47 protein-coding genes (1 of these 47 running past the window's edge) are annotated in these 57,671 nt (G+C 76.0%); 19 read left to right on the top strand and 28 right to left on the bottom strand.

Translation table 11 applies throughout. The annotated features are described in order from the left end of the window. Window positions 1-71: 71 nt before the first annotated feature. The 5 genes from pntB to mfd form a co-directional block, all read right to left on the bottom strand. Window positions 72-1,454 carry a Re/Si-specific NAD(P)(+) transhydrogenase subunit beta gene (gene pntB / locus AC1050_RS07380; protein WP_482386701.1) on the bottom strand — a complete coding sequence of 461 codons (1,383 nt, stop codon included), beginning with the start codon at window positions 1,452-1,454 and terminating at the stop codon, window positions 72-74. A 1-nt stretch (window position 1,455) separates the two neighbouring features. Then, window positions 1,456-3,018 carry a Re/Si-specific NAD(P)(+) transhydrogenase subunit alpha gene (locus AC1050_RS07385; RefSeq protein ID WP_482386702.1) on the bottom strand — a complete coding sequence of 521 codons (1,563 nt, stop codon included), beginning with the start codon at window positions 3,016-3,018 and terminating at the stop codon, window positions 1,456-1,458. A gap of 107 nt (window positions 3,019-3,125) precedes the next feature. Beyond that, entirely contained in the window at window positions 3,126-3,857 is a 732-nt protein-coding gene (gene mazG / locus AC1050_RS07390; protein ID WP_482386703.1) for a nucleoside triphosphate pyrophosphohydrolase, read from the bottom strand. Then, window positions 3,821-4,369 (bottom strand): hypothetical protein, encoded by a 549-nt coding sequence (locus tag AC1050_RS07395; protein WP_482386704.1) that lies wholly within the window; start codon window positions 4,367-4,369, stop codon window positions 3,821-3,823. Before AC1050_RS07395 ends, mazG begins: the two co-directional genes overlap by 37 nt. A 118-nt stretch (window positions 4,370-4,487) precedes the next feature. Then, window positions 4,488-8,123, bottom strand: a complete 3,636-nt coding sequence (gene mfd, locus AC1050_RS07400) for a transcription-repair coupling factor (protein WP_482386705.1) — start codon at window positions 8,121-8,123, stop codon at window positions 4,488-4,490. 227 nt (window positions 8,124-8,350) lie between these two features. Between mfd and AC1050_RS07405 the strand changes: the two genes are divergently transcribed. Continuing rightward, window positions 8,351-9,769 (top strand): acyltransferase family protein, encoded by a 1,419-nt coding sequence (locus AC1050_RS07405; RefSeq protein WP_482386706.1) that lies wholly within the window; start codon window positions 8,351-8,353, stop codon window positions 9,767-9,769. A gap of 27 nt (window positions 9,770-9,796) precedes the next feature. Here AC1050_RS07405 and AC1050_RS07410 read toward each other — a convergent pair whose 3' ends face one another. From AC1050_RS07410 to AC1050_RS07425, 4 genes are all read right to left on the bottom strand, one after another. After that, window positions 9,797-11,029, bottom strand: a complete 1,233-nt coding sequence (locus tag AC1050_RS07410) for a glycosyltransferase (protein WP_482386707.1) — start codon at window positions 11,027-11,029, stop codon at window positions 9,797-9,799. A 209-nt stretch (window positions 11,030-11,238) separates the two neighbouring features. Beyond that, window positions 11,239-11,757, bottom strand: a complete 519-nt coding sequence (locus tag AC1050_RS07415; protein WP_482386708.1) for an acyltransferase — start codon at window positions 11,755-11,757, stop codon at window positions 11,239-11,241. A 1-nt stretch (window position 11,758) separates the two neighbouring features. Next, on the bottom strand, window positions 11,759-12,925 hold the full coding sequence (locus AC1050_RS07420) for a glycosyltransferase family protein (protein WP_482386709.1): 1,167 nt from the start codon (window positions 12,923-12,925) through the stop codon (window positions 11,759-11,761). Continuing rightward, entirely contained in the window at window positions 12,922-13,791 is an 870-nt protein-coding gene (locus tag AC1050_RS07425; RefSeq protein ID WP_482386710.1) for a glycosyltransferase family 2 protein, read from the bottom strand. Before AC1050_RS07425 ends, AC1050_RS07420 begins: the two co-directional genes overlap by 4 nt. A 159-nt stretch (window positions 13,792-13,950) precedes the next feature. Here AC1050_RS07425 and lhgO point away from each other — a divergent pair, with 159 nt between their 5' ends. Next, on the top strand, window positions 13,951-15,168 hold the full coding sequence (gene lhgO / locus AC1050_RS07430; protein WP_482386711.1) for an L-2-hydroxyglutarate oxidase: 1,218 nt from the start codon (window positions 13,951-13,953) through the stop codon (window positions 15,166-15,168). Between the two features lie 33 nt (window positions 15,169-15,201). On the opposite strand, the gene AC1050_RS07435 is transcribed toward lhgO, so the two are convergent. Together AC1050_RS07435 and AC1050_RS07440 are read right to left on the bottom strand one after the other, a co-directional pair. Continuing rightward, complete coding sequence (locus AC1050_RS07435) at window positions 15,202-16,605, bottom strand: glycosyltransferase family 2 protein (protein ID WP_482386712.1); 1,404 nt, start codon at window positions 16,603-16,605, stop codon at window positions 15,202-15,204. Then, the gene (locus AC1050_RS07440) at window positions 16,602-17,450 is read right to left on the bottom strand and encodes a polysaccharide deacetylase family protein (protein ID WP_482386713.1); all 849 of its coding nucleotides are present in this window, start codon (window positions 17,448-17,450) and stop codon (window positions 16,602-16,604) included. Before AC1050_RS07440 ends, AC1050_RS07435 begins: the two co-directional genes overlap by 4 nt. Before the next feature lie 457 nt (window positions 17,451-17,907). Between AC1050_RS07440 and AC1050_RS07445 the strand changes: the two genes are divergently transcribed. The 15 genes from AC1050_RS07445 (at window position 17,908) to AC1050_RS07515 (ending at window position 37,651) form a co-directional block, all read left to right on the top strand. After that, window positions 17,908-18,732, top strand: coding sequence for a glucose-1-phosphate cytidylyltransferase (locus AC1050_RS07445; protein ID WP_482386714.1), 825 nt, complete (start codon window positions 17,908-17,910; stop codon window positions 18,730-18,732). A gap of 4 nt (window positions 18,733-18,736) precedes the next feature. Continuing rightward, entirely contained in the window at window positions 18,737-19,765 is a 1,029-nt protein-coding gene (locus tag AC1050_RS07450) for an NAD-dependent epimerase/dehydratase family protein (protein WP_482386715.1), read from the top strand. Further along, window positions 19,762-20,310 carry a dTDP-4-dehydrorhamnose 3,5-epimerase gene (rfbC, locus tag AC1050_RS07455; RefSeq protein ID WP_482386716.1) on the top strand — a complete coding sequence of 183 codons (549 nt, stop codon included), beginning with the start codon at window positions 19,762-19,764 and terminating at the stop codon, window positions 20,308-20,310. The genes AC1050_RS07450 and rfbC overlap by 4 nt, the downstream gene beginning before the upstream one ends. After that, the gene (locus AC1050_RS07460) at window positions 20,307-21,590 is read left to right on the top strand and encodes an NAD(P)H-dependent oxidoreductase (protein ID WP_482386717.1); all 1,284 of its coding nucleotides are present in this window, start codon (window positions 20,307-20,309) and stop codon (window positions 21,588-21,590) included. Before rfbC ends, AC1050_RS07460 begins: the two co-directional genes overlap by 4 nt. 327 nt (window positions 21,591-21,917) lie before the next feature. Then, window positions 21,918-23,087 carry a glycosyltransferase WbsX family protein gene (locus tag AC1050_RS07465; protein ID WP_482386718.1) on the top strand — a complete coding sequence of 390 codons (1,170 nt, stop codon included), beginning with the start codon at window positions 21,918-21,920 and terminating at the stop codon, window positions 23,085-23,087. Next, the gene (locus AC1050_RS07470) at window positions 23,080-24,186 is read left to right on the top strand and encodes a glycosyltransferase family 4 protein (protein ID WP_482386719.1); all 1,107 of its coding nucleotides are present in this window, start codon (window positions 23,080-23,082) and stop codon (window positions 24,184-24,186) included. Before AC1050_RS07465 ends, AC1050_RS07470 begins: the two co-directional genes overlap by 8 nt. Next, on the top strand, window positions 24,183-25,391 hold the full coding sequence (locus tag AC1050_RS07475; RefSeq protein WP_482386720.1) for an ABC transporter ATP-binding protein: 1,209 nt from the start codon (window positions 24,183-24,185) through the stop codon (window positions 25,389-25,391). The genes AC1050_RS07470 and AC1050_RS07475 overlap by 4 nt, the downstream gene beginning before the upstream one ends. Before the next feature lie 3 nt (window positions 25,392-25,394). Then, complete coding sequence (locus AC1050_RS07480) at window positions 25,395-26,219, top strand: ABC transporter permease (RefSeq protein ID WP_482386721.1); 825 nt, start codon at window positions 25,395-25,397, stop codon at window positions 26,217-26,219. Between the two features lies 1 nt (window position 26,220). Beyond that, a complete protein-coding gene (locus tag AC1050_RS07485) occupies window positions 26,221-29,577 on the top strand; it encodes a discoidin domain-containing protein (RefSeq protein WP_482386722.1) in 3,357 nt (1,118 codons plus the stop codon). A 52-nt stretch (window positions 29,578-29,629) separates the two neighbouring features. Continuing rightward, window positions 29,630-30,517, top strand: coding sequence for a glycosyltransferase family 2 protein (locus AC1050_RS07490; protein WP_482386723.1), 888 nt, complete (start codon window positions 29,630-29,632; stop codon window positions 30,515-30,517). Further along, window positions 30,514-31,701, top strand: coding sequence for a glycosyltransferase family 4 protein (locus AC1050_RS07495; RefSeq protein WP_482386724.1), 1,188 nt, complete (start codon window positions 30,514-30,516; stop codon window positions 31,699-31,701). The genes AC1050_RS07490 and AC1050_RS07495 overlap by 4 nt, the downstream gene beginning before the upstream one ends. A gap of 52 nt (window positions 31,702-31,753) precedes the next feature. Then, a complete protein-coding gene (locus AC1050_RS07500; RefSeq protein WP_482386725.1) occupies window positions 31,754-33,892 on the top strand; it encodes a glycosyltransferase in 2,139 nt (712 codons plus the stop codon). Continuing rightward, entirely contained in the window at window positions 33,889-35,421 is a 1,533-nt protein-coding gene (locus AC1050_RS07505; RefSeq protein WP_482386726.1) for an O-antigen ligase family protein, read from the top strand. Before AC1050_RS07500 ends, AC1050_RS07505 begins: the two co-directional genes overlap by 4 nt. After that, window positions 35,418-36,461, top strand: coding sequence for a glycosyltransferase family 4 protein (locus AC1050_RS07510; RefSeq protein WP_482386727.1), 1,044 nt, complete (start codon window positions 35,418-35,420; stop codon window positions 36,459-36,461). Before AC1050_RS07505 ends, AC1050_RS07510 begins: the two co-directional genes overlap by 4 nt. Beyond that, complete coding sequence (locus AC1050_RS07515; RefSeq protein ID WP_482386728.1) at window positions 36,458-37,651, top strand: glycosyltransferase; 1,194 nt, start codon at window positions 36,458-36,460, stop codon at window positions 37,649-37,651. The genes AC1050_RS07510 and AC1050_RS07515 overlap by 4 nt, the downstream gene beginning before the upstream one ends. A gap of 121 nt (window positions 37,652-37,772) precedes the next feature. Here AC1050_RS07515 and AC1050_RS07520 read toward each other — a convergent pair whose 3' ends face one another. The 8 genes from AC1050_RS07520 to glmU form a co-directional block, all read right to left on the bottom strand. Continuing rightward, a complete protein-coding gene (locus AC1050_RS07520; RefSeq protein ID WP_482386729.1) occupies window positions 37,773-38,978 on the bottom strand; it encodes a glycosyltransferase family 4 protein in 1,206 nt (401 codons plus the stop codon). Beyond that, window positions 38,975-40,840 (bottom strand): polysaccharide biosynthesis tyrosine autokinase, encoded by a 1,866-nt coding sequence (locus AC1050_RS07525; protein ID WP_482386730.1) that lies wholly within the window; start codon window positions 40,838-40,840, stop codon window positions 38,975-38,977. The genes AC1050_RS07520 and AC1050_RS07525 overlap by 4 nt, the downstream gene beginning before the upstream one ends. Continuing rightward, the gene (locus tag AC1050_RS07530; protein WP_482386731.1) at window positions 40,837-42,036 is read right to left on the bottom strand and encodes a glycosyltransferase; all 1,200 of its coding nucleotides are present in this window, start codon (window positions 42,034-42,036) and stop codon (window positions 40,837-40,839) included. The genes AC1050_RS07525 and AC1050_RS07530 overlap by 4 nt, the downstream gene beginning before the upstream one ends. Then, window positions 42,023-43,585: a sugar transferase gene (locus AC1050_RS07535; RefSeq protein ID WP_482386732.1), complete on the bottom strand. Its 1,563-nt coding sequence runs from the start codon at window positions 43,583-43,585 to the stop codon at window positions 42,023-42,025. Before AC1050_RS07535 ends, AC1050_RS07530 begins: the two co-directional genes overlap by 14 nt. A 732-nt stretch (window positions 43,586-44,317) precedes the next feature. Further along, window positions 44,318-44,938 (bottom strand): aminoacyl-tRNA hydrolase, encoded by a 621-nt coding sequence (pth, locus tag AC1050_RS07540; protein WP_482386733.1) that lies wholly within the window; start codon window positions 44,936-44,938, stop codon window positions 44,318-44,320. 112 nt (window positions 44,939-45,050) lie between these two features. Beyond that, entirely contained in the window at window positions 45,051-45,647 is a 597-nt protein-coding gene (locus AC1050_RS07545) for a 50S ribosomal protein L25/general stress protein Ctc (RefSeq protein WP_482386734.1), read from the bottom strand. Window positions 45,648-45,917: 270 nt separating this feature from the next. Next, window positions 45,918-46,901, bottom strand: a complete 984-nt coding sequence (locus AC1050_RS07550) for a ribose-phosphate diphosphokinase (RefSeq protein WP_482386735.1) — start codon at window positions 46,899-46,901, stop codon at window positions 45,918-45,920. Beyond that, window positions 46,898-48,565, bottom strand: a complete 1,668-nt coding sequence (gene glmU / locus AC1050_RS07555; protein ID WP_482386736.1) for a bifunctional UDP-N-acetylglucosamine diphosphorylase/glucosamine-1-phosphate N-acetyltransferase GlmU — start codon at window positions 48,563-48,565, stop codon at window positions 46,898-46,900. Before glmU ends, AC1050_RS07550 begins: the two co-directional genes overlap by 4 nt. 192 nt (window positions 48,566-48,757) lie before the next feature. Here glmU and AC1050_RS07560 point away from each other — a divergent pair, with 192 nt between their 5' ends. Beyond that, a complete protein-coding gene (locus tag AC1050_RS07560) occupies window positions 48,758-49,195 on the top strand; it encodes a VOC family protein (protein ID WP_482386737.1) in 438 nt (145 codons plus the stop codon). Window positions 49,196-49,277: 82 nt separating this feature from the next. Here the strand turns inward: AC1050_RS07560 and AC1050_RS07565 are convergent, their stop codons facing one another. The 3 genes from AC1050_RS07565 to AC1050_RS07575 all read right to left on the bottom strand — a co-directional run bounded on the left by AC1050_RS07565 (window position 49,278) and on the right by AC1050_RS07575 (window position 50,881). After that, complete coding sequence (locus AC1050_RS07565; RefSeq protein ID WP_482386738.1) at window positions 49,278-49,913, bottom strand: DUF6518 family protein; 636 nt, start codon at window positions 49,911-49,913, stop codon at window positions 49,278-49,280. Between the two features lie 175 nt (window positions 49,914-50,088). Further along, a complete protein-coding gene (locus tag AC1050_RS07570; RefSeq protein WP_482386739.1) occupies window positions 50,089-50,469 on the bottom strand; it encodes a hypothetical protein in 381 nt (126 codons plus the stop codon). 40 nt (window positions 50,470-50,509) lie between these two features. Continuing rightward, the gene (locus AC1050_RS07575; RefSeq protein ID WP_482386740.1) at window positions 50,510-50,881 is read right to left on the bottom strand and encodes a winged helix-turn-helix transcriptional regulator; all 372 of its coding nucleotides are present in this window, start codon (window positions 50,879-50,881) and stop codon (window positions 50,510-50,512) included. An 81-nt stretch (window positions 50,882-50,962) separates the two neighbouring features. Here AC1050_RS07575 and AC1050_RS07580 point away from each other — a divergent pair, with 81 nt between their 5' ends. Next, on the top strand, window positions 50,963-51,373 hold the full coding sequence (locus AC1050_RS07580) for a RidA family protein (protein WP_482386741.1): 411 nt from the start codon (window positions 50,963-50,965) through the stop codon (window positions 51,371-51,373). Between the two features lie 52 nt (window positions 51,374-51,425). Here AC1050_RS07580 and AC1050_RS07585 read toward each other — a convergent pair whose 3' ends face one another. From AC1050_RS07585 to AC1050_RS07610, 6 genes are all read right to left on the bottom strand, one after another. Next, window positions 51,426-53,333: an FtsX-like permease family protein gene (locus tag AC1050_RS07585; protein WP_482386742.1), complete on the bottom strand. Its 1,908-nt coding sequence runs from the start codon at window positions 53,331-53,333 to the stop codon at window positions 51,426-51,428. Further along, the gene (locus AC1050_RS07590) at window positions 53,330-54,097 is read right to left on the bottom strand and encodes an ABC transporter ATP-binding protein (protein ID WP_482386743.1); all 768 of its coding nucleotides are present in this window, start codon (window positions 54,095-54,097) and stop codon (window positions 53,330-53,332) included. The genes AC1050_RS07585 and AC1050_RS07590 overlap by 4 nt, the downstream gene beginning before the upstream one ends. 141 nt (window positions 54,098-54,238) lie before the next feature. Further along, window positions 54,239-54,910 carry a response regulator gene (locus AC1050_RS07595; RefSeq protein ID WP_482386744.1) on the bottom strand — a complete coding sequence of 224 codons (672 nt, stop codon included), beginning with the start codon at window positions 54,908-54,910 and terminating at the stop codon, window positions 54,239-54,241. Beyond that, the gene (locus AC1050_RS07600; RefSeq protein ID WP_482386745.1) at window positions 54,907-56,202 is read right to left on the bottom strand and encodes a sensor histidine kinase; all 1,296 of its coding nucleotides are present in this window, start codon (window positions 56,200-56,202) and stop codon (window positions 54,907-54,909) included. Before AC1050_RS07600 ends, AC1050_RS07595 begins: the two co-directional genes overlap by 4 nt. Window positions 56,203-56,207: 5 nt before the next feature. Then, window positions 56,208-56,882, bottom strand: a complete 675-nt coding sequence (locus AC1050_RS07605; RefSeq protein ID WP_482387259.1) for a TetR/AcrR family transcriptional regulator — start codon at window positions 56,880-56,882, stop codon at window positions 56,208-56,210. Between the two features lie 156 nt (window positions 56,883-57,038). Further along, window positions 57,039-57,671, bottom strand: partial view of a signal peptidase I gene (locus AC1050_RS07610; RefSeq protein WP_482386746.1) — the final stretch only. 1,821 nt of this gene lie beyond the right edge of the window; 633 of the gene's 2,454 nt are visible here — the last part of the coding sequence; its start codon lies beyond the right edge, outside the window; its stop codon occupies window positions 57,039-57,041.

The following is a 57,671-nucleotide window of genomic DNA, read 5'->3' on the forward strand; positions in this document are numbered from 1 at the left end:
TGCGACCTCAGCCTAGTGCCGTCGGGCGCGTGGGTCGGTGGGACCTTCGGCGACCGGACGGTGAACAGCGCTCAGAGCGCGGCGACGATCCGCTCGACCTGGTCCTTCGCGTCGCCGAACAGCATCGCGGTGTTCTCGCGGAAGAACAGCGGGTTCTGCACGCCGGCGTAGCCGGTCGCCATCGACCGCTTGAAGACGACCACCTGCTTGGCCTTCCAGACCTCGAGCACCGGCATCCCGGCGATCGGCGAGCCGGGGTCGTCGAGCGCGGCCGGGTTGACCGTGTCGTTGGCGCCGATCACCAGCACGACGTCGGTGCCGGGCAGATCGTCGTTCACCTCGTCCATCTCCAGGACGATGTCGTACGGCACCTTGGCCTCGGCCAGCAGCACGTTCATGTGGCCCGGCAGGCGCCCGGCGACCGGGTGCACGCCGAACCGCACGTCGACCCCCGACGCCCGCAGCCGGGCGACCAGGTCCGCGACCGGGTACTGCGCCTTGGCGACCGCCATGCCGTAGCCCGGGGTGATGACGACGCTGCCGGCCGTGTTCAGCAGCTCCGCGACCTCGGCGGCGTCCACCTCGCGGTGCTCCCCCGCGACCGCCGCGGCGGCGACCGTGCCGCCCTCGGTGCCGAAGCCCCCGAGGATCACCGAGACGAACGACCGGTTCATGGCCCGGCACATGATGTAGGACAGGATCGCGCCGGAGGACCCGACGAGGGCGCCGGTGACGATCAGCAGGTCGTTGCCGAGCATGAAGCCCGCGGCGGCGGCGGCCCAGCCGGAGTACGAGTTGAGCATCGACACCACGACCGGCATGTCCCCGCCGCCGATCGCGGCCACCAGGTGCCAGCCCAGCGCCAGCGCGACGCCGGTCATCAGCACCAGCGGGACGACCGACGGCGCCGCGAGGAACCAGCCCATCAGCCCCGCGGACGCGACGAGCGCGCCGAGGTTGAGCCAGTTCCGGCCCGGCAGGGTCAGGGGCGCCGACCGGATCCGGGCGGACAGCTTGAGGTAGGCGACGACCGACCCGGTGGCGGTGACGGCGCCGATGAGCACGCCGAGGAACACCTCGACCTGGTGCACCGCGTCGGCGCGGGAGTCGGTGAGGTACGAGTTGAACCCGACCAGCACGGCCGCGACGCCCACGAAGCTGTGCAGCATCGCGATCATCTCGGGCATCTGCGTCATCTCGACGCTGCGGGCCCGCCAGGTGCCGACGGTGATGCCGACGACGAGCACGAGCGCGATGAGCAGCAGCGTGACCAGCGGGTCCCGCTCGCTCTCCTGCAGCGCGAGCACGACGGTCGCGACCAGCGCGAGCGCCATGCCGGCCATGCCGAGGGCGCTGCCGCGGCGGGCGGTCTCCTGCTTGGACAGCCCGGCCAGGCTCAGGACGAACAGGACGGCCGCGACGAGGTACACGGCCTGCACGAGGGAGGTGAGCATCTCAGGCCTCCTCCTTCCGGAACATCCCGATCATGCGGAAGGCGACGAGGAAGCCACCGAAGATGTTGATGCTGGCGACGGCGGCCGCGACGACCGCCAGCGTCGTGACCACCCAGCTGTCGGAGCCGATCTGCAGCAGCGCGCCGACCAGGATGATCCCGGAGATGGCGTTGGTCTGGGCCATCAGCGGGGTGTGCAGCGAGTGGCTCACGTTCGAGATCACGTAGTAGCCGACGAACACCGCGAGCACGAACACGGTGATGTGCCCGAGGAACGCGGCCGGCGAGAACGTGATGGCCAGCGCCAGCAGCACGGCGCCCAGCGCGAGGCCGACGAGCTGCCGCTGCCCCTTCCGGCGCGCCGCCTCGCGCGCGGCCCGCGCGCGCTCGGCCGGGTCCACCTCGGGTGCCGGGGCGGCCTCCGGTGCGGGGGCCGCGGAGGACACCGCGACGGGCGGCGGCGGCCACAGCACCTCCCCCGCGCGGGTCACCGTCATGCCGCGCTGCACCGGGTCGTCCAGGTCGAGGACCAGCGCCCCGTCCCGGCCCGGCGTGAGCAGCTTCATCAGGTTGACCACGTTGGTGCCGAACAGCTGCGACGTGTGCCGCGCCATCCGGCTGGTCAGGTCGGTGTACCCGATGATCGTGACGCCGTTGTCGGTGACCACCTTCTGCCCCGGGACGGTGAGCTCGCAGTTGCCGCCGCCGGACGCGGCGAGGTCGACGACGACGCTGCCCGGCCGCATCCCGGCGACCATCTCCGCGCTGATGGTGCGGGGCGCCCGGCCGCGGACGAGCGCGGTGGTCACGACGATGTCGGCCTGGGCGGTCTCGGCGGCGTACATCTGCGCCGTCAGGCGCTCCTGCTCGGCGGTGAGCTCGCTCGCGTAGCCGTCGGCGCTCACCTCCTGCTGCGCCGCGCGGGCCTGCACGAAGACGGCGCCCATCGACTCGATCTGCTCGCCGACCTCGGGGCGCACGTCGTAGGCGCGCACCTGCGCACCGAGGCTGGCCGCCGCGCCGATCGCCGCCAGGCCCGCGACCCCGGCGCCGATCACGAACACGTGCGCGGGCGGGGTCTTGCCGGCGGCGGTCACCTGGCCGGTGAACATGCCGCCGAACTCCTCGGCCGCCTCGATGACGGCGCGGTAGCCGGCGACGTTGGACATGGTGCTGAGCACGTCGAGGGCCTGCGCGCGGGAGATGCGCGGCACGGCGTCCAGCGCGAGCGCCGTCACCCCGCGCTCCGCCAGGGCCGCGACCCGCTCCGGCGCGGCGGCCGGCGCGAGCATCGCGACCAGCGTGGCGCCCGGGGTCAGCGCGGCGACGTCGGCGTCCGCCGGGGCGTTCACCGTCGTGACGACGTCGCTCGCCCAGACCTCGCCGGCCTCGCCGAGCGCGGCGCCCGCCTCGGCGTACGCGGCGTCCGGGAAGCTCGCGGCCGCCCCCGCACCGCGCTGCACGACCACCTCGTAGCCGAGCGCGGCGAGCTGGGCGACGGTGGTGGGTGTCGCGGCGACCAGGCGCTCGCCGGGCCGGGTCTCCTTCGGGACGCCGATCCGCATCGACCCCTCCTCGGTGCGCAGGGGGACGCGCTGCGCGCACGCCCGGCCGCGGGTCGGGTGCGCGGCCGGGACCATCCTGCGCCCGCGGGGCCCGCGCTGTCCCGGACCTAGGACCCGTGCCGCCCGGCCTGCTGGTCAGCGGCCCCGTCGGACTCGGCGGCGCGCAGCCGCGCCTCCCACGCCGCGGTGGCGCGCCGGAGCTCGCCCTCGGCGTCCTGGCCCGCGGCCCGGGCCTGGAGCACCAGCGCCAGCAGCCGGGCGCCGAGGTCGCTGCCCCCGGGCGCCGAGACCGCGACGTCGAGACCCGCACGTGCCGCGCGCGACGCGACCTTCTGCGCCCGGGTCAGCGCGCCGAGCGCGAGCGGCACCCCGTCCAGCACGGACTCCCGCTGCTTCTCCTCGCCCTTGATCCGGTCCCACTGCCGGTTCACGGCGTCCGCGTCGGTGACGCCGTCGACGTCCGCGAACACGTGCGGGTGCCGACGGACCAGCTTGGCGACCAGGGTGTCCGCGACGTCGTCCAGGTCGAACGGGTGGTCGGGGTCCTCCTGCGCGACGCGCGCGTGGAACACCACCTGCAGCAGCAGGTCGCCGAGCTCCTCGCGCAGGTGGTCGCGGTCCCCGCTCTCGACGGCCTCGGCGACCTCGTAGGCCTCCTCCAGCACGTACGGCACGAGGGTGGCGTGCGTCTGCTCGGCGTCCCACGGGCAGCCGCCGGGCGACCGGAGCCGGTCCATCACCGCGACGAGGCGGCGCAGCGGATCGGCCTGCGCCAGCGGGTCGGTCTGCGCCGGAAGGTCGGTCACGGCGCGGGGGCGGCGGCCGGGGCGACGAGCCACGGGTAGTCGGTCGGCACGATCGCCCCCTGCGCGTCCACGGAGCCGAACCGCGGGTTCAGCCGCAGGTCCTGCGCCGCGAGGTCCTCGGCGATCGCCGTCTGGGCCTGCGCGGCGTCCGGGCTCGCCGCGAGCGCCTGCACGGCGAGCGAGGTGCGGACCACGTCCACCGCGGCGGCGGAGAAGCCGTCCGCGGGCACGCCGGCCGCCTCGGCGTCGGCGGCGAGGCCGTCCCGGGCCTGCTGCTCGGACACGGCGGCGCCCGCGTCGGCGGCGGCCGCCTCGACGAACGGCGACTGGACCAGCGAGACGAGCACCACGGTGCTGGACGGGGCGCCCTCGCCGTAGACCGTGGCGAGCTCGCGCGTCGCGGTCTCGACGTCGGACGTCGCGACGGCCCGGTCGCCCACCACCGCCGCGGCTCCCGGCTGGCCACCGCTGCACCCGGCGAGCGCGCCCGCCGCCACCAGTGCTCCGAGGACGGGTACCACCCGCCGGATCGACGTCCGTGCCACCGTGCGCTCACCTGGCCTTCTGCTGGTCACCCTCGCCCGACCGGGCCATCGTAGGCGCCGCGCCCCGCCGGGGAGGCAGGACCCGCGCAGGACCCCGGACCCCGCGGGCGGGGCGGGCTCAGCGCGCCGCCGTGCCCACCCCCGCCGCCGCCGACACGTCGCCCAGCACCACGGCGTCGATCAGCTCGCGGCACCAGGACAGGATCGCCTCGCCGTGCAACGGCTTGCCGCCGATCCGGGCGGTCGTCGGGAACGGCACCAGCACCGTGCGCAGCGCCGGCTTGAGCACCGAGCCCGGGTACAGCCGCTTGAGCCGCAGCTGCGCCGACTCGGGCAGCTCGACCGGCGCGAACCGGACGAACTTGCCCTGCGCGGTGACGTCGGTCAGCCCGGCCGCACGGGCGTGCAGCCGGAACCGCGCGACGGCGAACAGGTTGGTCACCGGCTCCGGGATCGCGCCGTACCGGTCCACCAGCTCGGCGGAGATCTCGGCGAGCGTCGCCTCGTCCGCCGCGGCCGCGAGCTTGCGGTACGCCTCCAGGCGCAGCCGCTCGTGCGCGATGTAGTCGTGCGGGATGTGCGCGTCGACGGGCAGCTCGACCGTGACGTCGGGCAGCTCCTCGGGCTGGTCGCCGCGGTAGGACGCCACGGCCTCCCCCACCATCCGGATGTACAGGTCGAACCCGACGCCCTCGATGTGCCCCGACTGCTCCCCGCCGAGCATGTTGCCGGCGCCGCGGATCTCGAGGTCCTTCATCGCGACGGCCATGCCCGCGCCGAGGTCGGTGTGCGCGGCGATGGTCTGCAGCCGGTCGTGCGCGGTCTCGGTCAGCGGCTTCTCCGGCGGGTACAGGAAGTACGCGTACGCCCGCTCGCGGCCGCGGCCGACGCGGCCGCGCAGCTGGTGCAGCTGGGACAGGCCGAGCCGGTCGGCGCGCTCCAGGATGAGGGTGTTCGCGTTGGAGATGTCCAGGCCGGTCTCGACGATGGTCGTGCAGACCAGCACGTCGAACCGCTTCTCCCAGAAGTCGACGATCACCTGCTCCAGCTGGTGCTCGTTCATCTTGCCGTGGGCGACGGCGATCCGGGCCTCGGGCACCAGCTCGTTGAGCCGGGCCGCGGTGCGCTCGATGGACTCGACCTTGTTGTGCACGTAGAACACCTGGCCCTCGCGGAGCAGCTCGCGGCGGATGGCCGCGGAGATCTGCTTCTCCTCCCACGCGCCGACGAAGGTCAGCACGGGGTGCCGCTCCTCCGGCGGGGTGGCGAGCGTGGACATCTCGCGGATGCCGGTGACCGCCATCTCCAGGGTGCGCGGGATCGGGGTCGCCGACATCGCGAGCACGTCGACGTTGGTGCGCAGCGCCTTGAGCGTCTCCTTGTGCTCGACGCCGAACCGCTGCTCCTCGTCGATGATCACCAGGCCCAGGTCCTTGAACCGGACCTCGCCGGTGATCAGCCGGTGGGTGCCGATGACGACGTCGACGCTGCCGTCCTTCAGCCCGTCGACCACCGCGTCGGACTCCGCCTTGGTGTTGAACCGGGACAGGGCCTTGACGGTCACGGGGAAGCCCGCGTACCGCTCGGTGAAGGTGTCCAGGTGCTGCTGGACCAGCAGCGTGGTGGGCACGAGCACGGCGACCTGCTTGCCGTCCTGCACGGCCTTGAACGCGGCGCGCACCGCGATCTCGGTCTTGCCGTAGCCGACGTCGCCGCACACCAGCCGGTCCATCGGGACCGGCTTCTCCATGTCCTGCTTGACCTCGTCGATCGTGGCCAGCTGGTCCGGGGTCTCGACGTACGCGAACGCGTCCTCGAGCTCGCGCTGCCACGGGGTGTCCGGGGAGAACGCGTGCCCGGACGTCGCCATCCGCGCGCTGTAGAGCCGGATCAGCTCGCCGGCGATCTCCTTGACCGCCTTGCGGGCCCGGCCCTTGGTCTTGGCCCAGTCGGAGCCGCCCATCTTGTTGAGGCTGGGCGCCTCGCCGCCGACGTACTTGGTCACCTGGTCGAGCTGGTCGGTCGGCACGAACAGCCGGTCGCCCGGCTGGCCCCGCTTGGAGGACGCGTACTCGATCACCATGTACTCGCGGGTGGCCGCGGCGGCGCCCGACCCGATGGTCCGCGAGATCAGCTCGACGAACCGGCCGACGCCGTGCTGCTCGTGCACCACGAAGTCGCCGGGGCGCAGCTGCAGCGGGTCGACCACGTTGCGCCGCCGGCTCGGCATCTTGCGCATGTCGCGGGTCGACGACCCGGGCCGGCCGGTCAGGTCCGTCTCGGAGAAGACCGCGAGCTTGAGCCCCTCGGCGACGAAGCCCGGGCCGACCTGCGCCGGGATCACCAGCACGACGCCGCCCTCGGGCTCGCCGTCCAGGGCCGGGACCAGCCGGGCGGGCACCTCGGCGGCGCGCAGCTGCTCGGTCATGCGCTGCGCCGGCCCGTGACCCTCGGTCGCGAGCACGAGCCGCCAGCCGTCCTGCTGCAGCCGCCGCACGTCCGTCACGGCGCGGTCCACCTCGCCGCGGTACCGCTCGACGTCCCGGGCCCCGACCACGAGGGTCTCGACGCCGTCGGCGTGCGCCAGGTCGTCGGGCGCCGCGGTCTCGCCCTGCGCGGCGTCGGCGTCCAGCGTGAACGGGCTGAGCGTCCACCAGCCGAGCCCACGCACGGCGGCCAGCCCCCGCACCTCCGCGAACGAGGCGAACGACGCGGCGGACAGGTCCAGCGGCACCGCGGCGCCGGCGGCCGCCGACGTCCACGCGGCCTGCAGGAACTCCTCGGTGGTCGCGACCAGGTCGTGCGCCCGGCGGCGGACCCGCTCCGGGTCGGCCAGCACCAGCAGGGCGTCGTCCGGCACCAGGTCCAGGACCGGCACCATCCGCTCGACCAGGACGGGCGCCAGCGACTCCATGCCCTCGACGGCGATGCCCTGCGCGAGCTTGTCCAGCATGTCGACGGCGCCCGGCAGGCGCTCCACGAGCGAGGCGGCGCGCTCCTTGACGGCGTCCGTCAGCAGGATCTCCCGGCACGGCGGCGCCCAGACCCCGTGCGTGGCGACCTCGAGGCTGCGCTGGTCGGCGACGGAGAACCAGCGGATCTCCTCGACGTCCTCGCCCCAGAACTCGACGCGCAGCGGGTGGTCCTCGGTGGGCGGGAACACGTCGAGGATGCCGCCGCGGACCGCGAACTCGCCGCGGCGCTCGACCATGTCCACCCGGCTGTACGCGGCGCCGACCAGGCGCTCCGCGACGTCGGTCAGGTCCGCGCGGTCGCCGACGTCCAGGGACACGGGCGCCAGCTCCCCCAGCCCCGCGACCACCGGCTGCAGCAGGGCGCGCACGGGCATGACGAGCACGCGGACCGGGCCGGCGTGGCCCGGCTCGGGGTCCGGGTGCGCCAGGCGGCGGAACACCGCGAGCCGGCGGGCGACGGTGTCGCTGCGGGGCGACAGCCGCTCGTGCGGCAGCGTCTCCCAGGACGGCAGCACCGCGACGTCGTCGTCGGGCAGGTAGCAGCGCAGCGCGGCGGCGGTCTCGTCGGCGTCCCGGCCGGTGGCGGTGACCACGACCAGGGGGCGCCCGGCGCGCTTGCCGCCGGCCGCGGGCGTCTCGCCCGCGAGCGCCGCCAGCAGCGGCGGCCGGATGCCCGCGGGCCCGACGACGTCGACCTCGCCGCGGGCGGCGACCAGGCTGACGGCGCGCGCGACCGCGGGGTCGGAGGTCAGGACGGGCAGCAGTCCGGCGACGTTCATGGGTTCCTTCCGCCGACAGGGCGAGGCAGCACGAGAACCCCGGATCGAGCGGATCCGGGGTGCGACGGTCCACTCTACGAGCGCCCGCCGACACGCTCATCCGGGGGACCCTTCTTGACACGATCTGCACCCTTTGTCCTAATTTGCCAGGACGCTCGTCCGGGTCCCCGGCCGATCGTGACCATGACCGGCCGACGACGCCCGCCGACCAGCCCAGGGGGCCCCACGTGACGCGACCCGTACCCGCTGCCGCCGCGCCCGCGCGCGACGCCGGGATCCCGGTGCTGTGGAGCCTGAACGGGCTGCGGGCCGCCGGCGCCGTCCTGGTGATGCTCTACCACGTCAACTCGTGGAACCTGCAGGTGCTGCGCGGCTCCAGCGCGTTCTTCACCGGCGTCGGGCTGTTCTTCGTGCTGTCCGGCTTCGTGCTGACGTGGACGGCCCGGCCGGGCACCACGATCGGCGCGTTCTACACCCGGCGCCTGGCCCGGATCCTCCCCAACCACCTGGTGGCGCTCGCGGTCGCGGTCGTGGTGACGGTGCTCGTGCTGCGCACCCCGACCGACGCGGGCACGGTGCTGCTCGGCACGTTCCTGCTGCAGGCGTGGAGCCCCGACGAGCAGGCGGTGTTCGCCCTGAACGGCGTCGCGTGGTCCCTGTCCTGCGAGATCGCCTTCTACGCCGCGTTCCCCGCGCTGCTGTGGGGCCTGCGCCGGCTGCGGGCCGGGACGCGTGTCACCGTCGCGGTGGGCGCGCTGCTGGTCCCGCCGGCGCTGGGCCTGGCCTGGCCGGCACTGGTCCCGCTGCTGTTCCACCTGCCGCCGAGCCGCCTGCCCGAGTTCGTGCTCGGCATGGTGACCGCGATGGCCGTGCAGGACGGCTGGCGCCCGCGGGTCCCGGCACCGGTGCTGCTCGGCGTGCTCGCCGCGGCGATCCTGGGCGCCGCGGCGGTCGAGGTGCACCCCACCGCGCTGACCGCGGTGCTGGCCCTGGTGTTCGCGCCGCTCGCCGCCCGGTGCGCCGCGGGCGACGTCGACGGGCGGAACCGCTGGGCCCGGCACCCCGCCGTGATGCTCGGCGGCGCTTTGTCGTTCTCCTTCTACCTGGTGCACGAGCTGGTCATCAAGGCGCTGCTCGCGACGCCCGTGCGCGGCTGGGTGACCGTCCCGCTGGTGCTGGTGGTGTCCGGGGTGCTCGCGTTCGCCCTGTGGCGCGGGGTGGAGCTGCCGGCCCGTGCCCGCATCCTCGCCGTGGCGGGCCAGCCGGGGCCGCGGCTGCTCGGCTCCGGCCGGGTCGTGTCCCGCCGGCCGCGGCACAGCCGGCCGCTGTCGGTCGTCTGGTCGTTCCCGGTGCCCGCCCCGGGCCGCGCCGCGAGCCGGCCGGCCGGTCAGGCCGCCGCGCTCGCCGCCGCCGGCGCGTCGGGACCGCCGGCCCGGGCGTACCAGCCCGCGGACGCCGCCGTCGCCGCGTACGTCGCGACGTTCGAGGCCCCGTCCGCGCCCTCCCGCACCGGTGCGTGGGCACCGCCGGAGCGGGTCGCCGGCGGCACGGTCACGGCGCCCGCCACGGTGGGCACGGTGGGCGCTGCGGCTGCCGCCGAGGCCTGGACGCCGCCGCGGCCGCCCGCGTCCCTGCCGCGGGGCTGACGGGGCTGACGGCGCCGCCTGTACGCCTCAGGACGCGGTGCTGCCGTGCAGCCGGTCCGCGACGGGCGCGGCGGCCCGGGTGCGCGCGCCGCGGGAGCCGCCCCGGCCCCAGAACTGGTAGACGGACCCGCGGGAGCCCGCGCCGGCCGGTCCCGCGAGGTCCTGCTCCCCGGCGGCGGCCACGGAGGCGTCCGCCAGCGGCGGCAGCGCGGTCGGGGTGGTGTCGGTGCGGTGCACGAGGGCGACGGGCGCGACGGCCCGCGGAGCGCCCGCGCCCCCGGGGAGGTCACCGGCGGCGGACCGCGGCCGCTCGCGGTACGGGGCCCGCAGCAGCCCGAGCATCTCCCGGTGGTAGGCGAACGCGGCCTGCGCCCGCATCCGGGCGGCTGCGCGGCCGCGGCCGCCACCGAGCGCGACGACCTGCAGCCCGCGCCCGGCCAGCCGCAGCAGCTCGGCCGCGACGCCCGGGCGGGCGTCGCGCAGGTGCCGGTCCACGTAGGCCGCGCCGCGTCCGTGCGCGCGGGCGCGGGCGAGCAGCGCCGACCGGGTCAGCGCCCGGTGCCCGATCGCGAGCTCCACGGGCACCCCGGCCACCGCGTGCTCGCGGAACCCGGCGCCCACCACGTCCCGGCGGAACACCACGTCCCCGGCGTACGGCAGCCGCGCCGTGCCGAGCGCCTCGTCGAAGCCGAGGGCCTCGAGCACCGCGCGGGTGGCGCCCGCGCTCACCCCGGAGAACGCGCGGCCCGGCTCCGGCGGGTCCGGCACCACGTCGAGGTACGCGGCGGCGAGCTCCGGACCGAGCCAGGGCCGCTCGAGCGCGTCGGCCAGGCGCACCGCGCCACCGACCAGGTCCGCCTGGCCCGCGCGCAGCGGTGCGGTCATCGCGACCGCCCAGTCGGCGGGCACGCGGACCTCGGGGTCGGTGAACAGCAGGTACCGGCCGCGCGCGGCGGCCACCGCGAGGTTGCGCGCACGCCCCTGGGAGACGCCCGGGGCGGCGAGGACGCGGACGCGGTGGTCCTGCGTGCGCACCGTCGACGCCGCGGCGGGCAGCCGGCCGACGTCGCGCAGCACCAGCAGCACCTCGCCGTGCAGGCGCTCGCCGCGCAGCCAGGTCGCCCCGGGGTGCTCGCTGGTGCCGTGCGCCGCGCGGTCGAGCGCCACCAGGACGGTGCGCAGCGTCCCGGGCAGGCCGGGCTCGTCCCCCTGCGCCACGACGACCACGGAGATGTCGGCGCGGGCCGTGGCGTCGGGCACGCGTACCTCCGGGTGACGGGACGGGGCAGGAACAGGCAGGGTCGACATATCCTCACAAACCGGACGACGGGACGTCGAGCCGGGTCACCCGCCTGCCCACCCGGACGCGCCGGCCGGCCCTCAGCGCCGAACCCGCGTCACCCGACCGGGTGCGGGCCGCCCGGGTCCCACCCGGGCTCCGGTGGCACCGACCGGCCGGTACCGCCCGGTCAGTACCGCTCGGGCCCGTAGTCGATCCGGTAGTGCTGCTCGCGCGGACGCTCGCCGACCGGCCGGGCCGGCACGCCGCCGACGATCGTCCACGGCGGCACGTCCTGCGTGACGACGGCGCCGGCGGCGACCACCGCCCCCTCGCCGATCGTCACGCCGCGCACGACGGTCGAGCGGCTGGCCAGCCACGCGCGGTCGCCGATGGCGATCGGCCCGAGCCGCCCGGCGAACCCGGGGTCGCGCAGGTCGTGGTCCGCGGTGACCAGCAGCACGTGGCTCGCGATCACGACGTCGTACCCGATGTCGATGCCGCCGCGGGCGTCGACCTGGCAGAACCGGCCGACGTGGCAGCGCCCGGCGATCCGCAGGTTGCCGGGCTCGAGCACCTCGGAGCCGCCGAACAGGTAGACGTGCTCGCCGAGGTCGGCGCCCAGCCGCCGGAGCGCCTCGATCCGCAGGCGGTTGCTGGGCACGTGCGTCAGCGCCCGGTTGAACAGGAGCTCGCCCCGTCGTCCCACGTCAGCCGTCCTCTCCGCGGGCGACGCCCGCGTGCTCGTGCTCGTGCTCGTGCTCGCCCGCGTCCCGCAGCCGCGCGGCGATCGCCGCCGGGCTGTGCTCGCGCCGGACGAGGTCCCGGCCCGCGGTGCCGCGCCGGCGCCGGTCGGCCGGGTCGGTGGTGAGCGCCCGCACCGCGTCGAGCAGCTCGCGCTCCCCCGCAGCGCCGTCGCCCACGACGACCACCCCGCCGGGCCCGAACAGGTGCGTCGCCCCGCGGGAGTCGTTGGTGACCACGGCGCAGCCGTTGCCCATCGCGGCGACCAGCGGGCCGCTGACGGCGTACGCGCCGCCGCCGGACCAGCCGTCCCGGCGCCACCGGACCACGACCGCGGCGCGCGCGAACGCGGCCCGGACGTCGGCCTCGGCCTGGAAGCCCAGCAGCCGCACCCGGTCGGCGGTGCCGTGCTCGGCGGCGGCCCGCCGCAGCCGGTCCTCGGTGTCGTCGGCGCACGCGCCCACCACGAGCGTCCAGCCCGGCGGCAGGTCGCCGGCGGCCCGCACCAGCGGCAGCACGTCGTCGGCGGACGCCACGTAGCCCGGCACCAGCACCTCCGACCGCCCCTCCAGGGTCGCCGCGGTGGCGGTGGCCACGTGCGGCACGTCCTCGACCGCGCGGTCCAGCCGGTGCGCCGTCTCCAGCGCGCGGGCGCCGGCGGGCGACAGGCAGAGCACCCGCTCCGCCCGCTCCAGCAGGTCGCGCTCCGCGCGGCGGCCGAGCGTCCCGGAGAGCGCCGCCGCCACGCGCCGGCCGCCGCGGCGGTCCAGCAGCGTCGTGAAGAACGCGCCGCCGGACAGCTCGGGCACGTCGTGCACCATCAGCCACACCCGGCGTCCGCGGCGGGCGAGCCACCACGCGGCCCAGAACTCGGCGAGCCCGCGCCCGGCCTGCTCCACCACCACCACGTCGCCCGTCCGGGCCGGCCGCACCAGCAGGAGGAGCCGGCGCGTCAGGCGCACCGCGAGCGCCGCGGACTGCGAGGCGGCGGGAGCGGGCGGCAGCTGCTCGGTGCGGACCTGGCCGAGCTCGGCCAGCACGGCGCGGAAGGCCAGGGCGTAGGCCGCCACGCCGCTGGGGCTGGGCGGCATCCGGGTGACGTGCAGCAGACGCCGCGCGGGCGGGGCGGTCACCGTCCGCCCCGGGCACCGGCGACCCGGCGGCGCAGGCCGTCGCGTGCCGCCACCGCCGCGCGCTGGGTCCCGGCGACCGCGCCGAGCAGCCGGGTGGTGCGCGGCGGCAGGTCACCGCCGAGCGTACCGGTGCGCTCGGCCTCGAGCAGCGAGCCGTACAGGTGGCCGAACGTGTGCAGCGCGGCGACCGCGAACCCCGCGCGCCCGTCCCGCCAGGCGCCGCTGAACACCGTGGACCGCAGCAGCTCGCGGACCAGCAGGACGGGGTCGTCCAGACGGGTGAACCGCGCCGGGTTGTTGTCGGCGTACCGGACGATCTTCTCCGTCGTCTGCGCGACCGAGCGGAAGTTCAGGTGGGCGATGGCGGGCACGGACGGCGGCGCGTCCACGCCGCGCCCGTCGAGCACCGGCGGCACGTGCGCCAGCGCGGGCTCGGCGTAGTGCGCCCGGCCGCGCCGCAGCAGCGCGTACTTGGCGCTGCCCTGCAGCGAGTGCCCGAGCATCCGCCCGAACGCCACGTTGTCGAACCGGACCCGGACGCCGGCGACGTCCTCCGGACCGTCGAGCACCGGCTGCAGCGCGGCGCGGTAGCCCGCCGGCAGGTGCTCGTCGGCGTCGACGAACAGCACCCAGTCCGTCGTGACGGCGTCGATCCCGCGCTGCCGGACCTGCTCGACGACCGGGGCGTCCGGCACCGGGACGACCCGGGCCCCGTGCTGCGTCGCGACGGCGACGGTGTCGTCCGTCGACCCCATGTCGCAGACCACGACCTCGTCGAAGTCGGCCAGCCGCGGCAGGCAGTCGCGGAGCAGGTCCGCCTCGTTCCGGGAGTACACGACGGCACTCACCGTGCTCGGGGGGGTCATGCCGTCGAGCGTAGATCGGGGTCCCTCGTGCCGGGCACCGCCCGACGGGTGAATTGGGGTGAAACGGACATACGGCGCAGATCAGGCGGCTAGCGTCGGACCCGCGGGCACGCCGTCCGCCCGGCCCGCGCCGGACCGCCGCACCCGCAGGAGACCCCCATGAGCCACGTCGTCGTCGTCGGGTCCGGGATCGTCGGGCTGGCCGTCGCCGCCCGCCTCGCCGCCCGCGGCGACGAGGTGACCGTGCTGGAGAAGGAGGACGGCCTGGCGCTGCACCAGACCGGCCGGAACTCCGGCGTCGTGCACTCCGGGCTCTACTACGCGCCCGGCAGCCTCAAGGCCACCATGGCCACGGCCGGCGCGCGGTCGATGGTCGCGTACGCGCGGGACAGGGGCGTCGCCGTGGACGTGTGCGGCAAGCTCGTCGTGGCCACCACCGAGGCCGAGGTGCCGGGGCTGGAGAAGCTGGCGGACCGCGCCGTCGCCAACGGCGTCCCCGCCCGCCGGCTCACGCCCGCCGAGGCCCGGGAGCACGAGCCGCACGTCCGCACCGTCGCCGCCCTGCGGGTGGAGAGCACCGGCATCGTGGACTACCCGGCCGTCTGCCGGGCGCTCGCCGCCGACGTCGAGGCCGCGGGCGGCCGGATCCTGTTCGGCGAGGAGGTGCTGGCCGCGCGCACCGTCCCCGACGCGCCCGGGGCACCCGGGCGGGTCGAGATCCGCACCACCCGGGCCGACCGCGAGGCCGACGCCCTGATCGTGTGCGCCGGGCTGCACGCCGACCGGGTCGCCCGCGCCTGCGGACTGGAGCCCGAGGCCCGGATCGTGCCGTTCCGCGGCGAGTACTTCGAGCTCACCCCCGAGGCCGGGGAGCTGGTCCGCGGGCTGATCTACCCGGTGCCGGACCCGCGGTTCCCGTTCCTCGGCGTGCACCTGACCCGCGGCGTCGAGGGGCACGTGCACGCCGGCCCGAACGCGGTGCTCGCACTGGCACGGGAGGGCTACACCTGGACCGACGTGTCCCCGCGGGACGTCGCCGACAGCCTGGCGTGGCCGGGGCTGTGGCGGCTGGCCGCCAAGAACCTCGTGCCCGGTGCGGCCGAGGTGGGCCGGTCGCTGTCGCGGCACGCGTTCGCACGCAGCCTGGCCCGCCTGGTCCCGGGGATCACCGCCGGCGACCTGGTGCCGGCACCCGCGGGGGTGCGGGCGCAGGCGCTGCGGCGCGACGGCGGGCTGGTGGACGACTTCCTGGTGCAGGCGTCGGGCCGGCAGGTGCACGTGCTGAACGCGCCGTCGCCCGCGGCCACCGCGTCGCTGGAGATCGCCCGGCACCTGGTCGGCGAGCTCGACGCGGCGCTGCCCGCGCGCACCGCCTGAGCCGCCGACGGGCGACCGCGGCCGGGCGGGGGCTCAGGAGGCGAGCGCCTCCGGGCGGACGGGCGCGTCGGGCCCCGGCGCGGGGGCCGGGACGCCCTGCTGCCGGAGGCCCTGCTGCGCGGTGCCCTGCTGTACGTTGCCCTGCTCCCCCGCACCGGCGGGAGCGGCAGCCCCGGGGCCGGCAGCCTCCGGGGCGGCGCCCGCGGCCGGCGGCACGACCGCGGGGGACCGGGACGGCGTCCCGCTCGGGTCCAGCAGCGTGGGGCGGACCTCGACCGGCTCGGGCACCTCGACCCGGCCGAACGCGTACCCCAGCCCCCAGCCGAGGTCCCAGCACCACCGCCCCAGGTCCCCGGCCGAGCGGACCCGGGCCAGGTCACCGGCCGTCGCGGCCACGCGGCGTGCAGCGCGGCCGGCGGCGGACCGGCGGCCGGCACCCGCGAGCCCGGCGCCGGTCAGCGCGGCGCCCGCGACGACGTCGCCCGCCACCGCGACCCCCGCCAGGCCGTCCGTCAGCGCCATCCCGAGCGCGGCGCCCGTGAGCGCCGCCCCGCTGAGCGCACCGCCGGGCCGGCGGGCGTCCTCGGCGGACGCGGTCCGCTCCGCGTCCCCGTGCGAAGGGCCCGCGGGGGCCTCGGCAACCCGGGCGGCTCGGGCCGCCGCAGCGGCGCGGACCGCCACCAGGTCGCGCAGCCGCTCGTCCTGCTCGCGGTACCGGAGCGCGAGCCAGCGCTCCCCGGTGCCGTAGTGGAACCCCTGCCGCGCCGTCGACCACAGGCTGCCGCGCAGCCGCACGTGCAGCACCACCTCCGGCACCCACGTGAGCGGCACGCCGGCCAGCTGCACCCGCCAGCACAGGTCGGCGTCCTCCAGGTAGAGGCAGCGCGGGTCGAACCCGCCGACCGCCCGGAACACGTCGGCCCGGATGCCCATGTTCCCCGCGCCCGCCGCGTGCAGGCCGGGCAGCCGGGCGGACTCCTGCAGTCCGTGCTGCTGCGGCAGCTCGCGGCTGCGGAGCACCGACGCGGAGTTCAGCCGGGTGCCGTCGAACCGCCCGGCCACGAACGCGTGCCGCTCGAGCGCGGCCCGCATCGCGGCCAGCCAGCCGTCGGCCACCACGTCGTCGGCGTCGCAGAACGCCACCAGCGGCGCGCGCGCCACCGACACGCCGACGTTGCGGGCCGCGCCCGCTCCCGGTGTCGCCGACGCGTCGACCACGCGGATCCGCAGCCGGCCGGCGTAGGACCGCGCGAGGGCGGGGGTGCCATCGGTGGACCCGTTGTCCGCGACGACGACCTCCCAGGCGAACGGCACCCGCTGCGCGGCGAGCGCGTCGAGCTGCTCGCCCAGGGTGTCCTCGGCGTCGTACGCGGCGATCACGACGCTCAGCTCCAGGCCGGTCGCCGGGCGGGCGACCGCGTCCCGCAGGCCGCTCATGACATCAGCTCCCGGATCACGGTCCGCACCCGCGGGTACCGGGCGAGCAGCCCGCCCACGGTGTCGAACGTCCAGCCCTCGTCGGCGAGGGGGTCGATGAGGGCGGCCGAGACGGCCGCCCGGTCGAAGCGCGGCAGCTCCTCGCCGGGGCCCAGGGCCTCGGGGTCGGCGCGGGTGTCGTGCAGCAGCAGGATCCCGCCGGGGTGCACGGAGCGGCGGGCGCGCGCCGTGACGGCCTCGGGCGCGTCGTCGTACCAGTCGGCGGCCCAGCCGGACCAGATCACCACGTCCAGGCCGAGCCGGCGCCAGCCGCGCAGCGACCCGGCGGTGTGCGCGCCGTACGGCGGCCGGAACAGCCGGACCGGGACGCCGGCGACCGCCTCGACCCGGCGGCGCGCGTCGGCGACGACCGCCACGGCGTCGCGGTCGGGCAGCGTGGACAGCCGGGTGTGGTCGGCCCCGTGCAGCGCGAGCTCGTGGCCCTCGGCGACGATCCGCCGGACCAGCCCGGGGTGCGCGACGGCGGCGTCGGCCAGGACGAAGAAGGTGGCACGGACCCCGCGGTCGGCCAGCAGGTCGAGCAGGCCCGGGGTGTGCGCCGGGTCGGGCCCGTCGTCGTAGGTCAGGGCGAGCACCGGGTCGGCGGTCTCGACGCACATCGTGCAGCTGAACGGGCGCAGCAGCGGGGCCGCCAGCCGCAGGCCGGCGCGACGGCGGACCGGACGCGGCGCGGGGGCCCCGAAGTCGCCGAGGTCGCGGCGCAGGACGTGCACCTCGCCGGGGCCACGACCGCGCGACGGCGCCGCCGGGGGGCCGGTCGGGGTCGCTGCCTGCTGGGCGGTCATGCGCTCCCCCTCGGGTGTCGTGGGGCCGCCGGCACCGACCCGCGATGAGCAGTGTGCCGCTCCCTGACCGGCGCCCATGTCCGTTTTGCCGGTTTTCACCCGATTGCTCGACAGGGAGGGCCACTCGGGGCAGGCGCTCCGGGTCCGACGGGTCCCGGCGCCGCCTCCCGGACCTGCGGGCCGGGCCCCCGGACGCCCGGCCGGACGCCCCCGACGTGGCGCGCCCGAGCCCGTCACCCGAACGGCCCAGCACTCACCCGCACCGGACGAGCGCACCACCCGTCCGGACGAACGACTGCGCCGCCCGGGTGGGCCCGCGAGCCCGACTCGTGCTCGTTCGGGCGGAATGTCCGGTTTTCACCCGTTCATACCTGTCTGGCCCGAAATGCCCCGACTAGCCTCGACCCAGAGCCGCCCGTCGCGGCGCACCCCACCCACCCCCTCACGAGGAGGAGCCATGACCGCTGGCGACCTGACGCCCGCCGACATCCCGGTGGTGATCCTGTGCGGCGGCATGGGGACGCGCCTCCGCGAGGCGAGCGAGAAGCTGCCCAAGCCCCTCGTCGACATCGGGGGCCGGCCGATCCTCTGGCACATCATGAAGACCTACGGCGAGCACGGCTTCCGCAAGTTCGTGCTGGCCCTCGGGTACAAGAGCGACCTGATCAAGCAGTACTTCCTCGACTACCGCCACCTCACCTCGGACTTCACGCTGCGCCTGGGCGCGCAGGGGCCCGAGGGCGAGCCGGTGTTCCACAACGCCGCCGGCGCCGAGGACTGGGAGATCACGTTCGTCGAGACCGGGCTGACCACCGCGACCGCCGCGCGCATCCGCCGCGTCGCCCAGCACCTCGACGCCGACCGGTTCGCGCTGACCTACGGCGACGGCATCGGCGACGTCGACATCACCGGCGCCCTGCAGCACCACGTCGAGCAGGGGCTGCTCGGCACGCTCACCGGCGTGCACCCGTCCAGCCGCTACGGCGAGATGCGGGTCGAGGGCGACACCGTCGTGGAGTTCAACGAGAAGCCCACCCTGGCCGACGGCTGGGTGAACGGCGGCTTCTTCGTCTTCGAGCGCGAGTTCGTCGACAAGTACCTCGACGACGACCCGGCGGTGATGCTCGAGAGCGCGCCGCTGCAGCAGCTGGCCCGGGACCGGCAGCTGTCGGTCTACGAGCACGAGGGCTTCTGGATGGGCATGGACACGTTCCGTGACTGGACGGAGCTGAACGGACTGTGGGACGCAGGTCGCGCCCCCTGGAAGATCTGGGAGGACTGAGCGCGTGCGCATCCTGGTCACCGGCACCGAGGGCTACCTCGGCAGCCTGCTCGCACCGACGCTGCTGGGCCGCGGCGACGAGGTCACCGGCCTCGACACCGGCTACTACAAGAACGGCTGGCTCTACAACGGCGTCCACGAGACCCCGCACACGCTCGTCAAGGACATCCGGCACGTCACGCCGGACGACCTGGCCGGGTACGACGCGGTGGTCCACATGGCCGAGCTGTCGAACGACCCCATCGGGGACCGGATCGGCGACGTCACCTACGACATCAACCACCACGGCTCCGTCGCCCTGGCCTCCGCGGCCAAGCGCGCCGGGGTGAGCCGGTTCGTCTACATGTCGTCCTGCTCCGTCTACGGCGTGGCCGACGGCACGGTGGACGAGACCAGCCCCACCGACCCGCAGACGGCGTACGCCCGGTGCAAGGCGCTGGTCGAGCGCGACGTCACCGCCCTGGCGGACGACGACTTCTCCCCCACGTTCCTGCGCAACGCGACGGCCTTCGGAGCCTCGCCGCGGCAGCGGTTCGACATCGTGCTGAACAACCTGGCCGGCCTGGCCTGGACGACGCACCGGATCGCGATGACGTCGGACGGCACGCCGTGGCGCCCGCTCGTGCACGGCCTGGACATCGCCAAGGCGATCCGCGCGGTGCTGGACGCCGACCGCGAGACGGTGCACGCCCAGGTGCTGAACGTCGGGGCGGACGCGAACAACTACACGGTGCGCGAGATCGCCGAGACCGTCGGCGCCGAGTTCCCGGGCTGCGAGGTGTCGTTCGGCGAACCGAGCGCCGACAACCGGTCCTACCGGGTGTCGTTCGCCAAGATCCGCGAGGTGCTGCCCGGCTTCGACACCGACTGGGACGCAGCCGCCGGCGCGGCCCAGCTGCACCGCGTGTTCGAGCAGATCCAGCTCGACACCGAGACCTTCACCGGGCGCGGGCACACCCGCCTCGCCCAGATCGAGCACCTGCTGAAGACCGGCCAGGTGGACCCGCAGCTCTTCTGGACGGTGGCCCCGTGAAGTACACCCCGACCGCCGTCGACGGCGTGCTGGTCGTCGACCTGGAGCTGCGCGGCGACGACCGCGGCTTCTTCGCCCGGACCTTCGACGTCGCCGAGTTCGAGGCGCACGGCCTGGACACGACGGTCGCCCAGTGCAACCTGTCGTACAACCACGCCGCCGGCACGCTGCGCGGCCTGCACCGCCAGGTGCCGCCGTACGCCGAGGGCAAGCTGGTCCGCTGCACCGCCGGCGCGATCGTCGACGTGGCCGTGGACGTCCGCCCGGACTCCCCGACCTACGGGCAGCACGTGATGGTCGAGCTGACCGCGGAGAACCGGCGCGCGCTGTTCATCCCGCCGTACGTGGCGCACGGCTACCAGACGCTGACGGACGGCGCCGAGGTGACCTACCAGGTCAGCGGCCCCTACGCGCCCGAGGGCGAGCAGGGCTTCCGGTACGACGACGCCGCGTTCGGCATCGCGTGGCCGCTGCCGGTCACGGTGATCTCCGGCAAGGACGCCGCGTGGCCGCTGGTCGAGGCCCCCGTGGGGGTGGCGGAGTGATCGTCGTCGACTCGCTGCTGAAGGCGCGCCAGGCCGACGGGAAGCCGATCCGGGTGGCCCTGGTCGGCGCCGGGTTCATGGGCCGCGGGCTGGTGAACCAGATCGTCAACTCGGTGCCCGGCATGGACGTCGTCGCGATCGTCGCCCGCCGCCCGGAGCAGGGCGTCCGCGCGTACACCGAGGCGGGCCTGACCGGCGTCGTCGAGGTGGACTCGCCCGCCGCGCTGGCCCGGGCCGCCGCGGCGGGGACCCCCGCCGTCACGGCCGACCACCTCGTGGCGATCGCGTCCGACGCCGTGGACGTGGTGGTCGACGTGACCGGCGCCGTGGAGTTCGGGGCGCACGTCGCGCTGGCCTGCTTCGAGCACGGCAAGCACCTGGTGCTGATGAACGCCGAGGTCGACGCCACGGTGGGCCCCGAGCTCGCGCGCCTGGCCGACAAGGCCGGCGTCGTCTACACCGGCTGCGACGGCGACCAGCCCGGGGTGCAGATGAACCTGCACCGGTTCGTCACCGGCCTGGGCCTCACGCCGCTGGTCGCGGGCAACATCAAGGGCCTGCAGGACGAGTACCGCACCCCGACGACCCAGAAGGCGTTCGCCGAGCGCTGGGGACAGGACCCGCACATGGTCACGTCGTTCGCCGACGGCACCAAGGTGTCGGTCGAGCAGGCGCTGGTCGCCAACGCCACCGGCATGTCCGTGCACCGCCGGGGGATGCTCGGCATGGACCACGACGGGCACGTCGACGAGCTGACCACGCGGTACGACGTGGACGAGCTGCGCGCGCTCGGCGGGGCCGTGGACTACGTGGTCGGGGCCCGCCCCGGGCCCGGCGTCTACGTGCTCGCCACGCACGACGACCCGAAGCAGCGGCACTACCTCGAGCTCTACAAGCTCGGCACCGGGCCGCTCTACTCGTTCTACCAGCCGTACCACCTGTGCCACTTCGAGGTGCCGACGACGATCGCCCGGGCCGCGCTGCTCGGGGACGCGACCATCCGGCCGCTCGGCGCGCCGTCGGTCGAGGTCGTCACCACGGCCAAGACCGACCTGGCGGCGGGCACCGTCCTGGACGCGCTGGGCGGGTACCACTACTACGGCCAGGCCGAGCGCGCCGACGTGACGCGCGACGAGCGCCTGCTCCCCGTCGGCGTCGCCGAGGGCTGCACGCTGGTCCGCGACGTCCCGAAGGACGCCACGCTGACCTACGGCGACGTGGTGCTCCCCGAGGGTCGCCTGGTGGACCAGCTCCGCGACGCCCAGTCCGCCCTGGCCTGACCCGCCCGCGGCGCAGCCACCGGCAGCCCCGCGCAACCCCAGCCGATTCTCGCCGGGCCAGCCGATCTCTCGGCTGGTCCGGCGAGGAACGGCCGGCGACCGGGGTGCCCGGCGGTGGGCGCGGGTCCGGGCGGAGCATCACCCGGATGCCCGCCGGTTCACCCGGGGACCCGGGACAAACCGGACAAATGCACTCATAGACTCTGTCGCAGGAACGGGCCTGAGGGGGACCCCCCGTCTCCCCCGCCCCGCTTGCTCACGGACGGGCCTGCCGTCCACACCGCGACGCAGCTCGCCTCGCCGCCGCTGCACGAAGGGCTACCGCCGATGACCGCAACGACCGACCCGGCCGCCCGCGCCGTCACGTTCTACCTGCCGCAGTTCCACCCGGTGCCGGAGAACGACGCGTGGTGGGGCCCCGGCTTCACCGAGTGGACCAACGCCGCCAAGGCCCGGCCGCTGTTCCGGGGGCACGTCCAGCCGCACATCCCGGCCGACCTCGGCTTCTACGACCTGCGGATGCCCGAGGCGCGCGAGGCGCAGAGCGACCTCGCCCAGCGGTACGGCGTCGAGGCGTTCGTGTACTGGCACTACTGGTTCGGCGGCGGCCGGCGCATCCTCGAGCGGCCGTTCACCGAGGTGCTGGCCTCCGGTGCGCCGTCGGTGAAGTTCTGCCTCGCCTGGGCCAACCAGACCTGGTCGGGCATCTGGCACGGCGCGAGCGACCGCGTCCTGATGGAGCAGACCTACCCGGGCCCCGAGGACGATCAGGCGCACTTCGACTCGCTGCTGCCGGCGTTCCGCGACGAGCGCTACCTGCGCGTCGACGACAAGCCGGTGTTCTACGTGTTCCGCCCGGAGGACCTGCCGAGCGCGCCGGAGTTCGTCGACCGCTGGCAGGCCATGGCCCGCGCGGCCGGCCTGCCCGGGCTGTACCTGGTCGCCGAGGTCTCCGACCTGCTCGGTCGCGGGCCCAAGTACACCGACGTCGACGGCGCCGGGTTCGACGCCGGCGTGTACATGCGGATCCCCGCGCGGCAGACCCGCGCCGACGTCCTGCGGATGCGGGTCGGCCGCAAGCTGGGCCGCCCCGAGGTCTACCCGCACGCGGCCGACTTCCAGCCCGCGCCCGCCGGCATCTCGGACCGCCTGCAGCCGTGCGTCTACCCCAGCTGGGACAACACGCCCCGGTCCGGCACCCGCGGGCTGGCGGTCACCGGGTCGTCGCCGGAGATCTTCGGCCGGCACGTGCGCCAGGCGGTCGCGACGCTGCAGGACCGCCCCGCGCAGGAGCGCCTGCTGTGGGTGAAGTCCTGGAACGAGTGGGCCGAGGGCAACTACCTGGAGCCGGACCTGCAGCACGGCCACGGCTGGCTCGAGGCGCTGCGCCAGGGCCTCACCGAGTCGATCACCCTGCGGACGGAACCGGCCCGGGTGCTCACCCCGGCGCACGACCTGCTGTCCGACGCGCCGTCCGACGGGGTCGCGCATGGCTGACCCGCTGCGGATCGCGATGCTGTCCTACTACCTGCCGTCGGGCAGCAAGATCGGCGTGGGCTTCCAGGCGCACGAGCTGGCCACCGAGCTGTCCCGGCGCGGCCACCACGTCGACATGTTCAGCGACTGCCCGCCGGTCGCCGGCGCCACCTACGGGCACCGGCACGTGAAGATGTCCGGCTCGCTGCGCACCTTCCGGTTCGCGAGCGCGCTGCGGCGCCAGGACTACTCCGGCTACGACGTGGTGCACGCGCACGGCGACGACTACTGGCTCTGGCGCCGGCGCGCGCCGCTGCAGCTGCGCACCGTGCACGGGTCCTGCTTCGAGGAGGCCCGGCACATCCGCGGCGCCAAGGAGAAGCTCCGGATGCTGCTGCTCGGGTTCACCGAGGTGCTGGCGTCCGTGGTCGCCGACCGGGTGGTCGTGGTGTCCCCCCAGACCCGCAGGTGGGTGCCGCGGTCGCACGACGTCATCCCCAACGGCGTCGACGCCACCCGGTTCACCCCGGGCGACGAGGCCGGCCGCGCCGACCACCCGGTGGTCCTGTTCGTCGGGACCTGGCACGGCCGCAAGCGCGGCGCCGACCTGGCCGCCGCGTTCCTGCGCGACGTCCGCCCGCAGGTGCCGGACGCCGAGCTGTGGATGGTGACCCGGGACGCCCCGGTCGACCCGGGGCCCGGCATCCGGGTGCTCGGCCGGCTGTCCGACGAGGACCTGGCCGACGCCTACCGCCGCGCGTGGGTGTTCTGCCTGCCGTCGTCCTACGAGGGCTTCGGCATCCCCTACGCCGAGGCGATGTCCAGCGGTCTGCCGGTGGTCGCGACGCCGAACGTCGGCGCCCGGTACGTCAGCGACGAGGGCCGCGCCGCGGTGCTCGCCGAGCTGGACGACCTCGGGACCGCGCTGGCCGACCTGCTGCGCGACGCCCCCCGGCGCGCCGCGCTGGCCGCCGCCGGCCTGGAGCGCTCCCGCACGTTCTCGCTCACCGCGGTCGCGGACGCCTACGAGCGCCTCTACCGCCGCCCGGCCCGCCGGCGCGCCCGCACGACCACCCCCGCCCCCGCCCGCACCGTCGAGCAGCACGGAGACCACACATGACCGACGTCGCCATCCGGGCCTCCGGGGTCGGCAAGTCCTACCGGATCGCCACCGCGGACGACGCCCCGTCGACCGCGGCCGAGGCGGTGCTGCAGCGCCTGCGGCACCCGCTGCAGCGCCCGCAGTTCGAGGAGTTCCGCGCGCTGGACGAGGTGTCCTTCGAGATCCCCCGCGGCGAGGCCGTGGGCATCCTCGGCCGCAACGGCGCCGGCAAGTCCACGCTGCTCAAGCTGCTGACCCGCGTCGCCGCGCCGTCCCGCGGCCGGATCGAGCTGGCCGGCCGCGTCGGCTCGCTGCTCGAGGTCGGCACCGGGTTCCACCCCGAGCTGACCGGCCGCGAGAACGTCTACCTCAACGGCACCCTGCTCGGGATGCGCAAGAGCGAAATCAAGGCGCGGTTCGACGAGATCGTCGCGTTCTCCGGCGTCGAGAAGTTCCTCGACACCCCGGTGAAGCGCTACTCGTCCGGCATGTACGTCCGGCTCGCGTTCGCGGTCGCGGCGCACCTGGACACCGAGATCCTCGCGGTCGACGAGGTGCTGGCGGTCGGCGACGCCGAGTTCCAGGCCAAGTGCATCGAGCGGATGCGCTCGGTCGCCGCCGACGGCCGCACCGTGCTGTACGTGTCGCACCAGGTGCAGACCGTGAAGTCGCTGTGCTCCTCGGCGATCTTCCTGGAGCACGGCAAGCTGGTCATGCACGGGACCGTCGACGACGCCATCGAGCTGTACCAGACCAGCCGGGACCGGGTGGCGATCAGCCAGACCGACATCGAGCGCCGGCCCGGCACGGGCGAGGTCCGGATCACCTCCGCGACCGTCACCAGCCCGCTGTACAAGACCACCGAGCCCAAGACGGTCGAGTTCCTGGTGTCCGCCAACCCGGACTACATCGGCAAGTACTTCGTGTCCTGCCACATCAACGACGCCCGCGGCACCACGGTGCTGCAGTGCGACTCCCGGGTCACCGGCCTGTGGCTGGACCCGGCGCAGGAGCAGAAGATCGCGCTCACCATCAAGGAGCCGTGGCTCAAGCCCGGCGAGTACACGGTCGACCTGTTCGTCTGCTCGTCCGGGGTGCTCGACTCGTTCGAGGGCGCCGGCCGGTTCGAGATCCACCCGGTGCTGCCGTACCCGCAGGCCGTCTCGGACGAGGGCCTCGACGCGGGCCTCGTCCTCGCCGACTTCGACTACGAGAGGCGCTGACCCGTGGCCACGCGCACGACTGTCATCAACCCGCCCGGCCGCCTGCCGCTGCCGGCGTGGCGCGAGATGTGGGAGGCCCGCGAGGTCTTCACCCGGTTCGGCATCCGCGACCTCAAGCTCCGCTACCGCCAGACCGCGCTCGGCGTGATCTGGGTGATCCTGCAGCCGCTGCTGAGCGCGGGCATCTTCTCGATCGTGTTCGGGCAGATCGCCAACCTGTCCAGCGACGGCGTGCCGTACTTCGTCTTCTCGTTCGCCGGCATGCTCGCCTGGACGCTGTTCAACGGCATCGTCAGCCGCGCGGCGCCCTCGCTGGTGAACAACCAGGCGCTGGTGTCCAAGGTGTTCTTCCCGCGGCTGCTGGTGCCGCTGTCGTCGGCGCTGTCGGTGCTGGTCGACTTCGCGGTCGCGTCCGTGCTGATGATCGTGCTGCTGGTGGTCTACGGGATCAACCCGGGCTGGGCGCTGCTCACGCTGCCGCTGTGGATCCTCGCGACGGTGCTGCTCGCGTCCGGCATCGGCATGGCCTGCTCCGCGCTGATGGTGAAGTTCCGCGACGTCGCCTACGTCGTGCCGTTCGCGCTGCAGACGCTGCTGTACGCCTCGCCGCTGGCCTACTCGCTGTCCGAGGTGGGCAGCGAGGTCCGCTGGCTGTTCGACATCAACCCGCTCACCTGGATCCTCGAGGGGTTCCGGTGGGCCCTGCTCGACCTCGCCCAGCCGGAGGCGTGGCAGATGGTGGCGACGGCGGGCGTCAGCGTCGTGGTGTTCGTCGGCGGCGCGCTGATCTTCTCGAAGATGGAACGCGGCTTCGCGGACGTGATCTGACATGAGCGCGCCGACGCCCGCCCCGCACCCCGCCAGCTCCGACCGGCCGGACGGCTCCGCCGTGCCCGACCGGCCCGACCGGCCCGACCGGCCCGCCAACCGCGGCCGCCGCGCCGTCGTCCTCGGCCTGGCCGCCGTGCTCGCGGCCTCCGGGAGCGTCGGCCTGTGGCAGCTCACCGCGGCCGACGACGACCCGGGCGCGGGAGCGGTCGCCGCCGTCCCCGCCGCGGGCAGCCCGGCGGCGCGGGTGTGCGGCGTCGCCGACCCCGACCGGTACGCAGCGCTGGCGGCGGACGCCCCGGTCGCGGAGGTCCAGGCCCTGGTCCCCGACGCCGGCACCGGGGTGCCCACGCAGCTGGCCGCCGTCGAGGGGCACGTCGCCGCGCTGCGGCAGGACGGCAGCACCACGACCGTCTCCCGCTGGACCGCGGACGGCCGCCCGGCCGAGCCGGTGACCGTCGAGGCCGACTCCGACCAGGCCGCGCCGAGCAGCTTCGCGCTGACCGCGGACGGCGGCGTGCTCACCACCGACGGCTCCGCCGGGGGCAGCACGGTCGTGCTCTGGGGGGCCGGCGGCGAGCCGTCGACGACCTGGGACCTCGGCGACCTCGACCGCGGGCGGGTCGCGGCGGTGCTCGGCTGGTCCGCGGGCCGGGACGACGTGCTCGCCTCGGTGGTCCTCAGCGGCTCCGGCCAGGTCGCGCTGCTGCGCGCCGACGGCACCGTGGACGGCGACGGCCCGGAGCTCGACCTGGGCGTCTACCCGCGGTTCTACCCGCAGGACGACGGCTCCCTGGTGGTGATGAGCGACGCCGACGAGCAGTCCTCGGCGATCACGATCACGCGGTACGACGCCGACGGCACCCCCGGCCTGAGCATCGAGGGCCCGCTGTCCGGCGCCTCCAACGGCCGCGCGTCGTCCCTGGACCACCCGACCGGGGTGGCGACGGCCGCGGACGGCGGCCTGCTGCTGGCCGGTCCGACCTGGCGCCTGGTCGAGGTCGGGCCCGACGGCGTCTGGCGGCGCGTGGCGCTGTCCGGCGAGGGCCAGCACTCCACGTTCCGGTTCGCGGACCTGACGCCGTTCGTGCGCCAGGGCGACGCCGTCTACTTCTTCTCCCCCCGCGAGGAGGGCGAGGGCCTGCAGCTGTCCCGCGTGCAGGACGCGGACCTGGACCTGCTGCTGGACGCCCCGATCACGTGGGACGTCAACCACGCGTCCACGCTCGACCTGCTCGGCTACGGAGCCGGCCTGGCCACCGACGCGGAGACCGACTACTTCGGTCCCGGCGACACCCCCGCGGTGCACGCCGAGTTCGCCCCGTGGTTCGGCGCCCTCGCCGAGGACTACGAGCTCCGGTACGAGGTGACCGGCGACCCCTGGCTCGACCCGCCGGTGGAGCCGGTGTCAGGCACCGTGGCGATCCCCGCGGACGGCGGCGAGGTGGCCCTCGAGCTGCCCGCCGCGCGCCCGGGTCCGTACGAGGTGCACGCCGAGCTGGTCGAGACGAGCACCGGCGAGGTCCGGACCGCGACCTGCCTGCGGTACGCCGTCGGCGCGCCCGGATCGACGTACGACCCGGCCGCGCTGGCCGACGGCGCCGACTGGGGCGGTGCGGGCCCGCTGCGCGGTGTCCAGCTCGCGGCGCAGCTCGGCGTGGGCAGCCACCGCGTGCAGCTCGACTTCGGCCGGCTGGTGCCGGACGTCGCCGCGACGCCCTCGGCCGCCGGGCTGGACCTGTCGGCCCTGCCGGGCGCGGTGGACGGCGACCCGTTCGCGGGCATCGCCGCCGCGGCCGCGCTGGCCGCCGACTCCGACGTGCAGCTGTACGTCCAGGTCGGGCAGGGCGGCGAGGCGGAGCACCAGGCCGTCGAGGACGGCACCTGGGGCGCCTGGGTCGGGGTGATCGCCACCGCGCTGCGCGCCGGCGCCCCGGACCTGCACCAGTGGGCCCCGTGGAACGAGCCCAACAACACCGGCTTCGGCGACGGCGGCGACTACGCCACCCGCGTCCTGGCCCCGTTCGCGACGGCCGTCCGCGCCGCCGACGCCGGGGCCGTCGTCATCGGCGGCAACGCGCTGAACGTGGTCGTGCCCTGGTACCAGCAGCTGGTGGACGCCGGCGGCTGCGCGTCGATGGACGTCGTGGGCATCCACCCCTACACCGGCTTCAACCGGTCGTGGGACGAGGAGGGCGCCGACGGCCCGCTCGGCCAGATCGCCGCGCTGGACGAGATGCTCGACGCGTGCGGCGCCGACCGGCCCGCCGTGTGGGACACCGAGTCCGGCTGGTGGTCGGACGGCCCCGCGAACCACTGGGCGCAGGCCTACGACGTCGGCCGCACCCTGGTCCGGATGTCCGAGCTGGGCGTCGACGAGTGGATGTACTTCTTCAGCGAGGGCGGCTGGGGCGAGGGCGGCTTCACCTGGTCGCTGGTGCAGGTCGGCTCGTTCGTGAAGCCGGGCGCGCTGGCCATGGCGACCGCCTCCGGCGTCCTGCACGGCCGCGACGACCCGACGGTGCTCGACACCGGCGACCCCGCCGTGCACGCCACGGCGTTCGGCCCGGCGACGGGCGGCGCCGCCTCCAGCGGCGTCGGCGCGGACGTGGCGGACCAGGCGCTCGTCGCCGTGTGGACCCAGGACCAGGTGACCGGCGCCACGGTGACCGTGACGCAGGACGCCACCGTCACGGTGACCGACCTGTACGGCGGCACCCGCGAGCTGCAGGTCGCCGCCGGCGAGCCCGCCGCGCTGGCCGTCACCGGCGCCCCGGTGTTCGTGACGGCCCCCGAGGACGCGGGGCTCGCGGTCGCCGCCGCGACCCCGCGGGGCGCGGACCTGCTGGCCGGCGGCACCGTCACCGCGAGCTCCAGCACCGAGGGCACCGACCCGGCGCTCCTGGTGACCGAGGCCGGCGCCGCGGGCAACCCGTGGCGCGCGGGGGCCCGGACGGCGGACGGCCCGGACGTCAGCCCGTGGGTCGAGGTCGAGCTGGCCGAGCCCGCCGAGCTGGACCGGGTCCGGGTGGAGAGCGCCGGCATCCGGTGCTGCACCTCCGGGCTGCGGGCCTACACGGTGAGCGTGCAGGACGCCGAGGGCGCGTGGCACGAGGTCGGCAGCCAGGACGGCCTGTTCCTGGCCCGCACGTCCGAGGTCGTCTTCGAGCCGGTGACGGCGACCGCGGTCCGCGTCCAGGCGCCGAGCACCGTGAGCCGCGGCGTCACGATCCCCGACGTCGTGTACTCCGGCCAGAACGGCGGGCTGCTGCCCGCGTGGGAGCCCGTCACGCCCGAGCCGACCTGGCCGCTGTCGCTGGTCCGGGTCTCCGCCCACGGACCGGCGGACGCGGGATGACGCCCGCCCGCCGCCGACCGACCACCACCCGCGACCCTCGGAGGGGACGACGATGACTGCCAGGGCCACCGTGGGCATGCCCGTCTACAACGGCGAGAAGTATCTGCCGGCCGCGCTCGACTCCGTGCGCGAGCAGGACGAGCCGGACATCGAGATCGTCATCTCGGACAACGGGTCCACCGACGCCACCCAGGAGATCTGCCGGGCCGCGGCCGCCGAGGACCCGCGGATCCGCTACCTGCGCCACGACGAGAACCGCGGCGGCCGGTGGAACTTCATGCAGGTGCTGGACCAGGCGCGGGCGCCGTACTTCACCTGGGCCGCGGCCGACGACGTGCGGCGGCCCGCGTTCGTCCGGCGCTGCCTGGAGACGTTCGCCGACTCCGACCCCGCGACCGTGCTCGTCTACCCGCGCACGCAGATCATCGACTCCGGCGGCGTCATCACCGAGGACCTGAACGACGCCGACCTCGCGTGCGACGAGCCCACCCCGCACGAGCGCATCGGGCACTTCCTGCGCGCCCAGGCGGCGCACCTGTTCTACGGGCTGCACCGCACCGAGACGCTGCGCAGCACCCGCGGCATCCGGCCGACCGTCGGCAACGACCTGGTGATCCTCGCCGAGCTCGCGTGCCGCGGCCCGTTCCAGCTGGTGCCCGAGCAGCTGTTCCTGCAGCGCCGGCACGCCGAGCAGTTCTCCGCGCAGGGGCAGGCGCAGATCCAGTGGCACGCGCCGTCGGCGTCCGTCCGGTTCGCGTTCCCGCACACCAAGGTCAGCGTCGAGCTGGTGCGGGGCGTGCTGTCCTCGGGGCTCCCGCCGGCCGAGGCGGCCCGCACGCTGGCCACCGTCCCGGCCGCGTGGACGCTGCCGCGGTGGCGCGGGCCCGCGGCCGACGTCTGGGCGGCGCTCGGGCTGCAGCCGCGGAGCCAGCGGTCGTGACCGGGCCCGCACCGCAGCCGCGGGTGCCGGAGGTGCACGTGCTGACGCCCGGCGACCACTTCTCCCCCCGCACCGGCTCGGCCATCCCGACGGTCGTCGACGGGCTGTGCGCGGCGCTGCCGCCCGGCACGACGCCGCGACCGCGGGTGGCCGTCGCGGACGGCACCTACCCGGACCGGTACCCCTCCGCGGACCCCGTCGGCTACCCGCTCGCCCCGGCGCGCGCCACCGACCGGTACGTCGACGCGCTCGCCGGCCGGCTGGGGCTGCCGCGACCGGGCGTGCGGCGCACGCTGCGACCCGCGCTCGCCGGCCAGGACGCGTGGACGCCGGGCGTCGTCCTGGCGCACAACGCCCCGCAGCTGGTGCCGCTGGTGCACGACCGGCACGCCGCCGTGCTGTACGCGCACAACCTGCTGCTGCGGACGTACTCGGCCCGGGAGGCCACCCGGGTGCTGGGGCGGGCCGCCGCGATCGTGTGCGTGAGCGGTGCGCTCGCCGAGCAGACCGCCGACCACCTGCCGGCGTCGCTGCGGGACCGGCTGCGGGTGGTCCCGAACGGCGTGGACACGAGCCGGTTCGCCCCGCGGGCCGACCCGGCGCGCGGGGACCGGCTGCGCGTCGTGTTCGTGGGCCGGATGATCCCGGACAAGGGCGCCGACGTGCTGCTGGAGGCCGTCGCCCGGCTCGGCCGGGACGACGTCGAGCTGACCCTGGTCGGCTCGCAGAACTTCGACGCCGGCGCGACGCCGTCGCCGTTCGAGCGCGACCTGCGCACCCGCGCCGCGGCCCTCGGCACGCGCGTGCGGCTGCTGCCGTTCACCCCGCGCGCCGAGGTGGCCGAGGTGTACCGGCAGGCCGACGTGGTGGTCGTGCCGTCGCGGTGGGCCGAGCCGTTCGCCCTCACGGTGATGGAGGGCATGGCCAGCGGCGTGCCGGTGGTCGCCTCGGCGGTCGGCGGCATCCCGGAGGTGATGGGTGACGCCAGCGTGCTGGTGCGCCCGGACGACCCGGACGAGCTGGCGGCGGCGCTCGAGGCCCTGGCCGACGACGAGCCGCTGCGGCGCCGGATCGGCGCGGCGTGCCGCGCCTGGGCCCTGGCGCACGACTGGGCCTGGTCGCGTGGCCGCCTCGACGCGGTGCTCGCCGAGGTGGCGGGCGTTTCACCCGCGCCAGTCGGGTGAACCTTTTGCACCAGTTGTCCGAATTGTGAGGGTTACCGGCACGATGATCCCCATGCGCGTCCTGCGGATCTCCCACAGCGCCGTCGTCACGGCGTGGCGGGGGCGGGAGACCGCCCTGCGCGCCCGCGGCCTCACCGTGCGGACGCTCAGCGCCCGCACGTGGGCGGAGGGCGGCCGGGACGTCGACCTGGAGCCGGAGCCGGGCGAGGACGTCGTGGGCGTGCGCACGATCGGCCGCCACCCGAACGTGTTCCTCTACGACCCGCGCCCGATCTGGCGCGCGCTCGGCGAGGACTGGGACGTGCTGGACCTGCACGAGGAGCCCGCCGCGCTCGCCACGGCCGAGATCCTCCTGCTCCGGGCGCTGCGCCGGGTGCGCACCCCGTACGTGCTGTACTCCGCGCAGAACCTCGCCAAGCGCTACCCGCCGCCGTTCCGGTGGTGGGAGCGCCGTGCCCTGCGGGGCGCCGGCGCGGTCAGCGTGTGCAACGCCGAGGCCGGCGACGTGCTCCGCGGCAAGGGCCTCACCGCCCCCGCGCACGTCATCGGGCTCGGCGTCCCCTCCCCTGCCGCCGTGGTCGAGGACCGGGCCGGGCGGGCAGGGCCGGGCGCTCAGGACGCGGGCGCCCCCACGGACGCCGGCGTAGTCGGTGCGGCTGCCCCCGCACGCACCGGCTACGTCGGCCGCCTGCTGCACCCGCACAAGGGTCTGGACGTGCTGCTCGACGCGGCCGAGGCCGACCCGCGGCTGCACGTGGCGATCGCCGGCGCCGGCCCCTACGAGGGCGAGCTGCGCCGCCGCGCGGCCACCCCCGCGCTCGCCGGCCGCGTCACGTTCCACGGCCACCTGGCCGGCGACGGGCTGACCGCGTTCTACCGCTCGCTCGACGTGCTGGCGGTGCCGTCCGTCGCCGCCCCGGGCTGGCTCGAGCAGTTCGGCCGGGTCGCCGTCGAGGCGATGGCCGCGGGCGTGCCGGTGGTCGCCTCCGACTCCGGCGCCCTGCGCGACGTCGTCGGCGGCGCGGGCGTCCTGGTCCCGCCCGGCGACGCGCCGGCCCTCGCGGCCGCGCTGACGGCGGTCGCGCTGGACCCGGAGCACGCGGCGCGGCTGCGGGCCGCGGGGCTGGCGCGCGCCGCCGAGTACACCTGGCCGGCGATCGCCGAGCGCTACGAGGCGATGTACCGCGAGGTCGCCGGCGCGGGCGCCCCGCCGGTCCCGGCCGCCGGCGACCCGGGCGACCCGCAGGTGGTCGTCGTGGCGTACGGGGCCGCCGCGCTGCTCGAGCGCGCGCTGGCACCGCTCGGCCGCGAGCTGGACGTGACCGTGGTGGACAACTCCGGCGACGCCGAGGTGCGCCGGGTCGCCCTCGCCGCCGGCGCCCGCTACCTGGACCCGGGCGCCAACCTCGGGTTCGGTGCCGCGGTGAACCTCGGCGTCGAGGCGGCGCACCGTGCACGGCCCGGCGCCGCCCGCGCCGACGTCCTGCTGCTGAACCCGGACGCCCGCGTGGACCTGGACACGGTCCGGGCGCTGCACGCGCGGCTGCGCGCCGAGCCGGACGTCGCCGCCGTGGGCCCGGCCCAGGTCGACGACGCCGGGGTCCCCGCGCGGGTCCGCTGGCCGTTCCCCACGCCCGCCGGGGCCTGGCGGCAGGCCGCGGGCCTCGGCGTGCCGGAGCCGGACCACGCCGCCGCCGGCTTCGTGATCGGCTCGGTGCTGCTGCTCCGCGCCGAGGCCCTGGCCCGGGTCGGCGGGTTCGACGAGGCGTACTTCCTCTACTCGGAGGAGACGGACTGGCAGCGCCGCGCGCACGACGCGGGCTGGCGGTCGGTGGTCGTCGAGGACGTGCTCGCGCAGCACGTCGGCGGCGGCACCAGCGCGGACCCGACGCGCCGCGAGACGCACTTCCACGCCTCGCAGGAGCGGTACTTCCGGCGGCACCACGGTGCCGCCGGCTGGGCCTCGGTCCGCGCGGCGGTCGCGCTCGGCGCCGTGCCGCGGGCGGTCCTGCCCGGCGAGCGCGGCGCGTCCGCCCGGCTGCGGCTGCGGCTGTACCTGCGCGGCCCGCTGCGCGCCGAGGCGGCGCTGGGCGACCCGCGCGCGCCCCGCCCGCACCGGACGCCGGACCCCGCCCCCGACCCCGTGCGCGCCACCTCGCCCGACCCGACCCAGCGGGAGGCCGCGGCATGACGACCACCACCACCCCCGACGTCGCCGCACCGGACGTCACCACCCCCGCGGCCCTCGCCCCGGGGGTGCAGCCGCACCGCGCGACCCTCACCGCCGGCGTGCTCGAGCGCGTCCCCGGCGCCTCGCCCCGGCGGCGGGTGCTGCTCGCCGGCGGGCTCGTGGCGCTGGGCGTCGTGCTCGCGCTGCTCACGTCGGTCGAGCCGTGGCTCACCCTCGGCGTCGGCGTGGCCGTGCTCGTCGTCGGGCTGTCCCTGCGCGAACCGCTGGCGCTGCCGATCCTCGGGATGCCCGCGCTGCTCCTGGTCAACCGCGTGGGCGGCGCGCTGTCGGTCTCCGACTTCGTGCTGTTCATCGGGTTCTGGCCCGCCCTGCTGTTCTGCCGCCGCCCGCTGACCCGGCCGATGCGCGGGGTGCTGTGGGCCTCGGCGTTCTACCAGGCGACCGTGCTGTTCACCGTCATCGCCAACCCGTACGTCGCCAACGCGGTCGAGTGGTTCCACTCCTGGCTGCTGGTCGGCGGCGCGCTGCTGGTCGGCTGGGCCATCGGCGCCGCCGGGTACGCGCGGCTCGCGCTGGGCCTGTACGTCGGCGGCGCGGTCGTGGTGGCACTGGCGGCGCTCGCGCAGTTCGCGGTCAACGTCAGCGGGGGCGACCTCAGCGCGGTGTACCTGAACGAGCCGCTGATGATGCACAAGAACTACATCGGCTGCGTGCTCGCGTTCGCGGCGATGATCGTCTACGCCCGGCCGCGGTGGCTGCGGTGGAACGACCTGGTGTGCCTGGGCCTGTTCGGGCTGTTCCTCGCGGGCACGCTGGTCGCCCAGTCCCGGCAGGCGCTGATCGGCCTCGCGCTGGCCATCGCCGTGGTCGCCCTGCGCCCGGACCCGCACCGGCACCGCTCCAAGGTGGTGCTGCTGGCCGTGGCCGGGGCCGCGCTGGTGATCGGCTCCCTGGTCCAGGACCAGCTGGAGTCCGGCGACCAGTACAACTCCGCGTACCAGCGGCTGACCTGGTTCCGGCAGTCCCTGCTGATCTGGCAGGAGTACCCCTGGTTCGGCGCCGGCCTGCGCTGGTGGTACACGGACCGGTTCAGCGAGAGCTTCCAGCCGCCCAACGCCGAGTTCGAGATGCTGTCCTCCGGCGGGCTGATCGGCCTGCTCGGGTTCCTGGTGATGTTCGCGGCGATCCTCGTCATCCTCTGGCGGGTCGACCCGCGGTACGGCACCCTCGCGTTCGTCATGGTCATGATGCGGTTCGTGCAGGGGCAGTTCGACCTGTTCTGGGTGGCCGCGCAGGTGTCCATCCCGTTCGTGATCGCCGGGATCTGCCTCGGGGCGCAGGCGCACCACCTGCGGTCGGGCGCCGGCGACGACGGGCTGCCGGCCGCGGCCGTCGCGGCACCCCGCGGAGCAGCGCGCCGGCCGGGACCCGCCGACGGCCCCGCCGGGCGCCGTGCCCGGCACCTGCTGCCCAGCCGGCCGCGCCGCCGCCGCGTCCCCCAGTCCGTCGGCCACCGGGAGCACTCGTGACCACCGACGTCGTGCACGTGGTGTGCACGGACGCCTTCGCCGGCGTCGAGCGCTACGTGACCACGCTGGCCCGCACCCAGGACGCCCGTGGGCTGCGGGTGCAGGTGCTCGGCGGCAGCGCCGCGCGGATGCCGGCCGAGCTCGCCGGGTCCGGGGTGCGCTGGGCGCCCGCGGCCACGCCGCTGCGCGCCGCCCGGGCGCTGCGAGGGCTGGACACCCGGCTGGTGCACGCGCACATGACCGCGGCCGAGCTGGCCGCCGCGGTCGCCGCGCGGGCCCCCGTCGTGGCCACCCGGCACTTCGCCGCCACCCGCGGGTCCTCCGGCCTCGGCCGCGCCGTCGGCCGGTTCGTCGGGCCCCGGATCGCCGCGCAGGTGGCCATCAGCGCCTTCGTCGCCGACCGCGTCGAGGGACCCTCGACCGTCGTGCACCCGGGTGTGCCGAGCATCGCGCGCGACCCGGACGCCGGCGCGCGCCGGCCCGTGGTGCTGATGGCCCAGCGCCTGGAGGCGGAGAAGCGCACCGACGTCGGGCTGCGCGTCTGGGCCGCCTCCGGCCTGGGCGACGCCGGCTGGGAGCTGCTGGTCGCCGGGACCGGCGCGCTGCGCCCCGGGCTCGACGAGCTGGCCGTCGACCTCGGCGTCGCGGGTTCCGTGCGGTTCCTCGGCGCCCGGTCCGACGTGGACGCGCTGCTGGCGTCGGCGTCGGTGTTCCTCGCCCCGCGCGGCGACGAGCCCTACGGGCTGTCCGTCGTCGAGGCGATGGCGCACGGCACGCCGGTCGTGGCCGGCCGCGGCGGCGGGCACTCGGAGACCGTCGGTGCCGCGGACGGCGCGGTCCTGGTCCCGGAGGAGGACGTCGCCGCCGCCGGCGCCGCCCTGGCCCGGCTCGCGCACGACCCCGAGCGCCGGGCCGCCTACGGCGAGGAGCTGCGCGCCCTGCAGCAGCGCCGGTTCGGGCTCGAGACGCACGCCGACGGCATCGCGGCGGTGTACGCCTCCGTGCTGGGCGCCCCGCTGACCCCGGACCCGACCCGGTGACCGCCGCCTCCGCCGCGCCGGGCGTGGCCGCCGGCCCCGCGCGCGACACCGGGCGCGACCTCGTCGTGCTGTCCCTGGAGCCGTGGGACGAGGTGTGGCGCCGCAACCAGCACCTGGTGGCCGGGCTGCTCGCCGCCGACCCGGACCTGCGCGTGCTGTTCGTCGAGCCGCCCGTGGACCACCTGCACGACCTGCGGCGTGGCGCGTCCCCGACGATCGGCCGCCGGCTGCGGCGGCTCGGCCCGGACGACGGCGCCCCCGAGGGCCGCGCCTGGGCGTACCGGCCGACCAAGTGGCTGCCGCGGCGGCTCGACGCCGGGGGCGACGACCGACGCGCCCGTGCCGTCGGTCGCGTGGCCCGCCGGCTCGGCATGGCGGACCCGCTGCTCTGGGTCAACGACCCGGACGGCGCCGCCGTGCTGCGCGCCACCGGCTGGCGCGCGCTCTACGACGTCACGGACGACTGGCTGCGCGCCGTGCGGGAGCCCGCCGAGCTGGACCGGGTCCGCGCGGCCGAGCAGGTGCTGGTGGCCGGGTGCGCCGAGGTGGTCGTCTGCTCCCCCGCGCTGGTGCGCGCCAAGGGCGCGACGCGTCCGGTCACGCTGCTGACCAACGCCGTGGACGTCGACGGCTACCGCACCCCGGTGGCGCGGCCGGCGGACCTGCCCGACGGCGACTACGCCCTGTACGTCGGGACGCTGCACCCGGACCGGCTGGACGTCGAGGCCTGCCTGCGCCTGGCGACCCACCTGCGCGCGACCGGCGCGCGCCTGGTGCTGGTCGGGCCGCCGCTGCTCGACGCGCTCGACCTCACGCGGCTGGAGGCGGCCGGCGCGCTGGTGCTCGGCGCCCGCCCGGCGGCTCTGGTGCCGGGGTACCTGCAGCACGCCGGCGTGCTCGTGGTGCCGCACGTGGTCGACGGGTTCACCGACTCGCTCGACCCGATCAAGCTCTACGAGTACCTCGCCGTGGGCCGCCCGGTCGTCGCGACCCCGGTGGCGGGCTTCCGCGACCAGCCCGCCGACCGCGTCACCACCGCGTCCCCGCAGAACCTCGCGGACGCCGTGGTCCGGGTGCTGGCGGAGCACCGCCCCGCGGGCCTCGGCCCGGCCCCCGCCGACGTCCCGCGCTGGAGCGACCGCGTCCGCGAGATGCAGCAGGTCCTGGACCGCGTCCGCCGCTCCCGCTGACCCCTGCCCGAGCTGCGCCCGATCCCGTCCGGAAGTCCGCCGAGCGGGCAGTAGACGTCCCCTCAGCGACGCGGGAGGGGACGTCGAGTGCCCGCTCGGCGGCGGGTCGGTGGGCGCGGGGTCAGTGGGCGCGGGAGGTGCGGAGCCAGACCCGGGTCAGGGTCTCGGCGGTCTGCGCGATCGTGAACTCGGACCGGACGTCCTTCCACGCGCGCTCGGCGCGGGCGGCGGCCTCCTCCGGGCGCTCCAGCACCTGCGCGACGGCCTCCGCCAGCGCCCCGACGTCGCGGGGCGGCACCAGCAGGCAGCGCGCGGTGCCGTCGGCGGCCGTCGCGATCTCGTCGACCCCGCCGCCGGAGGTCGCCACCACCGGCACGCCGCGGGCCATGCCCTCGACCACGACCTGGCCGAACGGCTCCGGCACCGGCGAGGCGTGCACCAGCACCGACAGCCGGTCCACCGCAGCCGCCGGGTCGGTGACGAACCCGGTCAGCTCGACCCGGTCGGTCAGGCCGCGCGCGGCCACCAGCTCGCGGAGCTCCTCGGCGTAGCCGGCCTCGGCGAACAGCGCGGCACCGACCACCTGGAACCGCGCGGCCGGGAACCGGTCGACGAGCAGCGCGCACGCCTCGACGAACTCGCGCTGGCCCTTGGTGGGGCTGATCCGGCCGACCAGCCCGATCACCGGCGCCCCCGGCAGCGGCCGCCGGGCGGGGTCGGCCGCGATCTGCTCCGGGGCGAGCCCGGGGTACGCCAGCGTCCAGCCGCGCGGCAGCGGCAGCAGCGTCTGCGCCGTGGCGCGGGAGTTCACGACCACGTGCCGGGGGCCGCGCCGGGCGGCGACCCGCAGCGCGCGGGCGACCGGCGCCGGCAGGTAGTCCTCGGCGATCCGGTCGTGCACGTGCCAGACCAGCGGGGTGCGGGCGAGGGCCGCCGCGGGCAGCCCGAGCAGGTCCGCCTTGAGCGACGTGGTGTGCACGACGTCCGGCCGCAGCGACCGGAGCAGCCGCGCCAGGCGCGCGACGAACGGCAGCGTGGCCGCGACGGACCGCGCCGCGCCCGCGACGGACCGGCCCGCGGCGGCCCGGTCGGTCTCTGCGACGCGAGGGTCCAGCGGCACGAGGCGGACGGCCACGCCCGCGTCCCGCAGCCGGCCGGCGAGCGGCCCGTCGGCGAACAGCACCACCGTCACCTCGACCCGCGCGGGGTCGAGGGCGACGCAGGTCCGCAGCAGGGCCAGCTCGGCGCCGCCGAGCTGCGCGGTGTGGTCGAGGACGACGACCCGCACCGGCCGGGACGGCGGCGCCGGCTGCGTCCCCGGTGTCACGGCGTCTCGGCGCCGACCGGCGTGCGGTCCTTCGCGGGGGTGGCGTCCGCGTCGTCCTCGTCCGCCGCCGGGTCCGCCGCGTCGGTCGTGGCGCCCTCGGCGGGGGCGTCGCCGTCCGTGCCCGCCTCGGCCGAGGCCGTCGCGTCCGTGTCACCAGCGGGGCGCTCCGCCTCGCCGGCGGCCGGCTCCGTCGTCGTGGTGTCGGCGTCGCCCTGCTCGGTGCCGGTCGCGGCGGCCGGCGTGGCGGCCTCCGCCCCGTCCTCGGCGGGCGCGGCGTGACCGCCGGAGATCTCCTCGACCGCACCCTGCTCGCCGCTCGCGTCCGCACCGGCATAGGCGTAGGTGGCCTCGTAGGTCGACTCGCGGCGCTCGGTGATCCCGTCGAGCGACAGGCCGAGCAGCGCGGCGTTGGCCGCACGGAGCCGCTCGGCGGACTCCTCGACGGCGCCGATCGGGGTGTGCCCGAGCGTGACGGCCAGCAGCACGCCGTCCGCGTACGACCCGAGGATCGTCGCGTCGGCGGCGACCAGCATCGGCGGGGCGTCGATGATCACGACGTCGGCCGTGCTGCGCAGCTGCTCGACCAGGGCGCGCACCTCGGCGCTGGCCAGGAAGTCGGCCGGGTCCAGCTCGGTCTGCAGGGCGGGGTGCACGGACAGGTGCGGGATCGCCGTCGGCACCGCGGCGGTGCGCGGACGACCACCCCGGCCGGTCCGCGCCGGCGCGTCGGCGGAGGCCGGCAGCAGCGCGTTCAGCCGCGGCTGGCGCAGGTCTCCCGACAGGACGACGACGCTGCGGCCGGACAGGGCCCAGGACGCGGCCAGGTTGGCGGCGACGAACGACCGCGGGGTCTCGACGTCGGCGGCGGTCACCACGATCACGGCGCTGCCGGAGTCGTTCTCGACCGCGGCCTGCAGCGCGGTGCGCAGCTCGCGGATGGACCGGGTGTACGCGGTCGCCTCGCGGCGGGCCACCGGCAGGGTGCCCTCGGCCTCCGAGGACTTCAGCGCGGCGGCGGTGCCGGACAGCCGGGCGAGCACCGGGGCGCCCGCGCCGCGGCGGGCCTGCCCGGTGGTGCGCACCTTGGTGTCCAGGCCGCGCCGGACCACCGCGAGGCCGATGCCCACCAGCAGGCCGGCGAGCCCGGCGATCAGGTAGACCAGCGACGCGGGGATGCTGACCAGGGTGCCGTGCACGGCGTTCTGCAGGATCGACGCCGGGGACGCCAGCAGCTGGGCCTGCGTGAGCTGGCCGGACAGCGTCTGGTACTGGTCCATCGTCGTGGAGTACTGCGCCTCGAGCAGGCCGTCGACCGGGTCCACCTGGGCGTTCGGGTTGGCGGCGACCGAGGCCGCGGCGGCGGCGCGCCGTGCCTCGGTGATCGCCTTCTGCTGCTGGTCGATGCTCTCGGCGGTGGTGGTCAGCCGCTCCTGCATGGTGGCCACGTCGTCGTCGAACTGCGCCTGCAGCGCGGCGACGTACGCGGTCGCGATCGCGTTGGCGCGGTCGACGGTCGCCTCGGGGTCGGTGCCGGTCTCCGTGATCACCACGTTGGTCGGGCTGTCCGTGGCGTACTCGGCGGACGTGCTGCCCGCCAGGCCCTCGGCCAGGCCGGCGTCGCCGAGCTCCTCGGCGGCCGCGGCCGTGACCGCGTCGCTGGTGACCAGGCTCGGGTCGCTCTCGAGCCGGACGCCGGCGGCGGCCAGGGTCTCGACGTCGACCAGCTGCACGGTGGCCGTGCTCGCGTACTGCGGCTCCTGCCGCGAGGCGTACAGCCAGGCACCGCCCAGGGCGGCCAGGACGGACACCAGGACCAGCCACTTGCCGAACCACACGGTCCGGAACATGTCCTGCAGAGTCATCGGGGGCGCCTTTCGGTCGGGACGGGCTCAGGCCGGGGGACGCTGCCGGACCGCAGGATCGCGCGCTCCTCGCGCACGATCTCGTGCAGCCGGCCGACGAACCGCTCGGCGGCGAAGTCGTCGGCGTGCGCGGTCAGCACCGTGGGGTCCCACGTGCGGGCCAGCGCGCGCCCGGCGGCCTCGGCCACCAGGTCGGGGTCGGGGTCGTCGAAGAACTCCCCGGTGACGCCGTCGCGGACGGTGTCGAGGTACCCGCCGTCGCGCAGCACGACGGACGGACGGCCGAAGGCGGCTGCCTCCAGCGGGGACAGGCCGTAGTCCTCGTACGAGGCGGCGACCAGGGCGGCGCTGTTCCGGTAGAGCCAGCGCAGCCGGGCGTCGTCGACGCGACCGGCCAGGCGCACGCGCGGGAGGTCGCGCACCCGGTGCTCGAGCGCGGCGCGCTCGGGGCCGTCGCCGACCACGACCAGCCGGGCACCGGGGGTGCGCCGGACGGCCTCGATCACGACGTCCACGTTCTTGTAGGGCAGCAGCCGCGCGACGCAGAGCAGGAACCCCGGCTCCACGCCCTCGACGGCCGTCTCCGGCCCGCCCGGCAGCATGGCCGGGGGCGGCGGCAGGATCTCCGCCTCGATGCCGTAGACCTCGCGGACCGCGCGTGCGGTCACGGTGGAGTTGGCCAGGTAGCGGTCGGCGGTGGCGGCGGCCCGGCGGTCCCAGGACCGCAGCGCCGGGGCGAGCAGCCCGAGCGCCTGCGCGGCGAGCCAGCGGGTCGCCCCGCCGGGTGCGGCGCCGGAGCCGGCACCGCGTGCCGGGCCGAGGTACCGGTCGGACTGGTACAGCCAGCGGGCCGGCGCGTGGCAGTAGACCACCTTGCGCCCGCTCGTCGGGAAGCCGTGCGCCCAGCCGGTCGAGGACGCCAGCAGCACGTCCGCCTCGATCGGCGTCGCGCGGACGGCCGGGGCCAGCAGGGGCAGCGCCAGCCGGTGGTGCCGGCGCAGCACGCCGACCCGGTCGATCGGGCTGGTGCGCACGTCGAGGGCGTCGAACTCCGGGAACGTGCCCGCGGGGTCGTAGAGCGTCGTGTAGAGGGGGGCGCCGGGGAACGCGTCGGCCATCACCAGGGCGACGCGCTCCGCGCCACCCCGCTGCGTGGCGTAGTCGTGCGCCAGCGCCACCCCGTCAGCGGCCGCCATGACCGCTCACGACGACGCGCACGGTCCGCCACATGATCATCAGGTCGAAGGCGATCGACCAGTTCTCGACGTACCGCAGGTCCAGCTTGACCGCCTCGTCCCAGGCCAGGTCGGCGCGGCCGCTGATCTGCCACAGCCCCGTCAGCCCCGGCTTCACCAGCAGGCGCCGGCGCGCGGACTCGCGGTACTGGGCGACCTCGAACGGCAGCGGCGGGCGCGGGCCGACCAGCGCCATCTCGCCCTTGACCACGTTGATCAGCTGCGGCAGCTCGTCCAGCGAGTGCTTGCGCAGGAAGTGCCCGATCCGGGTGATCCGCGGGTCGCGGTCCATCTTGAACAGCGGCCCGTCCGCCTGGTTCGCGGCGCGCAGGGCGGCGAGGCGCTCCTCGGCGTCGATCACCATGCTGCGGAACTTCAGCATGGAGAACTCGCGGCCCTCCTTGCCCACCCGGGTCTGCCGGAACAGCACCGGCCCGGGGCTGGTCAGCTTGACGGCGACCGCGACCACCAGCAGCACCGGCGCGAGGAACAGCAGTGCGCCGAGGGCGAAGGCGGTGTCGAACACCCGCTTGGCGACGATGCGCGACCGGCGGGACTCCGCGGCGTTCACGTGGATCAGGGACAGCCCGGCGGTCGGCTCCAGCGTGACCCGCGGACCGAAGACCTCCACGATGCCGGGGGCGACCACGAGCTCGGTGCTGGTCCGCTGCAGCGCCCAGGACAGCCGGCGCAGCGCCTGGCCGGACAGCTCGGCGCCGGTCACGATGACCACGTCGAACTCGCCGTCGACGGCGACCTGCACCACGTCCGACACCGTGCCCAGCACGGGCACGCCGAGCGGGGGCAGCGGGCCGTCGAAGGACGGCACGCACACGCCGGCGATCTGGTAGCCGTGCTGCGGCAGGCCGCTCAGGTCGTCCACCACGTGCGTGATGGAGGACGCGTCGCCCACTACCAGCGTGCGGCGCATCGACTCCCCCGCGGCGCGGCGGCGGTGCAGCTGGCGCCGGGCCACGTGGCGGGCGGTGATGAGCACCAGGGCGACCACGGGCAGCGCGAGGAACACGATGGTGCGGGGCACGTCCACGTCCGCGCCGACCGCGAACACGGCCAGCGCCGCCGCCGTCAGGACGCCGCCGCGCAGCACGGCCTCGAACTCGAGGTGGCCGTCGCCGATCACCTGGGTCTCGTAGCCGCGCTCGACCGCGACGAACGCGACGAACACCAGGCCGATGATGAGGCCCCAGGTCAGCTGCAGCAGAGTCACGCCGTGCAGGAGGAACAGCAGCACGGTCGGGATCGTCATGGCCAGCAGCAGGTCCCACGCGAGCGTCTCGAGCTGGTACGTCGTGCGCTGGCTGCGCCAGCCGGACGGCGCCGCGGTGCCGCGGGGCTCGTAGAACGGACGCTCCGAGGCCCACGACAGCCGGGGCCCGCGGGCGGTACGTCGGCGCTCGGCCGCTTCGTGCTCCGGCGACGCCTCGGTACCCGGCGTCCCGACGGTGCGCTCCGCGGAGCGCGACACGTCGTGATCGTCGAGCAGGCTCATGTTGGGTCCCCCCGGGCTTGGTGTGACTTGAGGCTATATCAGCGGGTTTGCCCCAGTCCGCCCCATCTGTCCGTTTTCACCCCTTTCACACCCATATGGAGGAGTGCCGTCCCCCTGACGTGCGGAGATGCGCCCGGAGGTCCCCGCGGCCCCGGCTCCACGGGCGACCTCAGGACCTGCGCCGATGTCGCTGACCTGCGCGAACGCGACCGGGCCGGCGCGGGCGCGACGTCGTCATCGCGGTCTCGCCGTCGCCGCCGGGCCGGAGTCGACCGTCGTCCCGCGCGAGGTCGTCCGCTCACGCGGTGATCGCGGCCGCGAGGGCGACCGTCTGGCCCCGAGGGTGCCCGCTCCCGACGGTCGCCGGCCGCGAGGTCGTCATCGACGACCGAGGTCGTCAGTCGTACGTGACGACCTCGCCGACGTCTGACGACCTCACGGGCGCGCCGGGAGGCACGGGCGCGCCGGCTGAGCGGGGCGCCCCGGGGACCCGCGCCCGGCGCGGCCGCGCGCGGCGCGCGGCCAGACCCCCGCGAGGCCGGACGGGCTTCCGCGAGGTAGAGCCATCGCGTCGAGGTAGTGCGTCCTCGCGTTCTACCTCGACGTGGTCGCACCACCTCGACGTCGGCACACGGTTCGGGGCACGCGGACCGGGCGCCGGCGCGATGGCCGGGCGCGCCCGCGGGCGCGGGCCGCGCGGCGGCCGGCGGCCGGCGGCCGGCCGACGGGCCGTCAGGCGGTGCGGGTGTGGAAGCGCAGCTGGGCGCGCTCCAGGCCCTCGGTGGCCAGCAGCTCGACCGCGTCGGCGGCGGCGTCGAGCAGCCAGGGCAGGTCCTTCTGCTCCGGCTTGGCGAAGTCGCGCAGCACGAAGTCCGCGGCGTCCATCCGGCCCGGGGGGCGGCCGACGCCGACGCGCACCCGCAGGTACTCCTTGGTGCCGAGCGCCTTGGTGGTGTCGCGCAGCCCGTTGTGCCCGCCCTCGCCGCCACCGATCTTCAGCCGGATCTCGCCGAACGGGATGTCGAGCTCGTCGTGCACCATGACCACGCGCTCCGGCGGCACGTCGTAGTACCGCGCGAGGGCGGCGACCGGGCCGCCCGAGGTGTTCATGTACGTGGACGGCTTGGCCAGCACCCCGCGCGGGCCCGGGGCGCCGCCGGGCAGCGTGCCGAGCCGGACCTCGGCCGTGGCCGCCTGCGGGCGGCGGGACAGCACCCCGCCCTTGGACGAGAAGGACGCACCCGCCCGCCGGGCCAGCTCGTCGAGCACCATCTGGCCGACGTTGTGCCGGTTCCCCGCGTACTGCGGCCCCGGGTTGCCCAGGCCCACCACCAACCAGCGCCCGTCGCTCATCGCGGAGCCGTTCCTTCCGTCGTCCGGGTCCTGACATGCCGGACGCCCGGCACCGTTCGCACGGTACCGGGCGTCGCAGCGTGGTCGGCGCGCGTGGCGCGCGCCGGGCGGGTCACTCCGCGGCGGCGGCCTCGGCCTCGGCCTCGTCGGCGGCGCGGTCCTCGGCGGACACGGTCGGGACCGTGACGGCGACGATGACCTGCTGCGGGTCGCCCTCGAGGACGGAGCCCTGCGGCAGCGCCAGCTCGCCGGCGGTCAGGGAGGTGCCGGCCTGGAGGCCCTCGATGGAGACCTCGATGTGCGACGGCAGGTGCGTGGCCTCGGCCTCGAGCGACAGCGTCTGGATCTCGACGATGTGGATCGTGCCGGGGGCGGACTCGCCGACGACGGTGACGGGGACCTCGACGGAGACCTTCTCGCCCCGGCGGACGATCAGCAGGTCGACGTGCTCGATGATCTGCTTGACCGGGTCGCGCTGGACGTCCTTGGCGAGGGCCAGGACCGGCTTGCCGTCGAGCTCGATCTCGAAGAGGGCGTTCGCGGCGCCCTTGACCGCGAGCATGGTCGCGTGGCCCGGGAGGGCGACGTGGACCGGCTCGGTGCCGTGCCCGTACAGGACGGCGGGGATCTGGTGGGCGCGGCGCAGGCGGCGCGCGGCGCCCTTGCCGAACTCGGTGCGGGCGGTGGCGGCGAGCTTGATCTCGGACACGGTGACTCCAGACGGGGTGCGGACGGTGGGGCGACGGCGGTGGCCTCGACGCGGGGCGCTGGACGGGCACGCGGAGGCGTTCCACCCTGTCGATCACGGAGCGTGCGATCCGTGCGGCTTCCCGCGGACCGTCCGACTTCCCTCGCCGAGGCAACTTCCCCATGGTACCCGGCCCACGGCCGGTCCCGAAACCGCGCCGGACGGCGCGAGGCCCGCCTCCCCCGGAGCAGGGGGCGGCGGGCCTCGTCGCGGCGCGTGCGCCTCAGCCGGTCAGGACTGGCCGTCGAACAGCGACGTCACCGAGCCGTCGTCGAACACCTCGCGGATCGCCCGGGCGATCAGCGGCGCGATCGACAGCACGGTCAGCTTCTCGAACCGGTGCTCCTCGGGGATCGGCAGCGTGTCCGTGATGATGACCTCGCGGGCGCCGCACTGCTGCAGCCGGTCGGTCGCCGGGTCGGACAGCACGCCGTGGGTCGCCGCGACGATGACGTCCTTGGCACCGGCCTCGTGCAGCACGCGCACGGCGCCGGTGATGGTGCCGGCGGTGTCGATCAGGTCGTCGACCAGCACGCAGGTGCGGCCCTCGACGTCACCGACGACGCGGTTGGCGACCGTCTTGTTCGGCTGCCGGATGTCGCGCGACTTGTGCACGAAGGCCAGCGGGCCGCCGCCGAGCTTCTGCGCCCAGAGCTCGGCGACGCGGATGCGGCCGGCGTCGGGCGACACGACGGTGACGTTCTGCACGTCGACCCGGGTCCGCACGTAGTCGGTGAGGATCGGCATCGCCCACAGGTGGTCGACGGGGCCGTCGAAGAAGCCCTGGATCTGCGCGGCGTGCAGGTCGACGCTCATCAGGCGGTCGGCGCCAGCGGTCCGGAACAGGTCCGCCATCAGGCGGGCCGAGATCGGCTCGCGGCCGCGGTGCTTCTTGTCCTGGCGGGCGTACCCGTAGAACGGGGCGATCACGGTGATGGTCTTGGCCGACGCGCGCTTGAGCGCGTCCACCATGAGGAACTGCTCCATCAGCCACTGGTTGATCGGCGCGGCGTGGCTCTGCAGCACGAACACGTCGGCGCCGCGGACGGACTCCGCGAACCGGACGTAGATCTCGCCGTTCGCGAAGTCGTACGCCGTGGTGGGCAGCAGGTCGATGTCGAGGCTCTTGGCGACGGCGGCGGCCAGCTCGGGGTGGGCGCGGCCCGAGACCAGGACGAGCCGCTTCTCACCGTCCTGCGAGACGATCCCGGTCATCGTGCGGTGTCCTCCGTGCTGGGCTGGGCGTCGGGCAGCGGGACCGGGTGGTCCGGCAGAGTCGGTGGCGGCGTGGAGAAGACGCCGGAGTCGGCCTCGCGCCGGCCGGCGCGCTCGCGCTCGGCGCGCGCCTGCGGGGACAGGCCCTCGTGCTCGTCGCGGGCGCGGGCGGCGGCCTCGGCGGCGGGGGTCCCGGCGCGCGAGCGCTGCACCCAGCCCTCGATGTTCCGCTGGGCGCCGGCGCTCACGGCCAGCGCGCCGGACGGGACGTCGTGCCGGATGACGGACCCGGCACCCGTGTAGGCGCCGTCGCCGACGGTGACCGGCGCGACGAACATGTTGTCCGAGCCGGTGCGGGCGTACGAGCCGATGGTCGTCCGGTGCTTGCGGACGCCGTCGTAGTTGACGAAGACGCTCGCCGCGCCGATGTTCGTCTCGACGCCGATGGTCGCGTCGCCGACGTAGGACAGGTGCGGCACCTTCGAGCCCGCGCCGATCTCGGCGTTCTTGGTCTCGACGAACGTGCCGATCTTGCCGCGCTCGCCGAGCACGGTCCCGGGACGCAGGTAGGCGAACGGGCCCACCGTGGCGCCCGCGCCGATCACCGCGAGCGAGCCGTGCGTGCGGACGACGGTCGCGCCCTCGTGCACCTCGACGTCCTGCAGCGTGGTGTCCGGGCCGACCGTCGCGCCGGTGGCCACGGAGGTCGCACCGAGCAGCTGGGTGCCGGGCAGCAGCGTCACGTCCTGCGCGAGCTCGACGTCCACGTCCACCCACGTCGTGGCGGGGTCCACCACGGTGACGCCGGCGCGCATCCAGCCGTCGAGCACCCGGCGGTTCAGCTCGGCGCGGAGCACCGCGAGCTGCGCCCGGTCGTTGACGCCCTCCACCAGCACGGGGTCGTCGGTGCGCAGGGCGCGCACCCGCCCGCCGTCGCCGCGGGCGATCGCCAGCACGTCGGTCAGGTAGACCTCGCCCTGCGCGTTGTCCCGGCCGAGCCGGCCGAAGGCGCCGCGGAGCACGGCGGCGTCGAACACGTAGACCGACGAGTTGATCTCGGCGATCGCGCGCTGGGCGTCGGTCGCGTCCTTCTCCTCGACGATGCCGAGCACGTCTCCGGCGTGGTCCGCGTCGTCCGGACCGGCGCGCAGGATGCGGCCGTAGCCGGTGGGCTCCGCGACCTCGGTGGTCAGCACGGTGACGGCGTTGCCGTCGGCGGCGTGCGCGGCGAGCAGCTCGCCCAGCGTCGCGCCGTCCAGCAGCGGGATGTCGCCGGCCAGGACCACCACCGGCCCCTCGACCAGCACGCCCGCGGCGGCGCCGGGCTCGCCCGGGCCGTCGCCGGCCGACGCGGCCTCGGCCTGCGCGGCGGCGTCCAGCACACCGAGCGCGCACTGCACGGCGCGGCCGGTGCCGGGGACGTCGTCCTGGTCCGCCACGAGCACCTGCGGCAGCAGCTCCCGGGCGTGGGCCGCGACGGCCTCGCGCTCGTGCCGGACGACCACCGCGGTCCGGCGCGGCTCGAGCGCCTGCGCGGCCGCGAGCGCGTGCCCGAGCATGGAGCGGCCCGCGAGGGTGTGCAGGACCTTGGGGGTGGCGGATCGCATCCGCGTGCCCTCGCCTGCGGCGAGGACGATGACCGCGGCGGGGCGGGGGGTGGTCACCTGTGGGTGCTCCCTGAGAGAGGTCTGCTGCCCGCGCGCCCGAGGGCGAGCCGGGCGGGGACGAGAGTGCGCTCACGCACTCTACCGCCGCGCGGGGGCCCCGCCGTCGCGGTCCCCGGGCGGCCGGACCATGATGGGTCGCGGCACGGGTGCCGGACCGGCACCGGCCCGTCCTGCGAGGAGGCGACCACCGTGACGGATCCGAGCGCGACCGGCACCACCCGTCCCCGGGTGGTGCAGACGGTCCTGGACACCACGGACCCGCGTGGTCTGGCCGAGTTCTACCGGGAGCTGCTGGGCCTGGAGTACCGGCCCGGCGACGAGCCGCCGGCGGCCGGCGAGGCGGACCCGGCCGGCGACGACTGGCTGGTGCTGCGGGGCGAGGGGCGGTGGCCGCTGGCGTTCCAGAAGGTGCCGGAGGTCACGCCGCCGACGTGGCCGGACCCGGCGGTGCCGCAGCAGCTGCACCTCGACATGACGGTGCCGGACGCGGCGACGCTCGACGCCGAGCACCCGCGCGTGCTCGGGCTGGGTGCCCGCCTGCTGCTGGACCGGCGGGACGACCCCGACGAGCCGCTGTACGTGTACGCCGACCCGGCGGGGCACCCGTTCTGCATCTTCGTGGGCTGAGCCCGCGCCCGTTGAAAGCGCACAAGCCAGGGGACGAAACGGTCCCTACCGGGCGAGTTCGTCCGCACTCGTCGGGCCGGGCTCAGAGCGCGAGCTGCAGCACGAGGAACCCGACGGCCCCGGCCCCGGCCGCGGCCGGCAGCCACCGCAGCAGCGCGCGACCCCGGCCCCGCCGGGACAGCACGACCGCCAGCAGCACCGCGACCCCGGCGAACACGGCCGCGTCGCCCGGGTACCGCAGGAAGAGCGCGTACGTGACGAGCGCCTCGGCGAGCCAGCACCCCACCAGCAGCGCGGCGCCGACCCCCCGCCACCGGCCCTCGCCGGTCCGCCACTGCCGTCCGGCCCAGCCGAACAGCGGCCCGCCGACCACGCCGGCCACCACCCACATCGCGACGGCAGCGGTCCCGACGCCGAACCCGCGCAGGTCGGCCGTCACGTAGTAGCCGGCCACCTCGCCGGCGCACACGAGCAGGCCCGCGAGCGCCGCGACCCAGGACCGCCGGGCGAGCGCACCCACCGCGAACGACGTCACGATCCACGGGCTCACGGCGTTGGCCAGCCCGGCGAGCCAGGTGCCGCCGAGCACGGTCTGCCCCCAGGAGGTGAGGGCGCCGGCGACGATCCCGGCGACGAGGGCGACCAGGAGCACGACGGCGGTCCGGGTGCCGGCCGGGCGGCGGACGGGTGCGGGAGCGGCTGCGGCGATGGTGGTCACGCCGACCACCTCATCGTGGTGCGGGCCGCCCCGTCGTCCTCCTGCGGCCGGATCGCCGACGGCGACGGTCCGCCCGGGGTCGGACGGCTCCGGCTCCCGCTCCGGCTCCGGCGTCGAACCGGTCGGGCGCAATCTCGACCTCCGGCAGGTGCACCCGCGTGGGTGTGCTGAACTGTCAGCGGCCCTGGCTCGTGATCAGCCAGAGAATCGTGTCGTGCACGTGCTTGGCCTTCTCGTCCCCACGGAACGCGGCCTCACGCACGGTCGACCCGGCGGTGATCGCGATGGCCGCAGACGAGAAGTGCTTTCCGAACATCGACTTGTCGGACAGGAACGACACGGCCGAGATCGACCGGATCGGCAGGGACGTCACAGCGCTCTTGCCGCCGACGAACGAGTTGTCCTGCAGGATCACGCGGAGGTTGGTGACCCCGACGAACCCGGTGCCCGCCCCGATGCAGTCGTACACGGCGAACACCTGCTCGCCCTGGATCAGGCCGGCGAGGACTTTCTGCAGCTGGTCCGGCTTGTCGTGCGGGATCGTCGCGGTGCTCATACCCGGCCTATCGGCGGCGCCCGCTCCGGCGTGAGCCGCGTCAGGCGTCGAACCGGTCGCGCGCCGCCTCGACCTCCGGCAGGTGCGTCCGCGCCCAGGCCAGCAGCGCGTCGACGGGCTCGCGCAGCGTCTTGCCGAGCGGCGTGATCCGGTACTCGACCGCCACCGGCCGCGTCTGAACCACCCGGCGCTCGACGACGCCGTTGCGCTCGAGGCGGCGCAGCGTCGCGGTGAGCGACTTCGCGGTCACGGCGGGGATCGCCCGGCGCAGCTCGTTGAACCGGCACGGCCGCTCGCACAGCTCCTCCAGCACCTGGAACGACCAGGTGTCGAGCACCTGCTCCAGCAGCTCGCGGTGCGGCGCACCGACGCCGAGCTCGACGGACAGCAGCGGGGCGGCGGTATCGGTCACGCCACCTAGTCTCGTTGAAGTTCCCGCCGGGCACCAGGTATCCCTGGGGTACTTCGTCCGACCCACCCAGGGAGCAGCACCGTGCCCGTCCAGGTCCTCAGCCCCGCGGGGCTCATGCAGCCCGTCCCCTACGGCCACGTCGCCGTCGCCACCGGCAGCCGCCAGGTGCACGTCGCCGGTCAGATCGCACGCGACGCCGCCGGCCGGCCGCTCGCTCCCGGCGACCTGGCCGGCCAGGTCGCCGCGGCCCTGCGCAACACCGCGACCGGCCTGCGTGCCGCGGGCGCCGGCTTCGGCGACGTCGTCCGGCTCACGTTCTACGTCACCCGGTGGACCCCCGACCGGATGGGGGACTTCCTGGCCGGCGTCGAGCAGGTCGCCGAGGAGCTCGGTCTGCCGCAGCCGCTGCCGCCGTCGTCGCTGATCGGCGTCGAGATCCTGTTCGAGCCCGACGTGCTGGTGGAGGTCGAGGCGATCGCGGTCCTGGACTGAGCGCGCCCCTGCGGGGGTCCGGCGCGCGCGCCGGACCCCCGCAGCCTCCATGTCAGGCGGCGACCGGCGCCGGGGCCGTCGCCCGCACCGCCGCGCCGACCGGCAGCGTCACGCCGATCAGGACGACGACGCCCACCAGCGACCCGAGCACCACCGGGTCGACCACCGGCAGCGGCACCCCCAGCAGACCCTGCCCGACGCCGAGCAGCGCCGGCAGCACGGCGGCCAGCCCCACGACCACCGCCGTCGCGGTGATCAGCACCGACTCGGTCGCGACCATCCGCAGCAGCTGCCGCCGGGTCGCACCCGTCCGGGTCAGCAGCGCGAGCTCCGCGCGGCGGGAACCGACCAGCTGCACCAGCGCGTTGCCGGCGCCGGCCGCGACGAACGCCAGCAGCGCGAGCAGCAGCGCCATGGACAGCCCCTGCTCCGCCGCGGCGGCGTCCCGCACCGAGCGGGCGTAGCCGTCGACGTCCGTGGCGGTGAGCCCCGCCGCCGCGGCCGCCTCGCGCACGGTGTCGACGTCGCCGGGCGTGCCGGTCCGGACCAGCAGCGTCGTGTGGACGGGCGTGCCGAGGCCGCTGCCCGCGCCGACCAGGTAGTCGCCGAGCCCGAGCCCGCGCTCGTAGACCGCGACCACGGTCAGGGAGGTCTCCACCCCGTCCACCAGCACCTCCAGGGGGTCGCCCATCGAGGCCGTCCCGGTGAGCGCCGCCTCGCGGCTGACCGCGACGGTCCCGGCACGACCGAGGTCGGCGAGCGAGCCGGCGCGCACGTCCGGGTCCACGAGCCCGCCGTCGACGGGGACCGTGCGGAGCGCCGTGCTCTCCCAGGACAGCCCGTCGGCGAACTCCAGGTCCTCGACCTCGGCCTCGATCCGCACCTGCGCGGGGACCAGCGCGGTGGCACCGACCGCCGCGACGCCCGGCAGCGCTGCGACCTCGGCCTCCTGGTCGGCGCCGACGCCCTCCGGCGCCTGCAGCACGAGGTCCGCGGCGATGCCGTCCCGCACCTGCTGCTCGGCGGCGTCGACCACCGCCCCGTTCACCCCCGACTGCACCGTCCCGAGCGCGAGGAGCAGCGCCAGCGGGACGACGACCCCGGTGAGCCGCCGCGAGAACCCCCGGGCGTTCGCGAGCGCCAGCGTCGGCACGGCGCGACCCCGGCCGCGGGTCAGCCCCAGACCGCGCTCCGCGGCCCAGCGGACCAGCAGCGGGCCGATGAGGGCCGCCGCGATCAGCAGCAGGAACGCCGACGCCGTCGCGGCGGCGCTGCCGAGCAGCCCCGGTGCCGCGAACGGCACGCCCGCCACCGCCAGGCCGCCGCCCGCGAGGACCACCGCCGTGACGACGCGGGCCCGCGGCAGCCCCGCCGGCTCGACCGCCGAGCGCTGCACGGCGCTCGCCGGGCTCAGCCGCGCGCTCTCCCGCCCCGCCAGGCGCGCGCCCAGCAGCGCCGTGGGCACCAGCAGCACCAGCGCCCCGAGCACCGGCCACGGCGAGAGCGTCGTCGCGAACCCGGCGGGCACGATCCCGCCGTCCACCAGGACGCCGCGGAGCAGGGGTGCCAGCAGCACGCCGGGCAGCGCCCCCAGGGGTGCGGCCACCGCGAACACCAGCAGCACCTCCGCGGTGACCAGCTGCCGCACCTGCCGCGTCGTCGCCCCGACGGCCCGGAGCAGGGCGAACTCCCGCGCCCGCGGCCGCAGCGCCCCGGCGAACGTGCTGGCGACCACGAGCAGCGCGATCAGCACCGCGGTGCCCGCGAAGGACGAGGCCACGGTGATGAGCAGCGCGGCCTCCGGGTCGCTCGACCCGGCGGCGAGCCGGATGCCGGCGTCGATCCAGACGCCGGTCGCGGTGAGCAGCGCGGCCGCGAGCGCCACGACCACCGCGCTGCCGGCCATGCTGCCGCGGTGCACCCGCACGGCGGACCGGGCCGACGACCACACGGCGCTCATCGGCCCAGCCCGATCATCCGGGCCGTGACCTGATCGGCGGTGGGCGCGTCCAGGTGGCCGGCCAGCACGCCGTCCGCGAGGAAGACCACGCGGTCCGCCGCGGCGGCGACGTGCGCGTCGTGCGTGACCAGCACCAGCGTCTGCCCGAGGGTCGACGCGGTGTCCCGCAGCACGTCGAGCACCTGGGCACCGGTGTGCGAGTCGAGGGCGCCGGTGGGCTCGTCGGCGAACACCACGGCCGGCCGGGTGACCAGGGCGCGGGCGATCGCCACGCGCTGCGCCTGCCCGCCGGACAGCTCGCCCGGCAGCCGGTCGTCCATCCCCTCGAGGCCGACCGCCGCCATCAGGTAGCGGCGCAGGTGCGCGTCGACCTCGCGGCCGCCGAGCAGCAGGGGCAGCGCGATGTTCTCGGCGACCGTCAGGTGGCCGACCAGGTTGTAGGCCTGGAACACGAAGCCGATCCGGTCCCGCCGCAGCCGGGTGACCGCGTCGGGCGACATCGTCGTGAGGTCGGCGCCGCCGATCACGACGCGCCCGCTGGTGGGCACGTCGAGCCCCGCTGCGCAGTTCAGCAGGGTCGACTTGCCGGAGCCCGACGGCCCCATGACCGCGGTGAACGAGCCGGGCGCGAGCGCGAGCGTGACGCCGGCGAGGGCGTCGACCGTGCCCTGCCCGTTCGGGTAGGACCGGCGCACCTGGTCGAGCAGGACGGCGGGCTCGACGCCCGTCGCGGGCCTCGTGGGGGTGGGGGTCGGTGCGGACATGGCGGGCTCCTCGGACTGGGCGGTGAAGGGGTGATCCCTCTGCCCTCGACGCTAGGAACCCGCGCCCCGCGCCTCCAGCCGCCTGCGACGGAACCGTGCGGCTTGCATCCTTCGACGCAAGCCGCCCGACCTGCGGCGTCGTCAGGCCCGGTCGTCGACCGTCACGACCCGGTTCTGGTACGCCCAGACGACCGCCTGCAGCCGGGACCGGACCCCGAGCTTGGGCATCATCCGGGCCAGGTGCGACTTCACCGTCGACACCTCGACCACCAGCTCGGCGGCGATCTCCTCGTTCGACATCCCCTGCGCGAGCAGCAGCAGGATGTCCCGCTCCCGCGCCGTCAGGTCGGCCGCCGCGCGCTGCATCGTCACCGGCTGCAGCCGGCGTCGGTCCGCGAACTCGCGCAGCACCCGCCGGGTCAGCGACTGGTCGAGCGTCCCCCGCCCGGCCGCCACCTGCCGGACCGCGTGCACGATGTCGTCGGGCTCGGCGTCCTTGAGCAGGAAGCCGGACGCGCCGGCCTCCAGCGCGCCGAACACGTAGTCGTCCAGGTCGAACGTGGTCAGCACCAGCACCGGCACCGGGTGCTCGGCCTCCGGCCCGCTCAGCTCGCGGGTGACGCTGATCCCGTCCCGCCCGGGCATCCGGATGTCCAGGCAGACGACGTCCGGCGCGGTGGACCGGGCGAGCGCGACCGCCTCGTCCCCGTCGGCCGCCGCCCCCACCACCTCCAGGTCCGGCTCGGCGTCGAGCAGCGCGGACAGCCCCGCGCGCACCAGCGCCTGGTCGTCGGCGATCAGCACCCGCGTCACGCGGCACCTCCGGGGTCGTCGGTCGGATCGGTGGCGCGGTCGCGCGGGACGCGCAGCCGCACCTCCCAGCCCCCGTCGGGGGTCGGGCCGTGGCGCAGGTCCGCGCCCACCAGGGCGGCGCGCTCCGCCATCCCGCGCAGGCCGTGGCCGCCGTGCCCGGTCTGCGGCTCGGGCTCCACGGCGGGTGCGTCGTTGCGGACGGTGAGGACCACGGCGTCGGGCGCGCTGTCGTCGACGACCACGCGGCACGCCGCCCCGGGCGCGTGGGTGCGGGCGTTGGCCAGCGCCTCCTGCACCGTCCGGTACGCCGCCAGCTGCGCGAGCGGCCCGACCCCGGCGCCGAGCGGCCCGGCGCCGGCGCGGAGCTCGACCGTCACCCCCGCGACGGCGCCGGGACCGGTGGCGAGGTCCGGGATCGACGCCAGCGTCAGCGCGGCGGTCTCGGCCCCGTCGTCGTCGCGCAGCAGCCCCACGAGCCGGCGCAGGTCCGTGAGCACGACCCGGCTCTGGTCCCGCACCTCCCGCAGGCCCCGCCGGGCGGCCTCCGGGTCGGTGCCGATCTGCCGGTCGATCGCCGACGCCATCAGCGCGATGCCGGACAGGTGGTGCGCCGCGATGTCGTGCAGCTCCCGGGCCATCTCCGTGCGCTGGGTCGCCAGCGCCGTCGCCAGCAGCGCGTCCTGCTCGCGGGCCAGGGCCCGCAGCTCGCCGGCCTGCGCCGCCACCACCGCCCGGCGGGACGCGACCACCAGCGCCGGCACCACGCCGAGCGCCCCGACCGCGACCGCCTGCGCGGCCGCCGCGCCGAGCACCAGCAGCGGGGCGTCCTCCACCCGGGCCGCGTCGACGCCGGCCGCGACCCCCAGCAGCACCAGGACGAGGACCAGCACGGCCCGGACCCGGGCGAGCGGCACCGAGACGACGGACCGGTAGACGGCCACGACGACCGCCAGGGACGTGAGCCCGGCCGTGGACCCGGTGACGGACACGGACAGCAGCACCGGGACCACGGCCACGACGAGGAGGGCGGCCCGCGGCCGCACGCGGGCCCAGGCGACCGCCCCGACCTGCACCGTCAGCCCCAGCAGCACGAGCCACCACCCGGCGGTGGCGAAGGCGGGCCCGTCCATCGGCTCCCCCGGCTCCATGGCGGCGAGGGCGGGCAGCGCGAGCAGGGCGGCGGCGGCGAGCACCCACGTCACGGCGGCGGCGACGACGTCGGCGCGGCCGGGGGCGGCGCGGCGCCCGGCGAGGACCGCCGTCGGCGCGGTCGGCACGGTCACGGTGGGCACGCCGGTCAGGACGCCGTCACCTCGGGCGACGAGACCGGCTCGTCCGGGGCGGCCGGCGGACCGGAGGCGCGACGCCGGCGCTCGGGCGGGGGCGTGAGCTGCGGGCTGGCCTCCAGCCCCGACAGACCGTTCCACGCCAGGTTGACCAGCGCCGCCGCGACGTCCGCCTTGTCCGGGCTGCGGGCGTCCAGCCAGTGCTGGCCCGTCAGCGCCACCATGCCGACCAGCATCTGCGCGTAGATCGGCGCGGTCCGCGGGTCCAGGTGCTGCCGGCGGAACTGCTCGGCGAGCAGGTGCTCGACCTGCGTCGCCACGTCGCCGATCAGGCTGGAGAACGTGCCGGTGGCCTGCGCCACGGGCGAGTCGCGCACCAGGATCCGGAAGCCGTCCTCGGACTCCTCGATGTACCCGAGCAGGGCCAGCGCGGACCGCTCGACCATGACCTTGGGGTGCCCGCCCTCGTCCAGCGCCCCGGTCAGCGCGCCGGTCAGCGCCTGGATCTCGCGGTCGACGACGACGGCGTAGATGCCCTCCTTGCCGCCGAAGTGCTCGTAGACGACGGGCTTGGACACCTCGGCCCGTGCGGCGATCTCCTCGACGGAGGTCTGCTCGAACCCCTTCTCGGCGAACAGCCGCCGGCTGACGACGAGCAGCTGCTCCCGGCGCTGCGTGGCCGTCATGCGGGCACGGGTGGTCCGCGGCGGACGCGCGGGCTCGGTGCTCATCGCACCATCCTGACAGGCGGCGCAAGGGACCTCGGTCGCGGCTCGACCGAACGGGCCCGGGCACGGCGTCGTCCCGGGGCCCGCTCTCCCCCCGTCGTGGCGGTCGTCCGCCTACCCGGCCGCCCGTCGCCCTCCCGCGCGGCCGACCGGTGCGGTGACGAGCGCCGTCACGACGAGGAGCCCGGCGACGACGGCGACCAGGTGCTGCTGCAGCAGCTGCACCAGGGTGCCGACCCCGGGCACGGTGGCGAGCACGTGCCCCACCTCGGTGACCACGTACGGCACCAGGTCGGGGTCGCGGTTCGCGTCGCCCTGCAGCTCGAGGACCGTGGACCGGCCGTCGTCCGCCGGCGTCGTGGCGACGACCCGGTGCGTGACCAGGCCGTCCGCGTGCACGCGGGGCACGGTCACGACGTCCCCGACCTCGACCTGGGTGGCCGGCACGGTCCGCGCCACGGTGAGCGACCCCACCGGGATGCCCGGCTCCATGGAGCCGGAGATCACCACGGCGGGGCGGACGCCGAGCACCAGGCACAGCACGGCGACGACGATCGAGAGCGTGCCGAGCACCGCGGCGACGTCCAGCACCACCCGCTGCGCCCTCCGGACCGCGCCGGCCGCCCGCTCGCCGGCCGACGGGGTGCGGTCGCGCTCGGCGGCCCGCTCGGCCACCGCACGCGCGCGCCGGGTGGCGGGCGGGGTGGCCGGCGGGGTGGCCGGCGGCTCGCCGGACGAGGTGACGGG

The organism is Cellulomonas sp. NEAU-ZC6, from assembly GCF_056844425.1.

What these genes read in the sequence shown, in the direction of transcription:
- pntB (WP_482386701.1), bottom strand. Translation starts at nt 1,454, where the DNA reads ATGCTCACCTCCCTCGTGCAGGCCGTGTACCTCGTCGCGGCCGTCCTG.
- AC1050_RS07385 (WP_482386702.1), bottom strand. Translation starts at nt 3,018, where the DNA reads ATGCGGATCGGCGTCCCGAAGGAGACCCGGCCCGGCGAGCGCCTGGTC.
- mfd (WP_482386705.1), bottom strand. Translation starts at nt 8,123, where the DNA reads ATGAACGTCGCCGGACTGCTGCCCGTCCTGACCTCCGACCCCGCGGTC.
- AC1050_RS07425 (WP_482386710.1), bottom strand. Translation starts at nt 13,791, where the DNA reads ATGACCCCCCCGAGCACGGTGAGTGCCGTCGTGTACTCCCGGAACGAG.
- lhgO (WP_482386711.1), top strand. Translation starts at nt 13,951, where the DNA reads ATGAGCCACGTCGTCGTCGTCGGGTCCGGGATCGTCGGGCTGGCCGTC.
- AC1050_RS07435 (WP_482386712.1), bottom strand. Translation starts at nt 16,605, where the DNA reads ATGAGCGGCCTGCGGGACGCGGTCGCCCGCCCGGCGACCGGCCTGGAG.
- AC1050_RS07440 (WP_482386713.1), bottom strand. Translation starts at nt 17,450, where the DNA reads ATGACCGCCCAGCAGGCAGCGACCCCGACCGGCCCCCCGGCGGCGCCG.
- AC1050_RS07445 (WP_482386714.1), top strand. Translation starts at nt 17,908, where the DNA reads ATGACCGCTGGCGACCTGACGCCCGCCGACATCCCGGTGGTGATCCTG.
- AC1050_RS07465 (WP_482386718.1), top strand. Translation starts at nt 21,918, where the DNA reads ATGACCGCAACGACCGACCCGGCCGCCCGCGCCGTCACGTTCTACCTG.
- AC1050_RS07470 (WP_482386719.1), top strand. Translation starts at nt 23,080, where the DNA reads ATGGCTGACCCGCTGCGGATCGCGATGCTGTCCTACTACCTGCCGTCG.
- AC1050_RS07475 (WP_482386720.1), top strand. Translation starts at nt 24,183, where the DNA reads ATGACCGACGTCGCCATCCGGGCCTCCGGGGTCGGCAAGTCCTACCGG.
- AC1050_RS07485 (WP_482386722.1), top strand. Translation starts at nt 26,221, where the DNA reads ATGAGCGCGCCGACGCCCGCCCCGCACCCCGCCAGCTCCGACCGGCCG.
- AC1050_RS07490 (WP_482386723.1), top strand. Translation starts at nt 29,630, where the DNA reads ATGACTGCCAGGGCCACCGTGGGCATGCCCGTCTACAACGGCGAGAAG.
- AC1050_RS07500 (WP_482386725.1), top strand. Translation starts at nt 31,754, where the DNA reads ATGCGCGTCCTGCGGATCTCCCACAGCGCCGTCGTCACGGCGTGGCGG.
- AC1050_RS07505 (WP_482386726.1), top strand. Translation starts at nt 33,889, where the DNA reads ATGACGACCACCACCACCCCCGACGTCGCCGCACCGGACGTCACCACC.
- AC1050_RS07525 (WP_482386730.1), bottom strand. Translation starts at nt 40,840, where the DNA reads ATGACTCTGCAGGACATGTTCCGGACCGTGTGGTTCGGCAAGTGGCTG.
- AC1050_RS07530 (WP_482386731.1), bottom strand. Translation starts at nt 42,036, where the DNA reads ATGGCGGCCGCTGACGGGGTGGCGCTGGCGCACGACTACGCCACGCAG.
- AC1050_RS07535 (WP_482386732.1), bottom strand. Translation starts at nt 43,585, where the DNA reads ATGAGCCTGCTCGACGATCACGACGTGTCGCGCTCCGCGGAGCGCACC.
- pth (WP_482386733.1), bottom strand. Translation starts at nt 44,938, where the DNA reads ATGAGCGACGGGCGCTGGTTGGTGGTGGGCCTGGGCAACCCGGGGCCG.
- AC1050_RS07550 (WP_482386735.1), bottom strand. Translation starts at nt 46,901, where the DNA reads ATGACCGGGATCGTCTCGCAGGACGGTGAGAAGCGGCTCGTCCTGGTC.
- AC1050_RS07570 (WP_482386739.1), bottom strand. Translation starts at nt 50,469, where the DNA reads ATGAGCACCGCGACGATCCCGCACGACAAGCCGGACCAGCTGCAGAAA.
- AC1050_RS07585 (WP_482386742.1), bottom strand. Translation starts at nt 53,333, where the DNA reads ATGAGCGCCGTGTGGTCGTCGGCCCGGTCCGCCGTGCGGGTGCACCGC.
- AC1050_RS07590 (WP_482386743.1), bottom strand. Translation starts at nt 54,097, where the DNA reads ATGTCCGCACCGACCCCCACCCCCACGAGGCCCGCGACGGGCGTCGAG.
- AC1050_RS07605 (WP_482387259.1), bottom strand. Translation starts at nt 56,882, where the DNA reads ATGACGGCCACGCAGCGCCGGGAGCAGCTGCTCGTCGTCAGCCGGCGG.